At 37.2% G+C, this 57,671-nt stretch carries 49 protein-coding genes (2 of these 49 cut by a window edge); 29 read left to right on the forward strand and 20 right to left on the reverse strand.

The genetic code is table 11. The annotated features are described in order from the left end of the window. Together GQS55_RS18915 and GQS55_RS18920 are read right to left on the reverse strand one after the other, a co-directional pair. Window positions 1-291 carry the 5' portion of an HDOD domain-containing protein gene (locus GQS55_RS18915; RefSeq protein WP_159822123.1) on the reverse strand. Its footprint begins 867 nt before the window's first position, so only the first 291 of its 1,158 coding nucleotides appear in the window; it begins with the start codon at window positions 289-291; its stop codon lies beyond the left edge, outside the window. Between the two features lie 49 nt (window positions 292-340). Next, window positions 341-997, reverse strand: a complete 657-nt coding sequence (locus GQS55_RS18920; protein ID WP_159822125.1) for a TetR/AcrR family transcriptional regulator — start codon at window positions 995-997, stop codon at window positions 341-343. Between the two features lie 461 nt (window positions 998-1,458). Here GQS55_RS18920 and coaD point away from each other — a divergent pair, with 461 nt between their 5' ends. Continuing rightward, window positions 1,459-1,953, forward strand: a complete 495-nt coding sequence (gene coaD / locus GQS55_RS18925) for a pantetheine-phosphate adenylyltransferase (RefSeq protein ID WP_159822127.1) — start codon at window positions 1,459-1,461, stop codon at window positions 1,951-1,953. An 83-nt stretch (window positions 1,954-2,036) separates the two neighbouring features. Here the strand turns inward: coaD and GQS55_RS18930 are convergent, their stop codons facing one another. The 6 genes from GQS55_RS18930 to radC all read right to left on the reverse strand — a co-directional run bounded on the left by GQS55_RS18930 (window position 2,037) and on the right by radC (window position 6,194). Continuing rightward, on the reverse strand, window positions 2,037-2,834 hold the full coding sequence (locus tag GQS55_RS18930) for an alpha/beta fold hydrolase (protein ID WP_159822129.1): 798 nt from the start codon (window positions 2,832-2,834) through the stop codon (window positions 2,037-2,039). 201 nt (window positions 2,835-3,035) lie between these two features. Continuing rightward, window positions 3,036-3,851: a bifunctional DNA-formamidopyrimidine glycosylase/DNA-(apurinic or apyrimidinic site) lyase gene (mutM, locus tag GQS55_RS18935; protein ID WP_159822131.1), complete on the reverse strand. Its 816-nt coding sequence runs from the start codon at window positions 3,849-3,851 to the stop codon at window positions 3,036-3,038. Between the two features lie 25 nt (window positions 3,852-3,876). Continuing rightward, entirely contained in the window at window positions 3,877-4,365 is a 489-nt protein-coding gene (locus GQS55_RS18940) for a hypothetical protein (protein WP_236559700.1), read from the reverse strand. Window positions 4,366-4,566: 201 nt separating this feature from the next. Beyond that, window positions 4,567-4,722: a 50S ribosomal protein L33 gene (gene rpmG, locus GQS55_RS18945; RefSeq protein ID WP_044834320.1), complete on the reverse strand. Its 156-nt coding sequence runs from the start codon at window positions 4,720-4,722 to the stop codon at window positions 4,567-4,569. Between the two features lie 21 nt (window positions 4,723-4,743). After that, entirely contained in the window at window positions 4,744-4,980 is a 237-nt protein-coding gene (gene rpmB / locus GQS55_RS18950) for a 50S ribosomal protein L28 (RefSeq protein ID WP_159822134.1), read from the reverse strand. A gap of 491 nt (window positions 4,981-5,471) precedes the next feature. Beyond that, window positions 5,472-6,194, reverse strand: a complete 723-nt coding sequence (radC, locus tag GQS55_RS18955; protein WP_159822136.1) for a RadC family protein — start codon at window positions 6,192-6,194, stop codon at window positions 5,472-5,474. A 101-nt stretch (window positions 6,195-6,295) separates the two neighbouring features. On the opposite strand from radC, the gene coaBC reads away from it, so the two are divergent. From coaBC to GQS55_RS18975, 4 genes are all read left to right on the forward strand, one after another. Continuing rightward, the gene (gene coaBC, locus GQS55_RS18960) at window positions 6,296-7,501 is read left to right on the forward strand and encodes a bifunctional phosphopantothenoylcysteine decarboxylase/phosphopantothenate--cysteine ligase CoaBC (protein WP_159822138.1); all 1,206 of its coding nucleotides are present in this window, start codon (window positions 6,296-6,298) and stop codon (window positions 7,499-7,501) included. 61 nt (window positions 7,502-7,562) lie between these two features. Next, the gene (slmA, locus tag GQS55_RS18965; RefSeq protein ID WP_159822141.1) at window positions 7,563-8,159 is read left to right on the forward strand and encodes a nucleoid occlusion factor SlmA; all 597 of its coding nucleotides are present in this window, start codon (window positions 7,563-7,565) and stop codon (window positions 8,157-8,159) included. Between the two features lie 8 nt (window positions 8,160-8,167). Continuing rightward, complete coding sequence (locus GQS55_RS18970) at window positions 8,168-9,631, forward strand: aminoacyl-histidine dipeptidase (protein ID WP_159822143.1); 1,464 nt, start codon at window positions 8,168-8,170, stop codon at window positions 9,629-9,631. A gap of 210 nt (window positions 9,632-9,841) precedes the next feature. Continuing rightward, entirely contained in the window at window positions 9,842-10,501 is a 660-nt protein-coding gene (locus GQS55_RS18975) for a response regulator transcription factor (protein WP_159822145.1), read from the forward strand. Between the two features lie 24 nt (window positions 10,502-10,525). On the opposite strand, the gene GQS55_RS18980 is transcribed toward GQS55_RS18975, so the two are convergent. Beyond that, complete coding sequence (locus GQS55_RS18980; RefSeq protein WP_159822147.1) at window positions 10,526-13,990, reverse strand: hybrid sensor histidine kinase/response regulator; 3,465 nt, start codon at window positions 13,988-13,990, stop codon at window positions 10,526-10,528. A gap of 199 nt (window positions 13,991-14,189) precedes the next feature. After that, window positions 14,190-14,336, reverse strand: a complete 147-nt coding sequence (locus tag GQS55_RS20350; protein ID WP_442872166.1) for a hypothetical protein — start codon at window positions 14,334-14,336, stop codon at window positions 14,190-14,192. 73 nt (window positions 14,337-14,409) lie between these two features. On the opposite strand from GQS55_RS20350, the gene GQS55_RS18985 reads away from it, so the two are divergent. The 6 genes from GQS55_RS18985 (at window position 14,410) to GQS55_RS19010 (ending at window position 19,776) form a co-directional block, all read left to right on the forward strand. Then, entirely contained in the window at window positions 14,410-16,533 is a 2,124-nt protein-coding gene (locus tag GQS55_RS18985) for a TonB-dependent receptor (protein WP_159822149.1), read from the forward strand. 73 nt (window positions 16,534-16,606) lie between these two features. Beyond that, a complete protein-coding gene (locus GQS55_RS18990) occupies window positions 16,607-16,873 on the forward strand; it encodes a hypothetical protein (RefSeq protein WP_159822151.1) in 267 nt (88 codons plus the stop codon). Next, window positions 16,873-17,520 (forward strand): nicotinamide riboside transporter PnuC, encoded by a 648-nt coding sequence (gene pnuC / locus GQS55_RS18995; protein ID WP_159822153.1) that lies wholly within the window; start codon window positions 16,873-16,875, stop codon window positions 17,518-17,520. The genes GQS55_RS18990 and pnuC overlap by 1 nt, the downstream gene beginning before the upstream one ends. A 6-nt stretch (window positions 17,521-17,526) precedes the next feature. After that, window positions 17,527-18,384: a phosphotransferase gene (locus tag GQS55_RS19000; protein ID WP_159822155.1), complete on the forward strand. Its 858-nt coding sequence runs from the start codon at window positions 17,527-17,529 to the stop codon at window positions 18,382-18,384. Between the two features lie 103 nt (window positions 18,385-18,487). Next, a complete protein-coding gene (locus tag GQS55_RS19005) occupies window positions 18,488-19,432 on the forward strand; it encodes a response regulator (protein ID WP_159822157.1) in 945 nt (314 codons plus the stop codon). A gap of 182 nt (window positions 19,433-19,614) precedes the next feature. Beyond that, on the forward strand, window positions 19,615-19,776 hold the full coding sequence (locus tag GQS55_RS19010) for a hypothetical protein (protein WP_159822159.1): 162 nt from the start codon (window positions 19,615-19,617) through the stop codon (window positions 19,774-19,776). A gap of 56 nt (window positions 19,777-19,832) precedes the next feature. Here GQS55_RS19010 and GQS55_RS19015 read toward each other — a convergent pair whose 3' ends face one another. The 3 genes from GQS55_RS19015 to GQS55_RS19025 form a co-directional block, all read right to left on the reverse strand. Then, window positions 19,833-20,273 (reverse strand): hypothetical protein, encoded by a 441-nt coding sequence (locus GQS55_RS19015; RefSeq protein WP_159822161.1) that lies wholly within the window; start codon window positions 20,271-20,273, stop codon window positions 19,833-19,835. Between the two features lie 149 nt (window positions 20,274-20,422). Next, window positions 20,423-22,159: a sodium:solute symporter family protein gene (locus GQS55_RS19020; protein ID WP_159822163.1), complete on the reverse strand. Its 1,737-nt coding sequence runs from the start codon at window positions 22,157-22,159 to the stop codon at window positions 20,423-20,425. A 2-nt stretch (window positions 22,160-22,161) separates the two neighbouring features. Further along, the gene (locus GQS55_RS19025; protein WP_159822165.1) at window positions 22,162-22,410 is read right to left on the reverse strand and encodes a DUF4212 domain-containing protein; all 249 of its coding nucleotides are present in this window, start codon (window positions 22,408-22,410) and stop codon (window positions 22,162-22,164) included. Window positions 22,411-22,861: 451 nt separating this feature from the next. Between GQS55_RS19025 and GQS55_RS19030 the strand changes: the two genes are divergently transcribed. From GQS55_RS19030 to GQS55_RS19055, 6 genes are all read left to right on the forward strand, one after another. Then, window positions 22,862-24,760 carry a putative nucleotidyltransferase substrate binding domain-containing protein gene (locus GQS55_RS19030; RefSeq protein ID WP_159822167.1) on the forward strand — a complete coding sequence of 633 codons (1,899 nt, stop codon included), beginning with the start codon at window positions 22,862-22,864 and terminating at the stop codon, window positions 24,758-24,760. Next, window positions 24,760-25,461, forward strand: coding sequence for an exonuclease domain-containing protein (locus GQS55_RS19035; RefSeq protein WP_159822169.1), 702 nt, complete (start codon window positions 24,760-24,762; stop codon window positions 25,459-25,461). The genes GQS55_RS19030 and GQS55_RS19035 overlap by 1 nt, the downstream gene beginning before the upstream one ends. A gap of 258 nt (window positions 25,462-25,719) precedes the next feature. Beyond that, entirely contained in the window at window positions 25,720-27,096 is a 1,377-nt protein-coding gene (locus GQS55_RS19040) for a leucyl aminopeptidase family protein (RefSeq protein WP_159822171.1), read from the forward strand. A 193-nt stretch (window positions 27,097-27,289) separates the two neighbouring features. Then, window positions 27,290-28,867, forward strand: a complete 1,578-nt coding sequence (locus GQS55_RS19045) for a methyl-accepting chemotaxis protein (protein ID WP_159822173.1) — start codon at window positions 27,290-27,292, stop codon at window positions 28,865-28,867. Between the two features lie 391 nt (window positions 28,868-29,258). Beyond that, window positions 29,259-30,314 carry a DcaP family trimeric outer membrane transporter gene (locus GQS55_RS19050; RefSeq protein ID WP_159822175.1) on the forward strand — a complete coding sequence of 352 codons (1,056 nt, stop codon included), beginning with the start codon at window positions 29,259-29,261 and terminating at the stop codon, window positions 30,312-30,314. Window positions 30,315-30,551: 237 nt separating this feature from the next. After that, complete coding sequence (locus GQS55_RS19055) at window positions 30,552-32,186, forward strand: methyl-accepting chemotaxis protein (RefSeq protein ID WP_159822177.1); 1,635 nt, start codon at window positions 30,552-30,554, stop codon at window positions 32,184-32,186. A gap of 458 nt (window positions 32,187-32,644) precedes the next feature. On the opposite strand, the gene GQS55_RS19060 is transcribed toward GQS55_RS19055, so the two are convergent. Then, a complete protein-coding gene (locus tag GQS55_RS19060) occupies window positions 32,645-35,053 on the reverse strand; it encodes a Tex family protein (protein ID WP_159822179.1) in 2,409 nt (802 codons plus the stop codon). A gap of 393 nt (window positions 35,054-35,446) precedes the next feature. On the opposite strand from GQS55_RS19060, the gene GQS55_RS19065 reads away from it, so the two are divergent. Together GQS55_RS19065 and GQS55_RS19070 are read left to right on the forward strand one after the other, a co-directional pair. Next, on the forward strand, window positions 35,447-35,809 hold the full coding sequence (locus GQS55_RS19065; protein WP_159822181.1) for a carboxymuconolactone decarboxylase family protein: 363 nt from the start codon (window positions 35,447-35,449) through the stop codon (window positions 35,807-35,809). Between the two features lie 27 nt (window positions 35,810-35,836). Next, window positions 35,837-36,352: a methylated-DNA--[protein]-cysteine S-methyltransferase gene (locus GQS55_RS19070; RefSeq protein ID WP_159822183.1), complete on the forward strand. Its 516-nt coding sequence runs from the start codon at window positions 35,837-35,839 to the stop codon at window positions 36,350-36,352. A 129-nt stretch (window positions 36,353-36,481) separates the two neighbouring features. Here the strand turns inward: GQS55_RS19070 and greB are convergent, their stop codons facing one another. Continuing rightward, window positions 36,482-36,949 carry a transcription elongation factor GreB gene (gene greB / locus GQS55_RS19075; protein ID WP_159822185.1) on the reverse strand — a complete coding sequence of 156 codons (468 nt, stop codon included), beginning with the start codon at window positions 36,947-36,949 and terminating at the stop codon, window positions 36,482-36,484. Between the two features lie 229 nt (window positions 36,950-37,178). Here greB and GQS55_RS19080 point away from each other — a divergent pair, with 229 nt between their 5' ends. The 8 genes from GQS55_RS19080 to recG all read left to right on the forward strand — a co-directional run bounded on the left by GQS55_RS19080 (window position 37,179) and on the right by recG (window position 45,975). Continuing rightward, a complete protein-coding gene (locus tag GQS55_RS19080) occupies window positions 37,179-37,889 on the forward strand; it encodes a DUF445 family protein (protein ID WP_159822187.1) in 711 nt (236 codons plus the stop codon). Window positions 37,890-38,045: 156 nt separating this feature from the next. Continuing rightward, on the forward strand, window positions 38,046-39,236 hold the full coding sequence (locus GQS55_RS19085) for an amino acid aminotransferase (RefSeq protein WP_159822189.1): 1,191 nt from the start codon (window positions 38,046-38,048) through the stop codon (window positions 39,234-39,236). Between the two features lie 153 nt (window positions 39,237-39,389). After that, on the forward strand, window positions 39,390-40,022 hold the full coding sequence (gene gmk, locus GQS55_RS19090) for a guanylate kinase (RefSeq protein WP_159822191.1): 633 nt from the start codon (window positions 39,390-39,392) through the stop codon (window positions 40,020-40,022). A 102-nt stretch (window positions 40,023-40,124) separates the two neighbouring features. Next, a complete protein-coding gene (rpoZ, locus tag GQS55_RS19095; RefSeq protein WP_159822193.1) occupies window positions 40,125-40,412 on the forward strand; it encodes a DNA-directed RNA polymerase subunit omega in 288 nt (95 codons plus the stop codon). A gap of 147 nt (window positions 40,413-40,559) precedes the next feature. Continuing rightward, on the forward strand, window positions 40,560-42,668 hold the full coding sequence (spoT, locus tag GQS55_RS19100) for a bifunctional GTP diphosphokinase/guanosine-3',5'-bis pyrophosphate 3'-pyrophosphohydrolase (protein ID WP_159822195.1): 2,109 nt from the start codon (window positions 40,560-40,562) through the stop codon (window positions 42,666-42,668). Window positions 42,669-42,685: 17 nt separating this feature from the next. Further along, window positions 42,686-43,078 carry a RidA family protein gene (locus GQS55_RS19105; protein WP_201294712.1) on the forward strand — a complete coding sequence of 131 codons (393 nt, stop codon included), beginning with the start codon at window positions 42,686-42,688 and terminating at the stop codon, window positions 43,076-43,078. An 80-nt stretch (window positions 43,079-43,158) separates the two neighbouring features. After that, complete coding sequence (gene trmH, locus GQS55_RS19110) at window positions 43,159-43,866, forward strand: tRNA (guanosine(18)-2'-O)-methyltransferase TrmH (RefSeq protein WP_159822199.1); 708 nt, start codon at window positions 43,159-43,161, stop codon at window positions 43,864-43,866. Between the two features lie 21 nt (window positions 43,867-43,887). Next, window positions 43,888-45,975, forward strand: a complete 2,088-nt coding sequence (recG, locus tag GQS55_RS19115; RefSeq protein WP_159822201.1) for an ATP-dependent DNA helicase RecG — start codon at window positions 43,888-43,890, stop codon at window positions 45,973-45,975. 479 nt (window positions 45,976-46,454) lie between these two features. On the opposite strand, the gene GQS55_RS19120 is transcribed toward recG, so the two are convergent. From GQS55_RS19120 to gorA, 5 genes are all read right to left on the reverse strand, one after another. Further along, window positions 46,455-47,966, reverse strand: coding sequence for a DUF3360 family protein (locus tag GQS55_RS19120; protein WP_159822203.1), 1,512 nt, complete (start codon window positions 47,964-47,966; stop codon window positions 46,455-46,457). 328 nt (window positions 47,967-48,294) lie between these two features. Continuing rightward, complete coding sequence (gene polA / locus GQS55_RS19125; RefSeq protein WP_159822205.1) at window positions 48,295-51,108, reverse strand: DNA polymerase I; 2,814 nt, start codon at window positions 51,106-51,108, stop codon at window positions 48,295-48,297. Between the two features lie 649 nt (window positions 51,109-51,757). After that, entirely contained in the window at window positions 51,758-52,162 is a 405-nt protein-coding gene (locus tag GQS55_RS19130; protein WP_159822207.1) for a hypothetical protein, read from the reverse strand. A gap of 73 nt (window positions 52,163-52,235) precedes the next feature. After that, window positions 52,236-53,522, reverse strand: a complete 1,287-nt coding sequence (locus GQS55_RS19135) for a glycerophosphodiester phosphodiesterase family protein (protein ID WP_159822209.1) — start codon at window positions 53,520-53,522, stop codon at window positions 52,236-52,238. A gap of 258 nt (window positions 53,523-53,780) precedes the next feature. Further along, entirely contained in the window at window positions 53,781-55,148 is a 1,368-nt protein-coding gene (gene gorA, locus GQS55_RS19140) for a glutathione-disulfide reductase (RefSeq protein WP_159822211.1), read from the reverse strand. A 216-nt stretch (window positions 55,149-55,364) separates the two neighbouring features. Between gorA and prlC the strand changes: the two genes are divergently transcribed. Both prlC and GQS55_RS19150 read left to right on the forward strand, forming a co-directional pair. Further along, window positions 55,365-57,428, forward strand: a complete 2,064-nt coding sequence (gene prlC / locus GQS55_RS19145; protein ID WP_159822213.1) for an oligopeptidase A — start codon at window positions 55,365-55,367, stop codon at window positions 57,426-57,428. 4 nt (window positions 57,429-57,432) lie between these two features. Further along, window positions 57,433-57,671, forward strand: the start of a protein-coding gene (locus GQS55_RS19150; RefSeq protein ID WP_236559701.1) for a DNA-3-methyladenine glycosylase I. Its footprint extends 535 nt past the window's final position; 239 of the gene's 774 nt are visible here — the first part of the coding sequence; it begins with the start codon at window positions 57,433-57,435; its stop codon lies beyond the right edge, outside the window.

The following is a 57,671-nucleotide window of genomic DNA, read 5'->3' on the forward strand; positions in this document are numbered from 1 at the left end:
ACTTTGAACAGTTTTCTGCTGCTTGGCATCAAGGTTGTCTGAAAGAAGTAGCGTAAACTCTAAAAAATCGCCAGGTAGTTCAAACTCACACCTTGCTGCAATATCACTATTGATAGCCTCTGTAATATGATCTTGATTATCTTGCTCAGAAATAAGCGAACGTTTACGGTTAGAATTTTTTTTAGCTGCACCCCCTCTACTTTTGGGAGTGCTTCGAGTATTGTTTAAACGCCAAATAAAATAAGATAATATCCCTAAGATACTAATTGAAATCACAGTTTCCAGAGACATTGGAATATCCTATTCTAATAGTCAGCATAATAAATCTAACGAGCTATATTTATAATGCAACCAAGGCATCTTTGCAACGCTGTTGATACATATCTCTTGCTTTTATTAGTTCGGGCATTGCTGCCTCAGTGGTATATGGCTTTAAGATAACTAATATTTTCAACACACCTTGATAAAATACCGAGTCATTAATTTCATTAACCATATTTTGTGTTTGATAAAAGCTTAACCAAAATGTATTAATGATACGTAAAATACTCACAATGTCAGTTAAGTCTTCATCATTAAAGTCAACAATGCCTGCATCTTTTAAAGAAACCAATAATTGACTTACACGCTCAGCTATTGAATGTTGAACCTCAACATATTTCTCTCGTAAACTTGGGTTTTTATCTAGCAATACAGGTAAGTTACTATAGAAGAACCTAAATTTCATCATCATTTGAAATACCGCATCCATATAAAGAATAATGGCATCAAGAGGCCTAACCTCATTACTCACTTTTGGAATAGTATCAAGCAGTAAGTTACTCGCATATTCTTCATAAATAGACAAAATAATGTCTTCTTTATTCCGAAAATGATAATACAAATTACCAGGGCTAATACTTAAATGTGCTGCAATATGATTTGTGGTGACATTTCGCTCTCCGTGCTTATTAAATAATATAATGCTTGCCTGAATTATCTTATCGCGGGTTTTCATAGAGGCTACTTCTTCCTTCTAATGATAGGTAATTTAAATAGTTTTATATTATCTATCATACTATCAAAATACATTGAACTTGAAACCTTTTTGAGTAAATACTTTAACTTCTAAACGATCTATATCAAGGTACAGATATCTTATGAATAACAACTAGCTCTGCGTAAGCAACACAATAAATAAACAAAATCTATGAGTAACTTGGCCTAATACTAACTCTATCAGGCTACTTTCCCATCAGCAAAAATTAAAAACTTAGAGATAAAACTTTGATTGAAAAAATGATTATTCAGAAGGATATGCTCTATTTCCCCCTCTAGTAAGCGACACCTATGTAGCCTCCTTATCAAAACCCATAACGACTATTGATTCGTTTTATAATATTTAAGCTGTTAATACTTGTAAGAAACTTAACTAAACCATTACAATGCCTAGTATTCACTAATAAATGAACTTAAAACATGAGCATAAAAGCAATTTACCCTGGTACATTCGATCCTGTTACAAATGGGCATTCAGACTTAATTTTGCGTGCTAGCCTATTATTTGGCGAAGTTATTATTGGTGTTGCGTCAAGCCCAAGTAAAAAACCACGTTTTACACTTGAGCAGCGCGTTGAAATGATAAAACAAATTACCAAAGATTTAGATAATGTTACCGTTGTTGGTTTTAGTGGTTTATTGGTCGATTTTGCTAAAGAGCACCAAGCAAAAGTATTAATACGAGGGTTACGCGCGGTATCTGATTTTGAATATGAATTTCAGTTAGCTAATATGAATCGACGTTTATCGCCAGATTTAGAAAGTGTATTTTTAACGCCTTCAGAAGGAAATTCATTCATATCTTCCACGTTAGTTAAAGAATTAGCTTTACATAAAGGCGATGTAAGTCAATTTGTTCATCCTATTGTGCAAGATGCACTAAAAGATCTGTCATCAAAAATCAATCTGGTTTAATGACATAGCGTACTTAGATAAAAGATATAACCTTCACAAATCGAGGTTTTTATCGATATTATTTATCATAGAAAATTGGTTTACTAACAACCTTGTTTGGCAATAAAAGCTAATGAGTGTTGATTAAAGCTATCGGGCTGCTCCACATTACAAACATGGCCACATTGCTGGATAGTATGTAGCAAACTGTTTTTATGACGCTTTACCATCTCTTTGACAGGTCCTAAAAACATATGGTCTTCCTTCCCCATAATATAAAGAATAGGAATATCGATCTCTTTTTCTTTAAAGTAACGCATCAAAGGATTTACATCCATAGCTAGCTTAAACCATCGAATAAACTCTTTTTGACACAATCGCTTAGCTTCGCGCACAAATAAGAGGCGAGATTCTTTATGACGTTTTTTTGGCATCATAATAAACGCAAACAAACGATACAACCACATATACGGCAAACAATGCTTAAAGATGTTTCCTAAGTAAACTAATGTATTACTACGGGTATTAAAGCGAGTAATAGCCCCCCCTAACACCATACTTGAGACATATTCAGGTGCGATTTCTGCAATATTACGAATAATAATTGTACCTAATGAAATACCAACAAAATGTGCACAAGGGATATTGTTATGATCTAATACATCAATAATATCTTCAGATACTTTATTAAAAGAGTAATTACTATCGACAAAAGCTTGTACTAAATGACTAGATTTTCCATGACCACGAAGATCAAGTAGAAGAACGTTATAATCTTTCTGATAAGCTCTGAGCTGACGAAACCAAATTGCCGAACTTCCGCCGGCACCATGGACAAAAACAACCCATGTTTTACTGGTTTTATGTGGAATAATACGATGAAAAAGAATTGATTTACTCATTATTACAATCACATACCTTATTGATGACGCGCTTAATTGTCGTCAGTGTATAACCAAGTTTAAAAGAATCTCTTAATAAGTCCTATTTTTAAAAATATTAAGATAAACAAACTATTGTAAACTTGGCTATGCCAAAAATGATAGACCATTGGCTGCTCAAAACTAAGTCATCAAGCAGCAAAGCGTACTAACTGCTTAAGTCTAATCGTGCTGACAATTAGGGCAATATACCGAACTTCTATTTGACTGCCTAACTTCTAACAACGTTTCTTCACAAGTTAAGCAATCTTGCCCTGCTCGACCGTAAACAAATAATGATTGAGCAAAATATCCAGGACGGCCATCGGCTTGAGTAAAGTCTTTAAGCGTGGTTCCACCTTGCTCAATAGCCGCAGCAAGCACTTGCTTTATAATATCAGTTAACCGATTAAAACGTTTATTACTAATACTTCCTGCTAGCGCTGTAGGTAAAATACCGGATAAAAACAACGCTTCATTAGCATAAATATTACCTACCCCGACGACAATATGATTATTCATTAAAAAGGTTTTAATTGGTACCTTTCTGTTTTTAGCTTTATTAAACAAATAATCGTGACCAAAATCATCAGTCAGTGGCTCTGGACCTAGCTTGCTTAATAACCCCTGAGAATCATGATGATCATCAAACCATAGAACTGCGCCAAATCGTCTAGGGTCATTTAAACGTAATACAACACCATTCACAAATACCAGTTCAAAGTGATCGTGCTTAGCGACAGGTACATCTTTATCAATAACACGAAGCGTGCCAGACATTCCTAAATGTAAAAGTAGACTTCCCGTATCAAAACGCAGTAATAAATACTTAGCGCGTCGGTCAACACTTTTAACACTTTGCCCCATGAGTTTGTGCAAATCATCAGGAATAGGCCAACGTAGTTTCGCATTACGTACAATTACCTTAGACACTTCATTATTTATAACGTGAGGGCTTATTCCTAAGCGACACACTTCTACTTCGGGTAATTCAGGCATATATTCTCATGGTACTTAGGTTATCTCACAATAGAGGTATAAGTTGATGCTTCATGGTGGCAGGTAACGCTAACCATATTTTATTCTGTTGATTATACACTAACAGCTGATCTGCTAAAGTGTATAACGTGAATAACTGTTCCTTTTCAATCCCTGCTATACCAATGCTGACCTCAACACTTTCCTGCCCCTCAATAATAATCTCTGCAGCTTGAACTAAACCGCTACCCTGCTGCCACGCAAGCATCATTTGATCAATTTGTTGATTAGTTAAATCAACTAAAACACCTTGGTTAGTCGTCTTCCAAGCCCTAGCAATACGATCAAATACGATAGATGTGTTATTGGGAAAAGCCATAGAAAGTGTTAATACCACACTATGCTCAGGTAATATTAATTCATCATTAGTATCTGGCTCAGGAAATAGTCGATTATTAGAGATATTAATGATTAAAATAATAATCATTACTGAAAATATAATGACATTATTCCATGCTGTTTTAGAAAGTTTCATTATTCATGCATTGGTAAAATGAAGATGGTTTACATCATACTGAAATAATCGACATAAAAGAACATCAAGATAATTTTTTATAGCCGAAGGGGAATTAAGCGGATGAAAGTTTCGACCAAGCAAAGGTCATTATTCCTTAAATAACGCGCATAAAAAAACCCAGTAAAACTGGGTTTTTTATTTAAACAAAGTAAAAATTAATTACTTAATTTTAGCTTCTTTATACATTACGTGCTTACGAGCTTTTGGATCAAATTTTTTGATTTCCATTTTCTCTGGCATAGTCTTTTTATTCTTATCAGTAGTATAAAAATGACCTGTACCGGCACTAGAAACTAAACGAATTTTATCACGCATAATATTCTCCTAGAAAAGTTTTTAAACTTTTTCGCCACGGGCACGGATATCAGTTAATACTGCATCAATACCTTTCTTATCGATAATACGCATTCCTTTCGGAGTTAAACGTAATTTAACGAAACGATTTTCACTCTCTACCCAAAAACGGTGAGATTGAAGGTTTGGTAAAAAACGACGACGAGTCGCGTTTCTTGCGTGAGAACGGTTGTTCCCTACGACTGGTTTCTTGCCTGTTACTTGGCAAACTTTAGACATTTGAGTCACTCCAAAATTAATTTCAGCTCGAGCTATATTTTCCCCAAGACCGTCGCCTCGGGATCCTGAAAAAGGTGGCATATTATAGAGAAACTGAATAATTAATACTAGTACTAAAAATAAAAAGCTCTAAAAAAGACCGATTTACATTTTTAATTCTTATTAATCAATAGACTATAATACAAACAATAATTAAAAAACACTCGATTTTTGTGTATATGTATCATTAAAACTATTTTTAATGATAATTTTAGTAAAATAAATCATGTTAATTAGCATCTCATTCAAATTTTTTGAATGTAAGTATTCTATTTTTGCTTAATAATCCATCAGCAATAAATGACACTTTAATTTACTCTACTATTATTTTTAAAGTCAGTTAACTGCTATAAACGTTATCCAACTTCACCGGTATCGTAAATATTACGCTGAAAAATTACGTTGTGGAACTGTTTATCAAAATAAATAATGTTACCGACAGCTTAATAAGGCTACATTATTTCACCGTGCTCTGCGAATGAATAGCATTGATTCCCAGCAATAATCATATGATCTAACACTTTCACATCAATCAGTTGCAGTGCTTGCTCGAGCTTTTGTGTTATTTGCTTATCTGCGACACTTGCTTCAGCAATACCGGAAGGATGATTGTGACATAAAATAACAGCTGCTGCCTGATGGGCTAATGCTTGTTCCACGACAACTCTAGGATAGACCGCCGCTGCATTAATGGTACCGAGAAAGAGTCGTTCAAATTTCAATACTTGATGTTGATTATCCAGAAAGAGTACCGCAAATACTTCTCTTGTTTCATTCCTCAGTTCACTTGCTAGGTAATCTTTCGTTACTTGTGAAGAACTTAGAGCACTACCTTGTTGTACCAATTTTTCTGCTAAATATCGTTTCGACATTTCTAAACACGCTTGAAGTTGTACATATTTAGCATTGCCTAAACCATGGTGGTGGCAAAATTCTTTTTTATTTGCACGAAAAACATTCGCTAAACTACCAAAATTAGCTAAAAGGTTTCTCGATAAATCAACAACATTGCACCCTTTAACGCCTGTTCTTAAAAAGATAGCGAGCAATTCTGCATCACTTAAACTCGCCGCACCAAGTGCCAATAGTTTTTCTCTTGGTCGTTCGGCACTTGGCCAATTTTTTAAGGTTCGATCGTTTGGTTCATAGGATGTTACTTTGTCTGATTTACACATAGTCGGCTTCCTTGCTGTTTTGTTAATGATTATTTTTCAAATAGTACGAATAAATGCTATCGTATTAATAATATTATTTATCAGTTTAAGATTAGCAGATTATGCAAATTCTACAGGACAAAAAAATTGTTCTCGGTATCAGTGGAGGGATTGCCGCTTATAAAATCCCAGAATTAGTCCGTCGCTTAAAAGAGCAAGGTGCTGATATTCGTGTTGTAATGACCGAAGGCGCAAAAGCATTTATAACGCCACTGACTTTACAAGCTGTTTCAGGCAATGCCGTTGCAGACAGTTTACTAGACACGGCAGCCGAATTAGCCATGGGGCACATAGAGTTAGCGAAATGGGCTGATTTAATCATCATAGCCCCAGCAACTGCCGACATTATTGCGCGAATGACTGCTGGCATGGCAAATGATTTACTTACCACCATTTGTTTAGCAACCAGTGCCCCTATCGCGATTGCCCCAGCGATGAATCAACAAATGTGGCACGCATTACCGACGCAAGCCAATATAAAAACCCTTAGCGAGCGTAACGTACAAATTTGGGGACCTGGTAGTGGCGAACAAGCCTGTGGTGACGTTGGTTTAGGCCGTATGTTGGATGTTGATGAATTAGTCACCCTTGCTAGCGACTTTTGTACGGATAAATACTTACAAGGACAACACTGGGTGATTACTGCCGGTCCAACTCGAGAAGCGATAGATCCGGTACGCTATATATCTAACCACAGTTCAGGAAAAATGGGTTATGCAATTGCTCAAGCCGCCTTACGTGCAGGTGCTACAGTTACTTTGATTTCCGGACCCGTTAACATTAAAGCGCCTGTTGGAAGCCAATTAATTAACGTAAATAGCGCTGAAGAAATGCATGAACAAGCATTAAAGTTTGCACCTAAAAGCACAATATTTGTTGCTTGTGCCGCAGTCGCTGATTACCGAGTTGCACAGATAGCAACACAGAAAATCAAAAAAAGTAATGATGCTATGCAACTTGAACTCGTGAAAAATCACGACATTGTTGCTGATGTGGCTAGTTTAGATAACAAGCCATTTATGGTTGGTTTTGCTGCTGAAACACAAAATATAGAGCAGTATGCTCGTGGTAAACTAATACGAAAAAATTTAGACTTAATAGCCGCTAACGATGTGGCAAAATCAGGTCAAGGCTTTAATAGTAATGATAATGCTTTAACCGTATATAGTGCTATTGATAAAACAGATATTCCACTAGCCAACAAACAAATAGTGGCACAAAGATTAGTCTCTTTAATTAATCAGCATTATTTAGCAAAAAAAAACTAAACAACAATATCTAACAAAAAACACCTAACAAAAACAATAAATAATAGAGAACCTTCTTACTATGCCAGCTAGCCCTAAAATCCCAGAAAAGATTAGTCGGAAACAACAAATATTAGAGTGTTTAGCGCTGATGTTACAATCAAGCCCTGGTCAACGTATTACTACCGCGAAACTTGCGGCAGAAGTAGGTGTATCAGAAGCGGCTTTATATCGACACTTTCCATCAAAAGCACGTATGTTTGAAGGGTTAATTGATTTTATTGAAGAGTCTGTTTTTTCTAGGATCAATTTAATTTTAACTGATCACAAAGAAACATTAGTACGCTGTCATCATGTACTTCATGTTCTATTAGTTTTTGCTGAGCGAAATCCAGGCATGTGTCGCATATTATCAGGCGACGCACTTATGGGTGAAAATGAACGTTTACGCGTTCGAGTTCACCAATTTTTTGAAAAACTTGAATCACAATTTAAACAAATATTGCGTGAAAGAAAATTACGCGAAGGTAAAACATTTACCATTAATGAACAAGCACTTGCTAACATTTTAGTGGCTTTTGCTGAAGGAAAAATCAGTCAGTATGTACGATCTGGCTTTGATAAAAAACCTAGCAGCAACTTCAATGAGCAATGGCAGTTTTTAATGGCAAGCAAATAAGGAAAAACATGTCTACATTATCACACCTTAAACCAGAAAGTTTATGGCAATTATTCGAAAAAATTTGCAGTATCCCTCACCCATCAAAGCATGAACAACAGATATCGGCTTGGATTCAAAGTTGGGCAGCAGAGCTAAACTTATCCATTAAAGAAGATGCCGTGGGAAATCTTTTTATTAAAAAACCAGCCACGAAAGGCATGGAAGATCGCCAAGGCATAATTCTACAGGCCCACATGGATATGGTGCCACAGAAAAACAATGATACTGTGCATGATTTTTTAACCGATCCGATCAGACCTTATGTTATTGAAAGTGGTGATTGGGTTACTGCCCAAGGAACTACATTAGGCGCTGATAATGGCGTAGGCTTAGCATCGGCTTTAGCTATTTTAGCTAGCGATGATATTGCCCATGGCCCACTTGAAGTTTTAGTCACCATTGATGAAGAAGCAGGTATGTCTGGTGCTTTTGGCCTTGAATCTGGTTGGTTAGATGGCGATATATTAATTAATACTGACTCTGAGCAAGAGGGTGAAGTCTATATGGGCTGTGCTGGTGGTATTGATGGTACAGCAACCTTTAAATTAGAGTTTGATGACGTACCAGAAAATTATCAAGCATTTAACTTATCTATCTCTGGTTTAAAAGGCGGGCATTCCGGCGTTGATATAGATACCGGTAGAGCAAATGCAAATAAACTCTTAGTACGCTTTTTACTTGAAGCAAGTAATAAATTCGAGCTACGTTTAACAGAAATAAATGGTGGCAGTTTACGTAACGCTATTCCGCGTGAAGCGAACACAAGCTTTGTTATACCAACAACAGACGTACCCGCATTAAAAGAGCAACTAGCTCAATATTTAGCAACAATTCAAGGTAACTTAAGCGTCATTGAAACAGATATTGACATGTTGCTTATTTCACCAGAAGAATTTGAACAATGTTGGAGTAGCGCAACACAACATCAAATTTTACGTGCGTTAAATGCATGTCCTAATGGCGTTATTCGAATGAGTGATGACATTGAAGGTATTGTTGAAACTTCATTAAATTTAGGTGTTGTCCGTACACGAGGTAAAAACTTTACAGCCCTAGTACTCATTCGCAGTTTACATGATGATGGCCGTTTAGAAACACAACGTACTGTACAATCAGTGTTTGAATTAGCTAATGCGAGTATTAAATTTAGCGGCGCATATCCTGGCTGGAAGCCAAATCCTGATTCAGCCATTATGAAAACAGTAAGCAACACGTATCAAGAGTTGTTTAACAAGATACCTGCAGTAATGGTTATCCATGCTGGTTTGGAATGCGGCTTATTTAAAGATGCTTATCCACATTGGGACATGGTTTCAATTGGGCCAACGATTAAATTTCCTCATTCACCTGATGAGAAAATTGAAATTGCTACGGTTGCACAATATTGGCAGCTTTTGACTGCTGTATTAGCAAAAGCACCAAAAAAATAATGCGGCTTATACAGTTAAGTAATTACAAATAACGACTTGTACCTACTCATTTTGCCCAAAACTAACGATAACTATAGTGTTGAGATATTAACTAGCTATCGGCCTAATACAGGCCTGATTTGAATCACACCTGTATTAGGTTAAAAGTAACATTGGTCATTAGTCATTTTTCCGTTAGAATAGGAGAATAATTAAAATAGGACATTTTCTATGATTCAGCCACAAAAAATAATAATTGCTGATGATCACCCTTTATTTAGACAGGCGTTATTGGGAACCTTACGAAATAAGTTAAGCCAAACAATTTGGCTTGAAGCAGAAACCATCGCTGAGCTTGAACAACAGCTACAAAATAATAACGAAAGTGATTTATTGCTATTAGATTTAAATATCCCTGGTGCTCACGGTTTTAGTACCTTAATTCACGTTAGAAATCATTTCCCTCAAATTCCTGTTGTTGTAGTCTCCGCCCATGAAGATCAAAATACCATTGGTAAAGCAATGGGTTATGGCGCAGCAGGGTTTATTCCAAAATCAACACCGGTTAATGATATTTTTACCGCCATTATGACCGTTTTATCTGGTGATATTTGGTTGCCTGCCTCATTTCAAGCTAACTCTGGAAGTAACGAAACAACAGATATCGCTGAACGAGTTGCCAGCTTAACTCAACAGCAATATCGTATTTTAATGATGTTTGCTCAAGGCTTGCTTAATAAACAAATTGCTTATGATCTTAATGTTTCTGAAGCAACGATAAAAGCGCATGCTACAGCCATATTTCGTAAACTCGATGTACGCAATAGAACACAAGCAGTTATCGCAATTTCTCAACTAAATTTAGTTGAAAAAGGCTTCGATCAATCTTAAATAAATAGTAGTTTGAGCTGCAATTTAGTCACCGTAATCAACTTGTAACTTCTGCGCCAATTTGGCACTAATTAACGCTCTTAGCGCAGCAGGTTTTACTAGTTTCCTCATAAAGCCTACATCAGCACTTTTTGCTTTACTTTCAATACCAACCTCTGTTGTCGCAGTAATCAATATTGCTGGAATATAGTGATTACAGTCACGTCGCATATCAGCAATTAACGTTAAACCATCCGCTTGCTCACCTACAGGTAGCCCCTCATGGTAACCTAACTGATAATCAACCAACAAAATATCAATATCACTTTGATGATTCGCAAACTCTGTTAATGCAGTCTCCCTCGAGTCAGCAGCAAGGATATTACATTGCCATGCAGACAATAACTCAACCATACCACTTAAAACGTCTGGATCATTATCTATACACAATACGGTGATGCCTTTTAAACCCATATTCTTTATTGGTGTAACTAACTGCGGTTTTGCGATTAATTGACTCGAACGCTCTACTGAAATTGAAAATTTACAACCTTGCATTTCTCTTGATTGTAAACTTAATGAATGACCTAATAACTGCACCAAAGATTGTGTGATATTCAGACCTAGCCCTAATCCTCGAGCTGATTGACTTGTTGGTGTATCTAATTGCGTAAACTGTTCAAATACCAATACTTGTTTTTCTAATGGAATGCCCGGTCCATTATCAAGCACTTGAATCACCACTTCCTTCTCTAATATTCTCGCACCTAACAACACCTTTCCAGGACTAGCATACCTAAAGGCATTTCCGACAAGGTTTTGAATAATACGTCTAAGTAAGTGTTTATCCGACTTTACCCATGTTTTCGTTGCCACCAGCCTAAATTCAACCTTTTGCTCAATAGCTAAAGCAGCAAACTCTTGCTCTAAGTCATCAAACAATTCATTCAAAGAAAACACTTCAATATGAGGTTTAATATTGCCACTTTCTAATCGAGCAATTTCAGCTAAATCTGCCAATAAATCATTAGCCGCTCTTAGCGATTTATCAATATTATCAACCTGCCTTTGTTGCTCAAAGGTTAAGTCTTTTTGCTCAGTTAATGCCGAAGTAAATAAGCGCGCGGCTTCTAATGGTTGCATAAGATCATGACTACACGCTTTTAAATACTGACTCTTTTTGATATGCGCTTGTTCAGCTTTTTCATGGGCTTTTGCGAGCGCTTCATTAGTTTTTGCTAACGTTAATGTACGTTCATAAACGCGCGTTTCTAGATCTAGGTTAGCTTCTTTTAATACTTGTTCGGCTTGGCGGTACGCAGTGATATCAGAGAACAGCATAACAAAACCACCACCAGGTAATGGGTTACCCTCAATAAGAATAGTTTGACCGTTGGCTTGTTGCCTTTCAGAGCTATGTGGACTACCTTTACGTAAATATTCTAACCGTCTAAAAACTTGGTTATCAATATCTCCTGCACCACATAAGCCACGTTTAACATTGTGACGAATCAGCGCTTCAATAGGGCTTCCTATTTTGACAAGCTCAGTAGGATAGTCGAACAAATCTAAATATTTTTTGTTCCACGCAACTAGCTTTAATTCTTCATCAACAATAGAAATACCTTCACTGGCATTTTCTATCGCACTTTGCAGTAAATTTTGAGAAAACTCTTGTTTTTGACTAGAAGCATCCTCTACCAGTACCGCTATTTCATCCAAAGCAATATCGCGACCATCAAGAGCTGAAGATAATACTAATCGTGCTGAAGATGCTCCCATTACTAAAGCTAATGTATTTTCAGTTTGTTGCAGTAATAGCTGATTATATTTAGCGTTACCTAGTTGCTTTTTATTATGTGAAGATTGAAACAAGCTAAAGCTTGATTTAGCTTTGCTTTCACCAACAAAGCGCGAAGCAAGCAGTTCTAGCTCACTCACATCTAATTGTCGTTTCTTTTCTACTCTTAATAACGTAGGTGATTGCCACTCTAAAAATAAAGAAGCCTGAACACGTTCTTGCACACTTTGACGGCTGATTTGTGACAATGCCCACATTACAATAATATTTGCCGCTAAACTAAAGAGTGTAGCGGTTGTTTTAGATGATAAAAGCCCTTCAGCAAAAGGTGTTGGATATAAACCAAATTGAGGTAAAAAGTTTAAGGTTAACCACAATATAAAGCCAACTAAAATACCTGCATAAACCCCAACCAAGCTCGCTCGTCGCCAATAAAAAGCAACAACTAACGCTGGTGTAAGCTGTGCAAAAGCCCCAAAAGCTACTTCACCTGATGAAGATAATGTATCAGTTGACGCCAGACTAAACACACCATACCCAGACATGATGACAAATAAGATCAGTAATTTACGGATGTTAAGTAAACGTTTCCTGAAATTATCGTAATTAGTTTGAGCAACTTTTTGTCTGCGGTAAAGCAAAGGGAAAACGATTTCATTACTAAGCATAGTGCTTAATGCGATCGCAGAAATAATTACCATAGAGCTAGCCGCTGAAACTGCACCTAGAAAGGTAAAGAGTGTTAACCAGGTTTGATCGCCGATACTAGGTAAGAACAATACATACATATCAGAAGAAACTGTATCGCCTAATAATAACTGACCTGCAAGTCCTAAAGGAGCTGCAAAAAAAGCAAAAATCAAAAGGTATAGCGGAAATACGCGTCGGCCTAACCAAGTATCTTTGTTAGATCTTAGTTCTACTACCATCACTTGAAACTGCCTTGGCAACGAAAGAAATGCAGCCATAACAATCACCAACATTGCCAGCATTGAGCTAATATTACCTGCGTTTAACTGCTGCTCCATTTTCACTGTTGCATTAGACTGTTGCCAAATATCAAGTGGTGAATCAAATAATGAAAAACATACAAATAAACTTACGGCTAAAAAGGCAATAATTTTGACTAATGATTCAAAAGCAATCGCCAGCATCACTCCAGGGTGACGCTCAGTTACATCAATATTTCGAATACCAAATAAAATCGTAAAAATAGACAAGACAATACTGATAACCAAACCAATATGCCAACTACTTAGGCTTTGATCTACTTGTAGTTGCTGAAAGGTATACACCATAGCTTTTAACTGAAGCGCAATATATGGCATGGTTCCAACAAAGGAAACGATAGTAACAATAATAGCTAGGTTATGTGATTTACCGAAGCGAGAAGCCAGTAAATCAGCAATGGATGTTAAATTTAATTTTAAACTAATACGAATAATACGTTGTATAAATGGCCAAGCAAAAACAAAAAGTATAGTGGGACCAAGATAAATAGGTATGTGTGATAAAAAGTTAGTTGACGCTTGCCCTGCAGTACCTAAGAAGCTCCATGACGTACAATAAACACCAAGTGTAAGTGCATAAATTATACTTTGTCCTTTTTTCGCCAATTGATTACGGTATTTATCACCTAAAAAAGCAATGATAAAGAGTAAGCCAATGTAAATTAAACTAATACTAACTAATTGCCAATTGGGGAACATTGCGCTTCTCTGATATTGATGATAGAAATAATTCTAAGCGATTTGAATACGACACTTTATCAATATACCGACAAAGTAACATCTGAATAAATACGACCTTTAGCTAAATGATTCAAATGTTATGTCATTCTTTTATTAAATAGCTAAGCATTGTTATAAAAATCTTGCTAGACTTCGCCCCGAACCAAGGAGTGCGGTTTTATTTATTTACTTTTGAAAGTAATAAAATAAATAACTGCTGAGATGTTGATGATTTCAACAAACCCTTTGAACCTGGACGGGAATTAGTCACTAAAATAACTTTAGCGATTAATATAACCGGCGTAGGAATGGTTAGTGATCGCATCACAGTCTACCTTAGACAACCTCCCAGTGCCGGATCCCATAGTATAACTTGATTTAATACTTATGAGATCTTTATGAATTTTACCAAATCTCCGCTTACTTTAGCAATTGCTTCTTTCTTACTTTCAGCGCCATTAGTGAGTTTGCAAGTTAACGCCCAAGAAGAAAAAACAGCCTTAGAAACTATTACCGTTACTAGTGATTTTAGGCAACAAAACTTATTAAAAACTCCTAGCGCATTATCAGTATTAACTGATCTAGAAATACAACAGCGTAATGCTCAAAATCTTGAAGAATTAGTCGCTGTTATCCCCAACGTTAACTTCGCTAGTGGCTCTCAACGTGCGCGTTATTATCAAATTCGAGGCATTGGTGAACGTAGCCAGTACAATGAGCCTATTAATCCATCTGTGGGTATGATTATTGACGGCATAGATTTTACTGGCATTGGCAGTATTGCCACCCTTTTTGATGTTCAACAAGTAGAAGTATTTCGTGGCCCTCAAGGTACTCGCTTCGGTGCAAATGCGCTCGCTGGCATGTTGAATATTACAACTAATGCGCCTACAGACGAATTTGAAGGTAGTATAAAACTAGATGTAGGAAATTATCATAGCTATGGCCTAGGTGTTGCACTTTCAGGCCCTGCCTCAGACGCGGTTAATTATCGTTTAGCGGTAAATAAATATCAAAGTGACGGTTTTATTGAAAATACTTACCTAGGTAAAGATGACACCAACAATAGAGATGAGTTAAGCCTTAGAGGTAAGTTATCTATTCAAGTGAACAATGAATTAACCGTTGATTTATCGGCGTTTTACTTTGATTTTGACAATGGTTTTGATGCTTTTTCATTAGATAATAATCGTCAAACATTATCTGACCAACCCGGCTTTGATCAGCAAGAAACTAGCGCTTTAGCTGCGAAGTTTACCTATGAAGGTTTTGACAATTTTACCTTGGTTACCTTATTAAGCCATGCTGACTCTGATTTAGCCTATGGCTTTGATGAAGACTGGGCTTATGTTGGTATTTCAGCACCTGAAAATATTGATAATCAAGATTATGCTTATTATGAATATTCTTCTACCGATTATTACTTTCGTGATAAGTCGACCCAAACAATTGAATTAAGAGCATTATCAAACAAAGAAAGTGAATTATTCAATGGCACAACCTCTTGGGTTGCTGGTCTCTATTTCAAACAAGACGATGAAGATTTAAAACGTCAATATACTTACCTATCAAATGACTACACGTCAACATTTGACAGCCAATCTATTGCTATTTATGGTCAACTTGATACTCAATTAAGCGAACAATGGCAACTAACATCAGGTATTAGAATCGAACAGCGTACTGCTGATTACTTTAACTCAGATGGTTTTAATGACAGTCCTGACGATACTATGATTGGGGGTAAGTTAGTACTTAGCTACCAACAAAATGATGATGCTTTTTGGTATGGTTCAATCAATAGGGGTTATAAAGCAGGTGGTGCAAATACCGATGGTAGCTTGCCTGATGACTTACGAACCTTTGATCCGGAATATTTAATCAATTATGAATTAGGTTACAAGCTTTCCTTACTCGATAATTCAGCTTTTATTCGTACTGCTGTTTTTTATATGGACAGAACCGATGTTCAAGTTAAAAGTTCACAAACCATAGTTCGTGAAGATGCCAGCTCTGAATTTATTTCATATCTTGGCAATGCAGCTACGGGGTCAAATATAGGTGTTGAGGTCGAAGCAAATTGGAAAATTAACGAACTGTTTGAACTTTATGGTGCGCTAGGCTTACTTGATACCGAATTTAATGATTTCATTAATGCCGACGGCGTGTCTTTAGATGGTCGTCAACAAGCTCATGCACCAAATTACCAATTTAACCTTGGCATCAACCTTAACCCAAGTGAATATTGGTTAGTTAATATTTCTCTTGATGGTAAAGATGGGTTTTATTACTCTGATAGCCATAATGAAAGATCTAAATCAGTTGAGTTAGTTAATGCTTCTATCACTTATTTACAAGATGACTACCAAGTTAAAGTTTGGGCACGTAATTTAGCTGATGAAAACTATACTAATCGTGGTTTCTATTTTGGTAATGATCCAAGAGATGGGTATAAAGGCAAACAATATACACAACTATCTGAGCCTTTAGTCTTTGGTATAACATTAGATTACCAATTCTAATAACTAGCGATGCCGCTTAAGTAAACCAAGCTCAGGTTAAATATGAACAACCATTTATAATTATAGGATTTTTATGAATATTTCTATCGAATTAAGTTTATATCCATTGGCAGAAGACCAATATAAAAGCGAGATTTGGGCTTTTATCAGACGCCTTCGTGATACAGAAGATTTAGATGTTGTTACCAATGGCATGAGTACTCAAGTCTTTGGTGAGTATGATTTAGCAATGAATAAAGTAATGGCTGAAATCAAACGAGTTCATAGCACTACTGGTGCAGCCGTTTTTGTGTGTAAATTTATCAGTGGTCATCATGCGCAGCCAGAAGCAGAAAGTTAATGTCTGAAATGCTTACCAGCTTTATTACTTATGCTGAAAGTTTACCTTGGCTTGAGCTAGTAGCAATGCTACTAGCGCTTGCTTATGTTCTCTTAGCTGCTTCAGGCTCAATATGGTGTTGGCCTGCCGCTTTAATCAGCACTGCGATCTATACTTACGTTTTCTATGATGTATTACTACTAATGGACAGCGCTTTAAGTATCTATTATTTGATTATGGCTGTTTATGGTTATTGGGCTTGGCAACAACGTACACCAACAAAGAACGAAGATAGCTCAACACCTTTAGGTATTGTTTCCTGGCAGCTTAGCTTTCATGTGAAAGCTTGCTTAGTATTAACGCTTATTGCCTTAGCTTTAGGGTATATTATGGCAAACTATACCCCTGCCGACTTCCCTTATCTTGATACTTTTACGACAGTATTTGCCGTATTTGCTACCTACTTGGTCGCTCAAAAAGTACTCGAAAATTGGCTTTACTGGATAGTTATTGATGCAGCGTCAATTTATTTATATGTTGAAAAAGATTTAACACCAACCGCTGTTTTATTTATCCTTTATACATTTATTGCTACTTGGGGATATTTCAAATGGCGAAGTCTATATTCTGGCAATCGCATAGCAATAAAGCACAGAGTAAATAGTTAAATTCTTATGTTACCACCACTAAGTACATTAGTCTGTTTTAATACTGTCGATACTATCGTGCCAATTACAGCAGGATTAAGTAGCCAGTGCTATCAAGTATTTGCTGATAAAAAGTGCTTTTTTGCTAAACAAGTCACTACTACTGACGAGCCCATTGTCAGTATATACGCTGCTTCGAATAACATAAGCCCAAGCGTAATTTACCACGACGAACATTGGCTCATTACAGAGTTTATTACTGGAGATAACTTATCTTTAGAACAACAAAGTATTGACGAAAAAATAAGGCTGGCAATTAAGTTAATGGTGCAATGCCATCAATTTAAAGTCGAGATAAACAAGTTAGTACCAGAAAACGTTGTTAATTATCTCTTAGGTAAACAAGTATTTGCACCACAGCGGCTTTCAACACAACAAAAGAAAGACTTACAACATTACAGTGAATCCGTCATCACCTCACTTAACGTTACTAAGAATACAGTTAATAGCACAAGCAGCAATCTCGTTTGTTGCCATGGCGATATTAATTTCAGCAATATTGTCATGTCGTTAGAAAATAAAGCATATTTAGTAGATTATGAATGTGTATGCCTCGCGCCTGCTGAATATGATCTAGCCATGTTAGTCGCAGTGAATAATATTAATGAAGATAAATTACCCCTACTTATTGAACTTTACCAAAAGCACACTGAATATGAAATTAATCAAACGCTATTAAAAAACTACCTGCAATTTTGTTACTTTATTAATGGTCTTTGGTATGCGCGAGCATATGATAATTCTGATCTTGTACAGTTTGCCCACCTAGCCAAACAGCAATGGCAACACCTTCCCCTACAACAAAATTTACTCTTTAACATTTAATCATTAGTTAACGTCATGTACTGAACATATTGCAAAGGTACATTAGTTCTAGTAGTTTAACTGTAACCGTATGTTCATATAACAAAACAATTGGATTTCATTTATGCCCGTAGAAACTATTTACAAGGTAGCTTTACACCCTTTTATCAATGAATCTATTGCGAGCTTGAAGGCAATGGCGCACCTGTCAGGATCTTCTGCCGATGCTTTCATGGATAAAGTAGAAGACTTTAAATTTAAAGGATATGCCGTTTGTTCTGAAGTGAGTGGCTGTATTAATGGCGTAATTATGATGCATCATTACCCTGAAACCGCTGTTGCTATAGGCAATTCAGTCTGTGAAACCATGTTTAATGAAAAATATGATTTTACTGAAATAAATGAAGAACTTAGTAACGCATTAGCTGAATGGGGTAATACTATTGTTGGCCGCTCGACTGATTTATTGAGTCGTCATAATTTAGAATTTAATTTTTCAAGCCCTTACTTTCTTCATAACTTTGATGATATGGAGAAATATTTAGAAGGCGTTAAAGAGATTGTCACTGTACCTATTACCGTTGAAGGTGTTGGTCGTTATTATTTTAACCTATTAATACGTGAAGTTAGCTTTCAAACAGGCAGCACTACGCGCGAAGAAAGTACAGGTATTGCTAATCCGCACACTACCCCGCTACCAACAGATAATAAGATATTATTAGTTGATGATAGTGCGATGATTCGCAAAGCATTAAGACGTTTCCTAAATAGCTTGGGTTACGAAAATATTATTGAAGCTGACGATGGTACTAGTGCATTAGCTATGGTAGAAAATGAAGTGCCCGACTTTATGTTTATGGATGTTGTTATGGGCGAAATGAATGGTGATGAAGCATTAAAAATCATTCGTGAAAAGGGCTATAGCGTACCTGTGGTAATGCTATCGTCTGTCACTGACCAAGCGTTAGTTAAGCAGTGTGAACAACAGGGTGTTTCTGGTTTTATTTTTAAACCAATTCAAGCAGACAATGGTGCTGAAATCATAAAGTCATATCTAAAAGTGATTTAAAATAAAAGGTAAACAAGTCAATTTATAATATTCACATAAACTGGCTTGTTTATTAATACCTAACAGTGATAAAAGTTGTTGGTCAAGATAATTCACCTGTGCCTAATCCGGTAATCAATAGTCGCTTTTAGATCCTATCGTAAACACACAAATATGGCCCCAGCCAATACAACGGCGATACTATGGTTGCTATCTACACAGATATGAACATTACCGAAAGAGACTTTAATCACGTTGTAGAGCTGCTTATACAAGCGATGGAAGATGAAGGAATCTCTTATCAAACTCAAAATAAGTTATTATTCAAATTAGCTGGATTAAGAGACCAAGTAATCAAAATATAAATGAGAACCTGGTTACACTCAATAATAGTTCTATAAAGCAGCAATAAAATATAGGCTTATTTTACTGTTTGAGTATAAAACTCTGCGATGTACTGCCCACCTTTAATTTTAGCAATTAAACGTAGTTTATAGCTATCACCTTTATTACTTGTAAGGCTTCTCAACGCTGTTTTATTTTTCCAATAATAAGGGCTTTCTTTCATACCCAGAAGATAAGTTGTGATTTTATCGGAGCTATCCACTAAAAAGAGTGTAGCACTATCTAAGGGAAAGGTAGAGTTAACTTCAGTTACTCCGTTTTCATCCGAAATATTGACCTTGAATTCGCCTGACTGTAAGACGCAATTATGATTAATTACATCACAATGACCTTCTGGTACTAGCTGAATTATTTTATTTGAAGCCGCCTTACTCTCATTGTAATAATCAGCACCAATATAACCTAAGATACAAAGAAAAGGGGCAACCATAAAAGCAACTTTAAGGTGTCTATTCATATTTAATTCTTCTTAATTAATTCTTCTAATTTAACAAGGTGGTTAATTTAACAGAAAAGGCTAGACGACTCTGTAAAAAATTGTCGTCTAGCCTTTTATTTATTCAAACATAACTCGACATTCAATTATCAAATGTCGAGTTATGAATTTTAGTGAACGTGTGCTGCACTAACATCGCCTGGTATACGCATATTCTCTACCATTGCTTGAATATGAGCTGGAGCTGGACCTGTAACTTTAAGTAAAACAAAAGCCACTGCAAAGTTAACTAAAGCACCAACCGCACCAAAAGCGTTAGGCGAGATACCAAAGAACCAATTAGGACCCATATCACCTAAGAAATCAGTACCTGGAATAAACATAATACCTTTATGTTGGAATACATATAGCATAGTTACACCGATACCTGCAATCATACCTGAAACAGCTGCTGTACCACTCATTCTCTTAGAGAATATACCCATCATTAATGCAGGGAAGATACTTGATGCTGCTAAACCAAAGGCTAAGGCAACAGTACCCGCGGCAAATCCCGGCGGATGTAAACCAAGGTAACCTGAAACCAGTATCGCAATAGTCATTACAACACGCCCCGCTAGTAACTCATTTTTCTCCGATAAGTCAGGGGTTAGTACACCTTTCATTAAATCATGAGAGATTGAGGATGATATAGCAAGTAACAAGCCGGCTGCGGTTGAAAGTGCAGCTGCCAGACCACCAGCGGCTACTAAAGCAATTACCCAATTTGGTAAATTAGCGATTGCAGGGTTAGCAAGTACCATGATGTCATTATCAACAGTAACCATTTCATTTGTTACTTTATCAGCAGAGTATTGAATTTTGCCATCGCCATTTTTATCTTCAAATTTCAATAAACCAGTTTGTTCCCAATCTTTAAACCATTGAGGGCGCTCATCATAAACAAGATTTTCACCTGCTGTAGGTTCAATAGTATTCATTAAGTTTAAGCGAGCCATTGCACCAACAGCTGGCGCTACAGTATAAAGTAAACCGATGAAAACTAATGCGTAACCTGCAGAAGAACGAGCTGCTTGTACTGAAGGAACAGTAAAGAAGCGCATAATTACATGAGGAAGACCTGCTGTACCGATCATAAGAGACATAGTATAAGCGAACATATTTAAGGTGCTGCCTAGGCTACTTGTTGTATATTCTTTAAAGCCTAAATCAGTTACTACCATGTCTAGCTTATCTAGTAAATAAACACCGCTACCATCAGCTAATGTACTACCTAAGCCTAATTGTGGAATAGGATTGCCTGTCAGTTGTAGTGAAATAAATACGGCAGGAATCGTGTAAGCAAAAATCATTACTACATATTGTGCGATTTGCGTATAAGTAATACCTTTCATACCACCAAGTACTGCATACACCCAAACAACAGCCATGCCGATGCCTAAACCTAAGCCATAATCTACCTCTAAGAAGCGAGAGAAAGCTACACCCACACCTTTCATTTGACCAATGATGTAAGTCAATGAAGCAATAATCAAACAAATTACCGCAACAATACGTGCAGTTTTAGAATAATATCGATCGAAGATGAATTCAGGTACAGTGAATTTTCCATGCTTACGCATATAAGGGGCTAGTAACATGGCTAGTAATACATAACCACCTGTCCAACCCATTAAGAAAACTGAACCACCATAGCCCATAAAAGCAATCATACCTGCCATTGAAATAAATGACGCAGCACTCATCCAATCGGCACCAATCGCCATACCATTTTGCATAGGGGTAATACCGCCGCCCGCTACGTAGAAATCACTAGTTGAACCTGCACGCGCCCACCAAGCGATAGCAAAATATAAGGCAAATGTGCCAAATACAGCAATATATGTATATAGTTTTAACTCTTCCATGCTTAACCCTCCGCCTGATATTTTTTATCAAGCTTATTCATTTTCACGCCATACCAAAAAATTAAGGCAAGAAATGAGTAAATAGAACCTTGCTGTGCAAACCAAAAACCAAGTTTGTACCCACCTAGACGAATTTCATTAAGCGGCTCTACCAGTAGTAAGCCTAAACCAAATGAAACTGCAAACCAGATTGCAAGACATATAAAGATTAGGCGAAGATTTTCCGACCAATAAGTTTCTTTATTTTCCACAATAGTCTCCTAGCGACGTTGTAGCCCGTATTTCACGTTAATGTGTATTTTTATTAGGCTTTTATTGTAATAATTTTAGTAAAAGTGTGAATATAGATTTCAGTCAGTAATCATTATTATTTATAAAGACAGAAATCCATATTCAACTTCAACTGTCATTAAATCTAGCAAGCTTTCATTTTTTCGGGTATTAAACTTTAGTCTAAATCAATAATTTAGCTGATAAATCGCTATATCAACCACATACATTAGCCAGTATTTTCGCGGCTTCAAGAGCAAATAATAATACAAGTGCAACTTTAGTCTACATTGTCACTTCAATGGTTGACTAGCTACCACCACCACTCTAAATTATCATTGTTACCTTGCGAATTAGATATACGCTTTTACAATTTGCTTGGCTATATCAATACTTACTCCTATCAAACAAGAGCGTATACAGGTAATCAATATGGACACTGAACTTTCTGAGATTTATAGCTTCATCCAAAGTATTCCGCCTTTTGACAGCTTGCCACAGCCTGCTTTAGCGCGCTTAATTAGAGAGCTAGCGATTAATTATGTTCGAAAAGATGAGTTCCTTCCGCCAAAAGGCGTGAAAGAAGCACGTCTGTATATTGTTCGCAAAGGAGCCTTAAGTTGTCTATCAAGTAATGGTGAGTTAATTTCTCGATTAGGTGAAGGTGATTTATGCAGTGAATTTTGCAAACAAATATTGCAACCGATAAACAACACAGATCAAAGTAATGTTGATCCAAATAACGCACCACTATCAACAGAACAGCGCGTAAAAACTGATGAAGACTGTTTAGTTTATAGTTTAGATGCTCAAGTATTGAAGGACATCGGCGAGAAGTATCCAAGCATTAGTGACTATTTCAATCATAACTCTGCTGAACGACTTAAGAAAAAAATGTCTAAAATCAATGAAGAAGCCATTATTTCTTCTACATTAATGAATATGCCTGTTAGTAATTTCTATCACTCTCCTATTGCCGGTATCGATGTTAGCCAAAGCATCCAACAAGCGGCAATACAAATGACAGAACAAGGTTATACCTGCTTAGTGGTATTAGATAACAAAAACTGTGTAGGAATAGTGACTGATAAAGATATACGTCGGCGCTGTGTTGCTGAAGGTTTACCCATTTCAACAAGTATCGCTGAAATAATGACTCGTGACATGAGTACTATTGATATAAAAAACAATGCTTACGATGCCTTAATGACCATGACAGCCAAACATATACAACACTTACCGGTTACTAATCAGGGTCAAGTCGTTGGTATGGTAACCGTCACCGATTTAATGAACAATGAAGGTCATAATACGGTTAATTTCTCTAGTATTATTCATAAAGCTAAAAGTTTAGAGCAATTAATAGAAGTGAGTGTGTTATTGCCTAAATTGCAAATTCGTTTAGCAAAACTAGGCGCAAGTGCTGATCATGTAGGTAAAAGTATTAGTGCTATCACTATGTCCTTTACCAAACGCCTTATTGAAATGGCAGAAGAAAAATTTGGACCACCACCGGTTCCTTATGCATGGTTAGCTGCGGGCTCACAAGCAAGACAAGAACAACTTGCTCATTCAGATCAAGACAATGCCATTATTATCTGCGACTCTATGAAGCCCGACGATGATGCTTGGTTTGAAAGTTTAGCTCACTTTGTGTGTGATGGTTTAGCCGACTGTGGCTTTATTTATTGTCCTGGTTACATTATGGCAACCAATGATAAATGGCGACAACCGGTAAAAAATTGGCAAAAATATTTCGACGGCTGGATTGATACACCAAGCCCTGAAGCATTATTAAATTCCAGCGTCTTTTTTGATTTAGAAACTATTTGTGGTGATGCTAACTTACTTAACAATGTACGAGCTAATTTACTGAAAAAAACACAAAACAATAGTTTATTTATCGCTCATTTATCCAAAAACGCTTTGGCTTTACGCCCTCCTTTGGGATTTTTTAGAGACTTTGTATTAAAACAAAATGGTAAGCACAAGGCCACGTTAGATCTTAAACATAATGGCATTGCTCCTATAGTCGATCTTGCTCGTATCTATGCACTATCCCAGGGTATTAGTGCTGTTAATACTATTGAACGCATTAAGCAAGCCGCAGGCTCTGCCGCTATTACGCAGTCATCCGCAGAAAACTTAGTAGACGCATACGAGTTTTTAGGAATATTGCGTGTAAAACATCAAGCAAATCAGCTAACCAAAGATATTGAACCTGATAATTACCTTTCTCCTAAGGAGCTATCTAAGTTAGAACGTGAACATTTAAAAGATGCTTTTAAAGTAATTAAAACACTGCAAGACTCAAGACAGGCCAACTTCTAATGCCACTCAATGTTTTTATGAACTATATTTCCGGCTATGAAGCGAAACGTAAACGATTATTAAAAAAAGCGCCCGAAGGACCACTTAAAGATTTTTTGTCAGTCCCTTTTCCCACATTAGACACCCCTATTCATGACTTGCCAATTTTAGCAGTAGACTTTGAAACTACGGGACTTGATGCTAAAAAAGATAAGCTGCTTAGTATTGGTTTTGTTGTGATGGAACAGGAACAAATAAAACTGAAATCCTGTTATCACCAGATAATAAACACAACAACAAGATTAAAAGAAAGTAATGTTATTATCCACCAAATTACCGATGACCAGAAAGAGCAAGGTCAGCCTTTGGAGCTTGTCGTTAAAAAGTTATTAACTGCATTAACCGGTAAAGTAATGCTAGTGCATTTCGCGCGAATAGAACGACAATTTTTGCAACAAGCATGCCTTGAACTTTATGGTATGGCACCCGACTTCCCCATTATAGATACCCTAGTAATAGCTAAGCGTAAATTAGATAAACGTGATGTCTCTTATGACCCATCAGAATTACGCTTATCTAGCTTACGCCACAAATATCAACTACCAGATCATCATGGACACAATGCACTTAATGATGCCATTGCAACCGCTGAGTTATTACTTGCACAAGTTAATGACAAAAACAAAACTGAAATAGTACAACTCAAAGATATTCTCTTATAGTTTTGGCATAAATTAATACCAAGTACCCGACAATTAACAGACAGATAGCTAATTATTAGATCAAAATCAATGATCTTACGGGATAATTAAGCCATTTGTAAAAATCACTTAGTGCGTTTGGACGGGATAAGTTACAATTAATTTATGATGATAACTTAGGTTTTAACCTGAGTCTTTCCATATAAACCCAATTTATCTAAGTGGCAAAATTCAACTGGAATTTAAACACCATAAGATAAAGATCAATAAAGGACCCACATGCACTCATTACTTAACGTTGGAAATACCGGTACTCCACTTACCATTCTAGAAAAATCCACTTATACGCAATGGCTAAAGACACAAAGTCAAAGTGATCAGAATTGGTTACAACAAACTAGTTATCAAGGTGAAGGACTTGCGTTATTACCAAGTTTCTCTGTCGGTTCAGAAGGCTCTTTGAGCCAAGCTATTTTTGTCGTTGACGATGCTAACCATTACTTTGCTTGTGGCAACTTAATCACTCAACTTCCATCAAGTCAATATAAGCTAGAAGCTGCACCAGAACATCAACAAGCCATATGTTTTGCTTGGTTGGTTGGTGCTTACGAATTTTCATCATATAAAACAGATCGTAAAGAAAAAAATCTGCCTAGCCTCGCGGTCACTGAACAAGCATTAGTGAATAATGCAATTAAATATGCTGAAGCAACAGCACTCGTAAGAGATTTAGTGAATACACCTGCCGCTGATATGATGCCTGAGAACCTTGGTGAGACTGCGCAGTCACTAATAGATACTTTCGGTGGAAAACTATCGCAAATTATTGGCGATGATTTGCTAGCACAAAATTATCCTACGATACATGCAGTAGGTCGAGCAAGTGTAAATAAACCACGTTTAATTGACTTTTCATGGGGTGATGATCAGCACCCACAAATTACACTGGTAGGTAAAGGCGTTTGTTTTGATAGTGGCGGATTAGACTTAAAGCCATCTGCCGGCATGCGTAATATGAAAAAAGACATGGGCGGTGCCGCACATGTTTTAGGTTTAGCACGTTTAATTATGTCACATAACTTACCTATTTATTTACGTGTCCTTATCCCTGCTGTCGAAAACGCAGTTTCTAGTAATGCCATGCGCCCTGGTGATGTTATTACCACTCGTAAGGGATTAACAGTTGAAATAGACAATACTGACGCTGAGGGACGATTAGTACTTTGTGATGCTTTAGCTGAAGCAGAAAATGATAAACCTGATTTAATTATTGATTTTGCGACCTTAACTGGTGCGATGCGTGTTGCTCTAGGTACTGAATTACCGGGATTTTTCTCAACAAACGATGAAATAGCAGAAGGTATAACCACCGCTGGTAGCAAAATCAGTGACCCTGTGTGGCGTATGCCATTGTACCAACCTTACAATGATTTATTTAAAAGTAGCATTGCTGACATGACAAACTGCTCTGCCGGCCCTTTTGGTGGTGCTATTACCGCTGCTTTATATTTACAAAAATTTGTTGGTAAAGAGACTAACTGGGTACATTTTGATGTTATGGCCTTTAATGTTCGTCCTTTATCAGGTCGTCCTTTAGGAGGAGAAGCCTTTGGTATCCGCGCTATGTTTGACTATTTACAGATAAAATATAACTAACAACCATACTAAAATATTATTTTAACCTGAATTTGTTAATTATATTTTTTGGTAAACAACCAAGCAATAGGGCTTTAGATCAATTTGATTAAATTTATTCCAACTAAAGTCCTATTGCTGAGGGTTATTCTTCTATTATATTCTGCTATGCTCAAATAAATAGAGTTTTCTTAGTTACTTAAAGGTAATAATAATGAATAAATTGATATCCGGCATGCTATTAGCATTTTTGCTATCTGTACCTATTGTAACTATTCATTATTTTAGCGCCTATATATTTTCCTCCTTATTGTTGTCGACAATAACCATCGCAATTATAAGCTTTTTATCAATATTTATTATCACTAAGAAAAACCAACCTTCTCTCGAAAGTACCTCAACAAAAGCATCACAACAAGCGTCAAATCACTTTGCTAATATTGGCGAGCAAATGGGTAATCAGGTCAGTGAGCTTGCGATAAACTCCGCCGAGATTAGTTTCTTTCTTACTAAATTAAGCGAAGCTATAGAAAAATCCAGTGACGATGTTGACCGTCTAGCCACAGCAGCTGAAGAAATGTCAATGAATAGCAAACAAATACATGACAATGCTGAGCTAGCCTCACAACAATCTAACCAAGCGATGAATGCAAGTTCATCAAGCTCGCAACAATTACACGATAATATTTCTGTTGTTAATCTGCTTAGTGAATCAGTCAATAATGCTTCAAGTAAAATTCAATCACTTGAACAAAAAGCATTGGAAATACAGAGTATTACTGATGTCATTGATGGCATTTCTTCCCAAACAAATTTATTATCATTGAATGCGGCAATTGAGGCCGCTAGAGCGGGAGAACAAGGACGAGGGTTTGCTGTTGTTGCCGATGAAGTACGAGCATTAGCCGGTAAAACAGCTAACGCTACCCAGCAAATAGGTGAAATGCTAAAACAAATTAGCCAAGAAACTAACGAAACCACTACCGTTATGACCACAATAGTGAGTCAAACTGACAGTGTTGTGACAACCTTACAAGACTTGTCACAATCATTTACTGATATAGATAACTTAATGGCGGATTCATCTGCTGCTAGTAACCAAATTAGTCATGCGCTACAAGAACAAGATTTGGCCGCTGCTGAAATATCAACCTCTGTTGTTAGTTTGCATGACTTTCTTGTTGATAAAAGCCGTGAAACTCAGCATATTTCAACGCAAGCGCAAACACTATCTAACAGTACAGAATCGATTTTTGTACACCTATCAGAATTTGATAACAATACGCCAATCAATAACATGTGCAAACAAGCTGAACTAGCAGCTCAAAAGGTCGGCGAGCTTTTTGAGCAAAGCATTACGTCTAACAAAATATCACAACAACAACTTTTTGATTTTAATTATAAGCCTTTAGGAAATAGTATTCCGGAAAAATTCACAACAAGTTTTGATAGCTTTACTGATCAGAATCTACCTCAAATTCAAGAACCTTTGTTGCAAGAATTCAATGATATGATTTATGCCGGTGCTGTTGATATTAATGGCTATTTTCCAACGCACAATAAATGTTTTTCTAAGCCACTAACCGGCAACCCTGAAACTGATATGGTTAATAATAGAACCAAGCGATTATTTACTGATCCTACAGGTATACGTTGTGGCCAACACACCGACAAATTTTTATTACAAACTTACAAACGTGATACAGGTGAAATAATGCATGATGTGTCTGCTCCTATTTTCATAAACGGCAAACATTGGGGCGGCTTTAGAATCGGTTTTAAAGCAAAATAATAACTTGTATTTATTACCATTCTATACACTTCATTTACTACCTAGGTTGTAAATATAATTAATTAATGGCTCATAACATTAACCGTAATAATGATTGAGCTATCAACTCAAATTAAATCAAAAAATCTTACTTTTGTGGTAAAACTTCTCTTTACCACAACAATAATTTAATTAATACTTATGCGCTAGACTAAAGTATAAGGCTAAAAATCACCTCTTTAGACTTATGTCTAATTTCTTTAAGTACATATTAACCTTACCTTACCTTAAGACTCGAATGAACACTTAATCCATGCCGTATTGAAAAGTAGAGAAAAAATTCTGCTTTTATAATAAAAATAATTAATACAACAAATAATATTGCCTTAGGCAGATAAAATGGGGAAACATAATGTTTAAAATTCAAAAAAGTAAAACCTTGTTAGCGGCCGGCCTTTTAACTATGGCTAGCGCTGCGAATGCAGGCTACACCTTCGATCTTTCTGACGATGATAAATTAACCTTTGGTGGATATATTAAAGTTGATGCTCGCTACACCGATGGTGACGTTTCTCCTACAGATTATTGGTACGGTAGTGGCTCACCTACTGCAGAAGGTGGTACTTCAAACTTTGGTATTGCAGTAAATGAAACCCGCTTTAATACTAAATATGTACATGGCGATGTTACTGGTTTTATTGAAATGGACTTTTATGGTGATGCAGTTTCAGGCGGTGGTAATGAAATAGTATCTAATTCATCTAACCCGCGTTTACGCCATGCTTTTATTCAATATAAAAGTATCTTAGTGGGTCAAACATGGACAACATTTCAAAACACTAGCTCACTAGCTGAAGCCGCTGATTTCGGTGGGCCATTAAATGCTTCTGCTTTCATCAGACAAGGTCAAATCCGTTATACCAACGGTGGTTTACAACTATCTTTAGAAAATCCACATTCTGATAAAGGTGATAGTAGCCAAGATTCTATTCCAGATTTCATCGCTAAATATACCTTTAAAGGTGACTGGGGTAACGTGTCAGTGTCTGGTTTAGCACGTCAATTAAATACCGTGGGCGGTAGTACAGAATCTGCTTTAGGTTTTGGTATCGCTGGTCGAATTAAAACTATTGGAAAAGATGATTTCCGCTTCCAAGTGCATGGTGGTAACACTGGACGCTACGTTGGTGTAGTTGCTGCTAGAGATTTAGTTGGCGAGAAAGCAGAAAAAACCACTTCATTCATGATGGCTTATCGTCATTTCTGGACTGATGATATGCGTTCAACGGTATTTTATGGAAGTACAGATGCCGATTTAGCCGATACAAAACGTAATCACGTTGCTGTTAACTTATTTAAAGATATAACCAAACAGCTTTCATTTGGTGCTGAACTTGGTAACTTCGAAATGGATGAACTTGACAGAGATTCAACATACTTTCAATTATCAGCTAAATACGTTTTATAGTATTTAAAACGAACAAATCATATTAACTTGCGTTAGTTAACCTCCCATTGAGGTTATTTTGAGGAAGCTTTTGCTTCCTCTTTTTTGTGCAACGAATAATATTCAAAGCGATATCTCCAACTCTATCTATTAGTCATAAAAACGACTATAAACAGCTAATATCCTGATGATTTCTATGTAGGTAATATCTATAAGAGGCTATACTAACTTAATAGCTTTTCTTTCAAAGAGGTTTCTATGCGACTTTTACGTAAATTCACTATCCAGCAACGCCTGATATTACTTTTGGCATTAGTTTTATCTGGCTTTATTATTCTCAGCTCAATTAGCTTGTCTCAAGCATATCAATCATTATTAAAGCAAAAGTACAATGCGAATCAGCAAGTTGTTGAAACTGCATACGGTGTAGTAGAACATTTTCATCAGCAACAAAGCGATGGGCTTTTAAGTGAAGAGCAAGCCAAAACGCAAGCGATGCAAGTGCTTAACAGCCTTAGATATGAAGACAATAATTATTTTTGGATAAATGATTTTACACCTCGCATAATTATTCACCCGATCACACCAGCATTAAATGGTAAAGACGTTAGTACCACAAAAGATCCAGATGGAACCCTCCTATTTATTAATATGGTCAATGTCGTGCTAGACAAAGGTCAAGGCTTTGTCCCTTATAAATGGCCTAAACCTGGCATTGACAAGCCGGTAAATAAAATATCATTTGTTAAAGGATTTACGCCTTGGCAATGGATTATTGGATCGGGTACCTATATTGATGATGTAGATACTATATTTGAAACTCAGCGAAATTCATTACTGACTTATGTCTTTATCTTAATATTACTTATCACCCTTCTCGGTTATATTATCGGTAAAAGTATTATTGCGCCAACCAACGAAGCTTCAGACCTAATGAAAGATATTGCTGAAGGAGATGGCGATTTAACTCGTACTTTAGATGAAAAAGCACAAGATGAAATTTCACGTTTAGCGCACTATTTTAATGAGTTTACGACTAAAATGCGTGACTCCCTTGCCGATGTAGCAAACAACGCTAATATTGTACTTAGCCGTGCACAATCAGTTGCAAATGCCAGTGAAAGTGCACAGTTATTAACACAAAATCAGAGTGATATAACGACGCAAGTCGCTACTGCAATGGAGCAAATGACTTCTCAAATACGTGATGTAAGCAATAATGCTTCCGCTGCTGAAAATGCCGCCAATGATGCGCAAAAGAACACCAACCAAGGAAAAGAGATCATTTCAAATACCATCACGCAGATGCAGTCCTTATCAACCAATATTGATGGCGTTTCGCAAGTCGTAACTAGCCTTGCCGCTGAGAGTGTTAATATTGGTTCAGTACTTGATGTAATTCGTGGGATTGCTGAACAAACCAACCTGTTAGCACTCAATGCCGCTATTGAAGCCGCCAGAGCTGGAGAGCAAGGTCGTGGTTTTGCTGTCGTAGCTGATGAAGTACGAACGCTTGCGAATAGAACAGAGCAAAGTACCAATGAAATACAGCAAATGATTCAAAAATTACAAGCCGGTGCGCAAGAAGCAGTCGCGGCAGTACAAGTTAGCCAAGATATTTCTAACCAAACTGTAGAACAAACGAGTAAAGCCAATGATGCTTTATCTGAAATAGATAAACTAATGGAACTAATTTCTGAAATGAATACTCAGATAGCACGAGCGACAGAGCAACAGACTCAAGCAGCTGATGAAGTCAATTTACGTATTAATGATTTGGCCGGGATGACAGATGAATCTTTAGCAACATCAGAGTCTCTTTTAGACGCTAGTTCAGAATTAAGAGCCAGTAGCCATAGTATGTCAGAAGTAGTTGGACGTTTTAAGTTTTAAGTTTTAAGTAAAGCAGCATAAATATCAAACTACTAAAATAAAAAAACCAGTACTCACAAACTGTAAGTACTGGTAAAACCATCAAAAATTTTCAATCGACTGACCCAAAGGAATAAGTTGAATCAATGTGTAAAGAAGAAACTTGATGATTATGTGTCCTGAGGCATAATCACCAAGCTACCACCTTACTCCATTAGTTAAAGCGCCTGAGAGAGCATTCACTTGCCTCAACCAACATACAAATGATAATGATTTTCATTTACGTAGTCAACTGTTATTTTCATTAATTTAAAATATTTTTTAGCGACTAATATAAATAATCATAATGGCTAATCTCACCAAAACTATCATTATTCAATGCAGTGGGTAGTACAACGCCAATAGCGTCTGAAGGGAGGTGTTAAGCCACTTATTAAAGATACTAAGTGGCTTATTAAGATAAGCAGCCTAAAGTAAGCTTATTTTTTTAACTTGGCAAAAGCATCAGCAAAAGCATTGCCCATAACGGCATTTTCCACTTTTTGGCTTTTAGGTTTATGCGGCTTTCTTTGCGTAGCTTCTTGAGATTTATTATTGTGATGTTGAGGCTTGTTATTTTGCGGTTTATGTTGAGTACTTGCCCTTTCAGGTTTTGCCTGACCACTCCCATCGTTTTTACTCACACTATCATCTAAACGCATAGTTAAACTAATACGTTTACGAGCTGCATCAACTTCCACGACTTTAACTTTAACTATTTCGCCTGCCTTTATTATTTCTCGTGGATCACTGATAAATTTATCAGTAATTGCCGAAATATGTACTAAACCATCTTGATGTACCCCAACGTCAATAAATGCACCAAAATTAGCAACGTTCGAAACAACACCCTCAAGCACCATACCAACTTCTAAGTCAGCTATATTATTAACACCATCAGCAAAAGTCGCTGTTTTAAATTCAGGTCTAGGATCACGATTTGGCTTGATCAGCTCTTTAATAATCTCGTTAATTGTCACTTCACCAAATTGCTCAGTTGCCAACTCGCTAATATTAACCTGCTGTAATTGCTCTGCGCTATTAAGTAAGTCGGCACTATCAATATTAAGTTGCTTAATAATATTTTCGACAATAAGGTAAGTTTCTGGATGAACAGCACACTGGTCAAGCGGGTTATCACCACCACTAATACGTAAAAACCCTGCCGCTTGTTCAAAAGCTTTCGGTCCTAAACGAGCCACTTTCTTTAGCTGTTTTCTATTACTAAAAGCACCCTGCTCATCACGAAATTGAACAATATTATTTGCCATCGTTTTATTTAAACCAGCAACGCGTGTTAATAATGCTACTGAAGCTGAATTTAAATCGACACCGACTGCATTCACACAATCTTCGACAACATCATCAAGGCTTTGACTGAGCTGACTTTGGCTAACATCATGCTGATATTGACCAACACCAATAGCTTTGGGATCAATCTTAACTAACTCGGCTAATGGGTCTTGTAAACGTCTTGCGATAGACACGGCGCCACGTATTGAAACATCAAGGTCAGGAAACTCTTTAGCTGCGAATTCAGAGGCAGAATAAACCGATGCCCCGGCCTCGCTTACTATCATTTTTTTCGGTTTTGCTAACCCCGTAGTAGAGTCAAATTGCGCAATAACCTCACTGACTAACTTATCGCTTTCACGTGATCCAGTACCATTACCGATCGCAATCAATTCAACTTTATACTGACGGCATACATTTACTAAGGTACGTACTGATTTATCCCAATGGTTTTGGGGTGCGTGAGGGAAAATAGTGATGGTATGAAGTAATTTACCCGTGGCATCTACAATTGCAATTTTACAACCTGTACGTAAACCGGGATCTAAACCTAGTGTTACTTTCGCCCCAGCAGGTGCTGCCATTAATAAGTCTGATAAATTTTCAGCAAACACTTTAATTGCTTGTCGCTCGGCCTGTTCACGTAACTGCGTTAAAATTTCATTACTTAAACTAACACTCAATTTACTTTTCCAGGCTAAACGGACCGTACTCGTTAAAAAGCTAGCCGCTTTTTGCTGTGTTAATCGTAATGTTAAATGGTCATTAATAATTTGTTCAGCACTAGAAACGGTACCTTTTTCTTGACTAGGATCAACATCAATTTTTAACTGTAAAAAGCCCTCATTACGGCCACGCAACATAGCCAGCATACGATGTGAAGGGACTGTTTTTAATTTTTCACTGTGTTCAAAGTAGTCTCTGAATTTAATACCTTCTTTATCTTTACCCTTCACAACCTTACTGGTTAAATGTGCTTGCTTAAGGATATGGCTACGCAGTTTTTGTAATAGGTTAGCGTCTTCAGTAAAACGTTCAGCCAAAATAGCACTAGCGCCAGCTAATATAGCTTCTATATCATCAAAGCCTGCATCCTTTGTAACGACAGTAGATAAATAGGTTTGCGCTTCTTGCTCAGGATCAAGCTGCCAATTGTTAAAGAGGCTATTCGCTAATGGCTCAATACCCGCTTCAATAGCAATTTGCCCTTTAGTACGACGCTTAGGCTTGTAAGGCAAATATAAATCTTCTAGTCGAGTTTTATTATCAGCACTGTTAATTTGTTTAGCTAACTCTGCAGTCAATTTATCCTGCTGTTTTATGCTGGTTAAGATAACTTGGCGTCGAGCTTCTAAATCACGAAGGTAAACCAATCGAGTTGCTAGCTCACGCAAGTGATTATCATCTAAACCTTCTGTTGCCTCTTTTCTATAACGAGCAATAAAAGGTACGGTTGACCCATCATCTAATAAGTTAATAGCGGCATTAATTTGAGAGGTTTTAACTTTAAGTTCTTGAGCGATTTGCTCACTGATTTGCTCGGCAATAGCTGACATTGATTTACAGTTCCAACGTTAAATAAATAAGTGTTTTTCAATAGTAGCAAATCATACCAGAAAGTCGCTTTGTCGAATAACTACTAATATGCATTTAACTACTTTTGTACAAAATATAAGTGTATCAAAAAAGTATTTAGCACTTTGGTGCTAAATACTAAATAGCTTATACAAGTTAATATACGAAGTAATAAACACTTTAGAATGACAAGAATTAAATTAATAAAATAGCACAAACAAAAAACGTTACCTGAGATAATGGTTACTCGCCACATAGGTGAATTTATCTTATTCTTATGTTGCGATAATGCGCGCAGTATCACTGGCGCGCATTTATCAATGGATAGCGCTTAAACAGCACAATAATTTAAAGAAAGTTAAAGAGGATTGAAGATGACAATAACTAAAGGTGAAAAGACACGTCGACAAGTAATGGGTGAAGATTTCGTTGATCGAGCTTTAAAGAATTCCGATGAATTTGCACAACCTATGCAAGACTTCATCAATGATCATGGCTGGAGCTCAACCTGGCAACGAGGCGGAATAGACCTTAAAACGCGCAGTTTAGTTACAATAGCCATGCTTGCTGCATTAAGAACACCACAAGAGTTAAAAGGTCACATTCGCGGCGCACTTAATAATGGTGCTACAATTGAAGAGATACGTGAAGTCCTACTTCATAGTGCAGTATATTGCGGAGCCCCTGCAGCACAAGAGGCTTTTCGTGCAGCCAAAGAAGTACTAAACAACGACTAAATCAACTTAATCAAGGCATACATTGTTATGATCACTAACTCCTTCCTTAGCATTTTACCGACCCCATTAGGTGACCTTGCTATTTTTTCAGATAATGAAGCTATTTATCGTGTTAAATTTACCGATCGAGTTAAAGAGCTTGAGTTAATGAATGCCGATATTTATAAAGAAAACGAAATAACACTATTAGCAAAAAAACAGCTTTCTCAATATTTTAACGGTGAAATAACCACCTTTACTTTACCTTTAACACCTCAAGGAACGCCATTTAGACAACAAACATGGCAAGCGCTACAAAAGATCCCTTACGGCGAAACTCGTTGTTACAGTGAACAAGCGGAATTAATGAATAATATAAAAGCAGTACGTGCTGTTGGTGCTGCCAATGGTGCGAACCCAATTTCTATCATTATTCCTTGTCATAGAGTGATAGGTAAAAATGGTAGCTTAACCGGTTATGCAGGAGGGTTAGAAAGAAAAGCTTGGCTGTTGAACTTTGAACAAAACGCAGTACACAGCGAACAAGATATTGTATTAAGATAGACATCATCGCATGACCATACTATCAAATAGTAGGAATCATGGCTGATAACTATTTAAAGGTGTATGGTACTTTAGTGGAGTAGGAAACGATGTAACTTTAGCCGACTTTTAAATGTTAATAATTAATCGTTAATACTTAATACTTAACACGGTCCAATATTTTTCACCTGAAGGTGTACTCACAACCGCTTCATCATCTATTTCTTTTTTTAATAAAGCCCGTGCCATAGGTGAATCAATAGAAATGTAATCGTTACGACCAAAAATTTCATCTGGTCCAACTATTTTAAATTTTAAGTGCTCGCCCTCTTCATTTTCTAGTTCAACCCAAGCACCAAAAAACACTTTTCCTGCTTGCTGTGCATTGTAATCAATGACCTTAATATCTTCGAGTCGCTTGGTTAAATATCGAACTCGACGGTCAATCTCTCTTAGGCGCTTTTTATTATATTGATAGTCCGCATTTTCTGATCGGTCACCTAAACTCGCCGCCCAAGAAACTTTTCTGGTCGTTTCAGGACGTTCAACTTTCCAAAGGTGTGTTAATTCTTTTTGTAGTAGTTCAAAACCTTCACGGGTAATTAAATTTGTTTTCACGTTGGACTAACCTTGTAATTTACTCATCAGCTTCTAATTGGTACTTGGCAAATACTTAATACTGACAACGATTTATCAATCATTAAATAAGCCATCATTTTATCTCAGTTATTACTATTGGTATTATTCTAGCTAAGTGAATTCAATGCTATCATAGCATCGAATTCACTTAGCTAGAATAATAGCGACAATAACCCGCTAAACCAAATACCTAATCACGGAGCCTTCAATGAATAAAAGTATTATCACCAATTTTATTGCCTTAATAAGCACTTTATTAGGCTTATATCTAGGTAATCATATTTTATATACCGTCGGGTTGTTTGCTCTATCTGGCGCAATAACTAACTGGCTTGCAATACATATGCTTTTTGAAAAAGTACCTTTATTGTATGGTTCTGGTGTAATTCCCGCTCGTTTTGAAGATTTTAAACTCGCCATTCGCCAATTAATGATGGAGCAATTTTTCACTAAGGAAAATATCGACCGCTTTTTATCAACAGGCTCTGGGGCGGCGACTAGCATTGACTTAACCAACGTTATTGAAAAAATTGACTTAACTCCTGCTTTTAATAACTTAGTTGCCGTAATAGAAAACTCATCATTCGCGCCGATGTTAGCCATGGTTGGTGGTAGCGAGGCACTTCAACCAATGAAAACGCCTTTTATAGAAAAAATGAAGGTATCAATTCAAGAGATTAGCCAAAGTGAACAGTTTACTACGCTACTGCGTGAAGAATTAGAACAGCCTGACATGATTGAAAATCTACAAGCTAAAGTCAGCGATATTATTGAAAAACGCCTTAATGAATTAACCCCTCAGTTAGTGAAAGAAATCATTCAAGCGATGATAAAAAAACACCTAGGTTGGTTAGTCGTTTGGGGTGGCGTTTTCGGTGGTGTTATTGGTTTAATTGCAGCGCTTACCGCTAATTTTTAAGCCTTATAAAAAATCTATCATGTAAAGTTAAAAAATAGTCTTAAACATTAAACAAAAATCCTTAATTTTGCTGTGATTTTGAGCTATGCTGCTTTTTCTATTTCTGGGGTTTGCATAATCAAATTCAGCCCCGTACTTATAAGGTAAATTTCAGTCATGTTTGCTAGCTTAAAAACTTCACCTGCCGATCCTATTTTAGGTCTATTAGCTAAATATCGCGAAGATACCAACCCCAAGAAAATTGATTTGGGCGTTGGCGTTTATAAAAATGAAGCCGGTGAAACCACTGTGCTTAATTGCGTGAAAAAAGCAGAGCAACATCGTACTGATACCGAAACCAGTAAAGTTTACTTAGGCCCAACAGGCTCAACTCTTTTTAATGATGAGATGAGTAAACTTATTTTTGGTCAAGATCATAAAGTATTAAATGAGAACCGTGCTCGTACTGTTTCTACTCCAGGTGGTACCGGTGCATTGCGTGTCGCTGCTGAGTTTATTAAGTCATGTAAAGCAGGTGCGACTATTTGGGTAAGCAACCCTACATGGGCAAATCATACCGGGTTATTTGAAGCAGCTGGTTTAACGGTAAAAACCTATCCTTATTACGATTATGACAATAAAACACTAGATTTTGATGGTATGTTAGCTGCGCTTAAACAAGTTTCAGCGGACGATGCGGTGTTACTACATGCATGTTGTCATAACCCAAGCGGTATGGATTTAAACAACGAACAATGGCAACAAGTAGCAGAGGTAGCAAAATCTATTGGTTTTACGCCAGTTATCGACATGGCATATCAAGGATTTGGTCAAGGTTTAGACGAAGATGCCTACGGTTTACGTTTAATGGCCGCATCAGTAAAAGAAATGGTAGTTTGTAGTTCTTGCTCAAAGAACTTTGGTTTATATCGTGAACGCATTGGTGCTTGTACTATTATTGGTGAATCAAGTCTACAAGCAGATATTGCCTACTCTGTCGTGTTAAGTGTGGTACGAGTTATTTATTCTATGCCTCCAGCTCACGGTGCGGCATTGGTTGAAACCATTTTAACTTCTGATGAACTACGTAATGAATGGTATGTTGAATTAGCAGAAATGCGTAATCGCATAAATGGTAACCGCCAACTTATTGTTGATAAACTAGTTGAAAATGGTGTGACTCGTGACTTTAGCTTTATTACTAAACAAGCAGGTATGTTCTCTTTCTTAGGTATAACACCCGCGCAGGTTCAACAATTACAAGATGAATACAGCATTTACATGGTTGGCTCTAGCCGCATGAGTATTGCAGGTATTGCTAATAGCAATATTGACTACTTAGCACAATCAATTGCTAAGGTATTATAAGTAAAACGATAAATTATTTTTTATCGTCAAGGCTAGGTTTTTTTTATTCTAATAGAGTAAAATAAAGCTTAGCCTTTTTTATTCAAGGCATATTGAATCTTGTATGTATTTTTTCATTTAACTTCTATCCCATAAAAAACAAAGGAAAACATTGTGACGGCTTCTGGTAACTTATTTATTCTTTCAGCTCCAAGTGGTGCAGGTAAATCTAGCTTAATTAAAGCACTACTTGAACAAGGCAAAGAAAAACCATCAAGACCCATGCAAGTTTCTGTTTCGCATACAACTCGGGCACCTCGTCCTGGTGAAAATAATGGCGAGCATTATCATTTTGTTTCTGTAGAAAACTTTAAAACTCAACTTAAACAAAATGCTTTTTACGAATATGCCGAAGTGTTCGGTAATTATTATGGCACTTCAGAAGCCGCTATTGATGCTCAACTTGCTCAAGGTATTGATGTATTTCTTGATATCGACTGGCAAGGCGCACAGCAAGTACGAATGAAAAAGCCATCAGTCACCACGATATTTATTAGCCCGCCATCTCGACAAGAATTGGAAAGCCGCTTACGTGGTCGTGGTCAAGATAGCGAAGAAATTATCACTAGTCGTATGGCTCAAGCACAACAAGAATGCTCTCATTTTCAAGAGTTTGATTACATAGTGATTAATGATGATTTCCAACAAGCATTAGCGGATCTCACTACAATCGTAAATAACCAACGCTTAAAGTGCAGCCAACAAATGGTTCAGCATAAAACATTACTTGATGAGCTAGTGGATTAATAACGGGAAAATTTCTATCTCAGCAAGGCTTTTGCTTGCTAAATGACCTCGCACTGCGTAAAATGCAGCGCTATTTTATGAATTTTAAGTTGGAGTGACCACATGGCTCGCGTAACTGTTGAAGATGCCGTAGAAAAAGTCGGTAATCGTTTTGATTTGGTGTTAGTCGCATCACGTCGTGCTCGTCAAATTGCAACTGGCGGTAAAACACCTTTAGTTGATATTGAAAATGACAAACCAACGGTATTAGCTTTGCGTGAAATCGAAGCGGGTTTAATCACCACTGATGTAATGGATTCCTCAGATCGCCAACAACAGATTCAGCAAGATACTGCTGAGTTAGATGCTGTTGCTGCAATTGTGGGTAGTCAAACACAAGAATTAGGTTAAAATAAAACTTATTTAGTTTGTTTTTAACCCACTTGAAAGCGCGTAACCTATTCTTTAATAGTTACGCGTTTTTTATTGCTTTGCATTTGCCGTAAAGCCACGTATTCTAATAAATCAAGCTGTTTTAACATGAATTTGGAGTGATAGGTGTATCTATTTGAACCATTAAAAGAATTAAGCTCAACCTATCTATCAAAAGTACAAGTTGATTTGCTTAAACATGCCTATATCGTGGCACGAGAAGCCCATGACGGACAAATGCGCTCTAGCGGTGACCCATATATTACCCATCCTGTAGCTGTTGCGCTTAATTTAGCTCACATGCATTTAGATCATGAAACCTTAATGGCGGCATTACTTCATGATGTAATAGAAGATACGCCAGTCACTAAAGATGAATTAGCTGAGTTATTTGGCCATACGGTGGCAGAACTAGTTGAAGGTGTTAGTAAACTAGACAAATTAAAGTTTGATAACAAAGAAGAAATGCAAGCGGAAAACTTTCGCAAAATGGTACTCGCCATGGTGCAAGATATTCGTGTTATCTTAATAAAATTAGCTGATAGAACACATAATATGCGCACATTGGGCTCACTAAGACCCGATAAGCGCCGTCGTATTGCCCGAGAAACACTTGAAATATATGCCCCAATCGCCAATCGCCTTGGTATTCATGACATAAAAAATGAATTAGAGCTATTAGGATTCCAGGCGCTTTACCCGATGCGCTCAAGAGCACTTAAATCAGCAGTAAAAAGTGCCCGCGGTAATCGAAAAGCAATTATTGATAATATTCAAGAAGAAGCGGGTGCTCGATTAAAAGAAAGTAATATTTCAGCACAAATTTTAGGGCGCGAAAAACACTTATATTCTATTTATCGTAAAATGCTGAATAAAGAGTTAATGTTTAATGAAGTTATGGATATATACGCTTTTCGCGTTATTGTTGACGACAGCATTGACGATTGCTATCGCGCTTTAGGTGCCATGCATAACTTATTTAAGCCAATAGAAGGCCGATTTAAAGATTATATAGCTATCCCTAAAACAAATGGCTATCGCTCACTGCACACTTCACTTATTGGGCCACATGGTATTCCAGTAGAAGTGCAAATTCGTACCAAAGATATGGATCAAATGGCAGACAAAGGCGTAGCAGCACATTGGCTATACAAAGAAGGTAGTGATCAATCCGACACTACGGCACAAATGAAAGCTCGACGTTGGATGCAAAGTTTATTAGAACTGCAACAAAGTGCTGGTAGCTCATTTGAATTTATTGAAAACGTTAAGTCAGATCTTTTCCCTGAAGAAATTTATGTATTTACCCCAGAAGGTCGTATTATCGAACTTCCTATGGGCGCGACAGCCGTTGATTTTGCCTACGCAGTTCATACTGACATAGGTAACTCTTGTGTTGGTGTTAAAGTTGATCGCAAGCCTTACCCTATGAGCCAGCCGCTAGATTCAGGCCAAACAATTGAGGTAATTACTTCAGCTGCAGCAAGACCGAATGCAACTTGGCTAAACTTTGTTGTTACTGCAAAAGCAAGATTACAAATCAGAACTTATCTTCGTAGCCGCGAACAAACCGAATCTAAAACATTGGGTAGTCGCTTATTAAGCCATGCCTTAGGCAAAGTGAAGCTTGAGAATATCAGTAAAGATAAAATCGCAGAAGTTGTTAAGCAAAGTGGTAATAAGTCCTTTGATGAATTACTCACTAATATAGGTTTAGGTAATGCATTAAGTATTGGTATTGCCAGACGCTTAACCGATGAATTCACAGAAGACAGTGAACTTCCGCCGGTTACACACAAAGCAAAAATGCCAATAAAAGGCACCGAAGGCATGTTAGTTAGTTATGGTAAATGTTGTCGTCCAATTCCAGGCGATGTCATTCTAGCTTACCTTAGCCCAGGTAAAGGTTTAATGGTACATCAGCAAGGTTGTCGTAATATTAAAGGGCACGAGCCAGGTGCTTTATTCCCAGTGAAATGGGATAAAGATATAGACAAAGAGTTTATTGCTAAGCTAAGAATTGAAATTATTAACCACCAAGGTTCACTTGCAATGCTAACCACTGTTATTGCTAAATGTGGATCAAATATCAATAGCTTAAATTCAGGTGAAAAAGAAGCTGGGTTATATGTAATGGATCTAGAAATCACCTGTCGTGATAGAATTCATTTAGCCGATATTATTCGTAAAATAAAAGTGATGGTGCATGTACAACGCGTCATTCGAAATAAATAGATATAAGTAAAGGAAATATAATGAAAAGCATCATCTCAACAGATCAAGCACCTAGTGCGATTGGTACATACAGCCAAGCGGTTAAAGTCAACAATACTGTTTATTTGTCAGGACAAATCCCGCTTATCCCTGAAACAATGGAAGTTATTGAAGGCGGCTTTAGCGAGCAAACTGAGCAAGTATTCAAAAACTTATCTGCAGTATGTGAAGCGGCTGGTGGTTGTATCAACGATATGGTGAAAGTAAATATTTTCATGACCGATTTAAGTAACTTTGCAACGGTTAACGAGATTATGGCAACATATTTTCAAAAACCTTACCCTGCTCGCGCAGCAATTCAAATTTCAAAATTACCTAAAAATGTTGACATTGAAATCGATGGGATTATGGAATTACCTAGCTTAAGCTAAAGTATTCGCTATAAATCAAATTTAGCCTAACTGACTGTATCTCGTCTGTTTAGAATTACAACTTTATTATTTGAAAAATTATGACTCCAGAAAGACTTCAACGTATTAATACCATGCTAGATAAACGCCAACCAGACCTTACTGTTTGTATGGAAGGTGTGCATAAAACCCATAATCTAGCAGCCGTTGTGCGTACTTGTGACGCCGTTGGCGTAAGCGATGTACATGCTGTTTGGAAAAGTGAAGAAGCAGAAGTTCGTGGTGGTAGCGCCGCTGGTAGTCAAAACTGGATTGATGTTCATAATTATCATCAAACTGCTGAAGCTATTGCTGCTTTAAAAGCACAAGGTATGCAAGTACTGGTTACTAATTTATCTGATACTGCCGTTGATTACCGTGAAGTTGATTATACTAAACCGACTGCTATTATTTTAGGGCAAGAAAAATTTGGCGCATCGAAAGCTGCACTTGAATTGGCTGACCAAGATATTATGATTCCAATGGTTGGCATGGTGCAATCTCTTAACGTTTCTGTTGCTTGTTCAGTTGTCTTATATGAAGCTCAACGTCAGAGACAAATGGCAGGAATGTATAATACTCCTCGTTTGAGTAATGAAAGACGTCAACGCACATTGTTTGAAGGTGGACACCCAATTTTTGCTGAAGCTTGTCAACGTAAAGGCTTACCTTATCCTGAAATTGATATTGAAGGACAAATTATTGCTAATGACGATTGGTGGCAAAAAATGCAAATGAACAAAAAAGCTTGGCAACATATTGATGACTAAACACTAGAAACTGCCACTATAATGGAAGCACTCACTCAATTATCACAAGTCGCCCTATCTACTCTTAAAGGTGTAGGGCCAAGTATGACAGGCAAACTTGAAAGAATAGGTTTGCTGTCAGTGCAAGATCTATTATTTCATTTACCACTGCGTTATGAAGATAGAACAAGAATAAGCACTATTCGAGACTGCTTACCTGGTACACATACCAATATTATCGGTGACATCACGGATAGCCAAATAACGCACGGTAAACGCCGTATGTTGGTGGTAACCTTAAACGATGGCACCAGTGATCTTCAACTTTGTTTTTTCAGTTTTTCTGCTAGTCTAAAAAACAGCCTTAGTATAGGTCGAACTATTCGTTGTTATGGCGAAATAAAACGAGGGCCACGCGGTTATCAAATAGTACACCCTGAATACAAATCACTTGATGACGATAGAGCGTTAACACCGGCAGAAGAAACCTTAACCCCGGTTTATCCAACAACTGACGGTTTAAAGCAAATTTCACTTCGTAATTTAACCGACCAAGCACTTATTCGCTTACAACGTGGGCAAGTAGAAGAGTTATTACCAACAACATTGTTTGACGAAAAGTATTCCCTCGCGCAAGCACTCGCTATTATTCATCGTCCACCGCCAGAAACTTCTACTAGCGAACTTGAAAACGGTAAACATCCTGCACAAGTTAGGTTAATTAAAGAAGAATTACTCGCTCACAATTTGAGTATGTTAAAACTTAGAAAAAACAGTGATGTTCACCAAGCAATAGCACTTAAAAACAACAAAAAAGTAGCAGACGCATTCTTAAAAACACTGCCTTTTTCACCCACTAATGCCCAGGCACGCGTGGTAAAGGAAATAAAAGAAGATTTAGCCAAAGCGCAGCCTATGATGCGTTTAGTACAAGGGGATGTTGGTTCAGGTAAAACGCTTGTTGCAGCATTGGCAGCGCTAGATGCAATCAAACAGGGCTATCAAGTCGCGTTAATGGCACCTACAGAGATTTTAGCTGAACAACACGCCATTAACTTTGCTAATTGGTTTAACCCGCTAGAAATCACTGTAGGTTGGTTAGCAGGTACAACAAAAGCTAAAGCGAGACGGTTAGCATTAGAAAAAATAGCCAGTGGCGAAATGCAAATGGTTATAGGCACCCATGCCCTTTTTCAAGCTGAGGTGATTTTTAGTAAATTAGTGCTGATTATTATTGATGAACAACACAAATTTGGCGTACATCAACGGTTATCCTTACGAGAAAAAGGCGTATTTGATAATAACTATCCTCATCAATTGATTATGACGGCTACGCCTATTCCAAGAACCTTAGCCATGACCGCTTATGCAGATTTAGATACCTCAGTTATTGATGAATTACCACCTGGGCGTACTCCTATCAATACCGTTGCCTTGCCCGACACACGTCGAGATAATGTAATTGAACGTATACGTGAAGGCTGTGTTAATGATAATCGCCAAGCTTATTGGGTGTGTACACTAATTGAAGAATCGGAAGTTTTACAATGCCAAGCGGCTGAAGATACTGCTATTCATTTGACAGAGCAATTACCAGAGTTAAAAGTAGGCTTAGTCCATGGACGAATGAAAGCCGATGAAAAACAGTCAGTGATGGATGACTTTAAAGCCGGTAAAACCCACTTACTTATCGCGACAACCGTCATTGAAGTTGGCGTAGATGTACCAAATGCCAGCTTAATGGTGATAGAAAATCCTGAACGTTTAGGTTTAGCACAATTACATCAACTAAGAGGACGTGTAGGACGTGGGTCGGTCGCTTCTCACTGCGTATTACTCTATAAAGCCCCTCTTTCAAAAACAGCAACTAAACGCTTAGCCGTATTAAGAGAAAGTAATGATGGTTTTGTTATTGCTGAAAAAGATTTAGAAATTAGAGGGCCAGGCGAATTACTTGGCACACGTCAAACTGGCTTAGCTGAATTGAGAATTGCCGATTTAATACGTGATGGCTATCTGATCCCTGAAATTAAGCAAAAAGCTTACTTATTATCACGTCAAAATCCTGAGTGTGCCCAAGCACTTATCCAGCGATGGCTTGGTAATAAAGAGCGTTATTCAAACGCATAAAACATTCCCGTTTATAGCTCTTATAATAAATTTACCTCTCACTCCGAGTCATGCTAACCGAGCTCGCCAAGCGCAATAAAAAAATTTAGTCTTCATTCTAAGACCAATCTCACTAGCTATGTGATCATTTATACTTGCTGAAATCACCAACGACATCGTTATTTATTTAATAATTAGAACGACTAGTTATTGAAATAAATGCCTTGTATTTGACAATTTTTTCTACGTATATAATTATTCACTTAATTAATGAAACTGGTTTAACGTTAGCTTTGGTGCTTGGTAAGCCTGTTTTAAAAAACAAAAATAATGCCAATCTATAAATAGATTGGCAATAAACATGAAACACTCAAGAATCATAATGGTGTAATTAATAAGAACTTATTACACCCTAAAAACTTTCAAATTAATTTCAAAATTAACTTCAAAATCTCCAGCACAGCCAAAAATTTCAGCTGTACTTTCAACACCCAAATAAATTAGTGGCGGAAACTAGGAATTAATGCAGGAATACCTGGTAGTAAGCCTACCAAGGCCATTACTGTGGTTAATAAGATAAACATCACCCCAGGAATAATCCAACGATTCATTTTACTTAATTCTGAACTACGTTCTTTACAGCCAATTAAGCCAAGGTTATCAAGTAATATAGTAAGTGCCCAACCAAAAGCAGGGTTAACAAGTGCAGAAGAGAACACAACAATTGCCGCTGATTGAGTAGTTTTACCCTCACGCGTCATTTCCATGCCAGCTTCAAGTAGCGGAATAAATACACCCACGATTAATGCTACACATAGTACAGGTTGCCATATTGCTAAATCCATAGGGTAACCCCATACACCAGCAATTACACAGAATAAAGCTGTTAGTAAAGCGCCAGCAGGAATTGGACGTTTAGCAATAGCGGCAGGTACCATATAAGTACCCCATGATGAAGCAAAGTTAGCGCCACCTAAAATAGAACCAAATGTTTGGCGAATAGAAGCACTTACCATAGTATCGTCAATATTCATTTGTACTTTTTCAGTGCGTTCTGGGTAACTAATTTTTTGGAATACTTGATGACCCAAGAAATCAGGAGACCACATAGCTACCGCTAAAATAGCAAATGGTAGTACAACAACAAAGCTTTCTATTGTTGGTAAACCAAGCATCCAACCAGTATCCTCACCCCACCAATACATTGGATTCATGTTCGGTAAACCAGGACTAGTTACAAATTCAAACGGTGCGCCTAAAGCAAAAGCAAGTGTGCCGCCTAATATGCAACTCAACGGTACTGCTAACCAACGTTTTCCTTTATGCTCAAGTAATGCATACAGTAAAATAGTACTAAAAATGACTACAAAAGGAATGTGTGTCATACCAATGTCTTCACCCCAAGCGAACATCTTTTTAACTTGTGAAATGGTACCCACAAACCCAAGATACAGTAATAGTCCACCACAAACCCCTTTACTCGTCAGGTTTGCCAGCATACTACCACCTTTACTAATGGCTAAGATCAAACCAAAGACACCAATGAGTAAACCAAACGCCATCGGGTGACCACCCGCAGCAACCACAATAGGGATAAGAGGAATTAATGGACCATGTGTACCAGCTAAGTTAGCTGTAGGTAGTAAAAAACCAGAGAAAAGAACAATAAAAATAGCTGCAATTAACAATTCATAACGTACATTTTCTAATACGAATCCGTCACCTAGTCCAAGAGGTGCAGCAAAAGTTGCAGCAATTGCACCCACCATAACCACTTTACCAATAGTAGCGGCCATTGCCGGTATACTATCTTCGAGTTCAAATCGGTAATCTCTAAAAGGTAAATTAGGTCTCCAGCGTTTAGGCGACATAATTTGTAATTCGTGTTCTAAGTATTCATCTCGTGTATTAAATGATGAACTAGGCTTATGCTGTTGCTCATAATTCAGTTCATCACTATTTATTGGGGGCTGTGTTTTCTTATCAGGTATGGATTTAGACGTTTGGTCCATTGTTTTTCCTTTGTTCACGAACTAGAGAGGGTGCTAATGCATTTAAGCGGGATATCCTATATCAACGTGGTTGTTATTGCTAACAACAATAGCCAAAAAAACTCAATCATTAGTCGTAGTACCTAAGATATTTACGCTTAAAACGCCTTAAAATTTACATATGAACATTTTTAGACCAACCTTTAGCCTTAAATTATTTTTTTATAGGTATTAGTCGTTAGTATAGATAGGATTTTTACGGGTGTTATCACAGAATTTATCGGCCGCAAGCGACCGATTTTTTATACAATACAAATATAGCGCTTAAAACAATACGGAATAGCTAACACTAATGTGCTTCATCCCAATTATCACCTATGCCTGCTTCAGCAATTAGCGGCACACTTAATTGCACCGCATTATTCATCAGATCGACTAGTTTAGCCGTCACCTCTTCCACGATATCTTGATGGATTTCAAAAATTAATTCATCATGTACCTGCATCGTCATTTTGACCCGGTCATCATTTTGTTCATTTAACCACACAGAAACATCAAGCATGGCTTTTTTGATGATATCTGCTGCTGTGCCTTGCATCGGTGCGTTAATAGCAGCACGTTCAGCTCCTTTTCTTCGCATACCATTTTTTGATTTTATTTCAGGTAAATATAAACGGCGACCATATAAAGTTTCAACATAGCCTTGCTCACTGGCTTGTTCGCGAGTTTCTTCCATATATGTCAAAACACCCGGGTAACGTTGGAAATATCTATCTTGATATTCTTGCGCCTGCTGACGACCTATACTTAACTGCTTTGCCAAGCCAAAAGCCGACATACCATAAATTAATCCAAAGTTAATCGCTTTAGCGCTACGACGCTGGTCCGTTGTAACCTCATCTAATTCAACTGAAAAAATTTCAGCTGCTGTTGCTTTATGAATGTCTTTACCTTCGCTAAAAGCAGTCACTAAGCCTTTATCGTTAGATAAATGCGCCATAATACGTAATTCAATTTGAGAGTAATCAATAGCAACAATTTTATAGTCTGTTGGGGCGATAAACGCTTGGCGAATTTTACGGCCTTGTTCGCTACGAATTGGAATGTTCTGTAGATTAGGATCGGTTGACGATAAACGCCCAGTTGCAGTGACAGCTTGATGATACGAAGTATGCACTCGACCTGTTTTAGCACTCACCATTAAAGGTAATTTGTCTGTATAAGTAGATTTTAATTTACTTAATCCGCGGTTTTCTAAAATAACTTTTGGTAAAGGATAATCCAGCGCTAACTCTTGTAGTACCTCTTCTGCAGTAGAAGGTGCACCTTTAGGCGTTTTCTTAATAACCGGTATTTTTAGTTCTTCAAATAATATTTGTTGTAATTGCTTAGGTGATCCTAAATTAAAACTTTTACCTGCTAGGTTATGCGCTTCAATTTCTAATTCATCTAAGCGTTGACCAATACTATGGCTTTGTTGATCAAGCACGTCGCAATCAATTAATACCCCTGTTTGCTCCATTTTTGCTAGCACAGGCATTAACGGCATTTCAATCTCATTATAAACGCTTAATTGCTCAGGTAGTTGCTCAAGGGCAGGAAAAATAGCGTGATGTAAACGTAAAGTAATATCAGCATCTTCTGCAGCATAGTAACCCGATTTTTCAATATCTATTTGATTGAAAGTTAACTGCTTAGCACCTTTACCGGCCACATCTTCAAACGATACTGTTTTATAATCTAGATACTTAAGTGATAACGCATCCATATTATGTCGCGTTGCAACGCTGTTATAACAATAGGACTCAAGCATAGTATCGAATGCTGCACCTTGTAATTTAATGTCGTAATGACTTAATACATTGGCATCGTATTTTAAATTTTGACCAATTTTTTTAATCTCAGTACTTTCTAATAGAGGTTTTAATTGTGCTAACACCCAATCTAAATCTAGTTGGTATGGCGCATCAATATAATCATGGGCCAATGGTACATAAGCTGCTATTCCTGACTCTATCGCAAACGATAAACCCACTAACTCCGCTTTCATATAATCAACACTGGTAGTTTCAGTATCAAAAGCAAAAGCAGTACAATCTTTAAGTTTTTCTAACCAAGCATTAAAGCTTATTTTATCTAAAATAATATCGTATTTAGCATCCGCCACTTCTGCTGAGATAATATCAACATTTTCCGTTTTACTCTTTGCTGTATCTTTTGCGGTATCTGTAGGCACTTTATTAACGGTATTACTTACCACTTGCTCACTTTTGCTATTACTACTACCTTTACCTAAATCAGCTAACAAGCGCTTTAATTCAAACTCTTGATAAAGTGAAGCGAGTGCCTCAACATCGGGTTCTGTAGGCTGTAATTGCTCAACACTTTGCTCTAACTCAACATCACATTTTATTGTAGCGAGCAAATATGAAAGTGGTAGTTGCTCGAGCGCTTCACGTAAGTTTTCACCTATTTTTCCTTTTACCTTGTCAGCATTAGCAATGACTTCATCTAATGTGCCGTGTTCAGCTAACCATTTTACCGCAGTTTTAGGACCACACTTAACTACACCAGGTATGTTGTCAACTTTGTCGCCCATTAACGCAAGATAATCGATAATTTGATCAGGTCGTACGCCAAATTTTTCACTCACACCTGCTTCATTTAATTCAACAGCTGTCATCGTGTTGATCAAACGTACATGCGGCGTAACTAATTGCGCCATATCTTTATCGCCAGTTGAGATCACAGTTTCTATACCCTGCTCACTCGCTTGCTTCGCTAAAGTACCAATAACATCATCAGCCTCAACCCCAGGAATAACCAATAATGGCAAACCCATAGCACTAATAATATTATGTAAAGGTGCTATTTGTGTACGTAATTCATCCGGCATCGGTGGACGATTTGCTTTATATTCAGGGTATAAATCGTTACGGAAAGTCTTACCTTTCGCATCAAAAATGACAACTACATTGCCATTTGGGTAGTCTTTTTTCAAACTACGGATCATATTCAAAACACCAGTGATCGCTCCCGTAGGTTGACCACTCGCCGTTGATAAAGCTTGTAAATATGGAACATGATATGCGCGAAATAAATACGAAGAACCATCCACTAGAATTAAAGGTGATAATGGTGAATTTTCTGTCGAAGTTGTCATAGGAAATTTGTCTAAACAATAATATAGCGTAAGGATGCCATAAAGCGCGCTGTAGCTCTACTACACTATGACAATTGGTGCAAAATGAATGTGGATAACTTTGTTAATAAGCGCAAAAAAACGCCAGAAAAGTGAATGTCACTATTCTGGTAATTATATTCATACGTATGATTTTATTGAAAAAAGATAGGAACGAAATCTTTTTAGTGCACAATATTTTTTATTTTTATTTTTGTGGATAAATAAATTTATCTGCGTTACGTTTTTGATTATATAAACAGCAACCAAGCAAATAACGTCAACAGAGATTATCAGAATTCCACAGCTTTACCAGCACATTATTAAACTTTTTTTAAGGATTTATTACCGATTAAAATAACAAAAAAATATAAGCCTTTAGTAGCAAGACTTTCAAACTAGCTATTAAATTTTAATGATGAAAAATTAGTTTTTATTTTAAAAAATAAGTAGTGATATGATTGAAAATATAACGACGGCTCACCTAAAATTTATATCTCTTTAAAGAGATATTGACCAATAACAAAATTACCTAACCTAACTTTACATTATTCTTGTTTACAGTAACTTCTACGCACTCAATTTCGCGGAGCATATCATCAAAACCTCTTCAACTCTATGCTAGTGACATTTATTGTGTATATACTTCGTCTGTTGCATCATTTATAAATCCATGACAAATATAGCCGATAAGTAATTTAGGCTTTTTGTTCATATATAAAAAATGTTCATAACCAATCGAAAAAGCGAAAGGACTTGCATTGTAATCAGCATAATATTGATCTCGCCCTAAACGCGCTTCATTTACACCTGATGCAAAACCACTTAAAAAATCTTCTCTATTATTAAGTATCAAACAAATCATGCCATCATCATTATGTACAAGTTCTATAGCACCTTCACCGATAAACTTGTTAACAACAGATTCATTGAAGTAGCCAGTGTACTGTTCAGTTTCCATATCATAAGAAACAGATGAACCATCGCCAGCTTCCATTAGCGAGGAAAATAGCTCTCTTACTTTTTTTGAAATCATTTATTTAGTTATTCTATCGAAAAATTAAAAGGTAAACACGAATGATACCTTAATTTCTACGAATCTATAATTGCTACTGATCTATCGCCATACAATTTGCATAATAAGTTACCGTTGCAGGCCAATCAGAAAATACACCAACTACGCCTACTTGTTTTGCTAAAACATCTAACAGCACAAGTACATCAGCTTCGCTACTTATTGCCTCTGTTATGCTTTGGTAATACCAACCTCCACCATTAGCAAGCAAGCCTGAGCGTTCAAGTGACCAAGTAATAATCTTAAGCTCAGCGGCTTTGTCGGCCTTAGCATATTGTGATGGAATGATTGCCCCTTCGGGGTCTAAAGTAACTAACATCCATAAAGGTGGCGCTATATATTCAACACCTTCGCTTTTTAATTGCTGCATACTAGGCACCCAAGTCTTAGGGTTTTCAGGATCAAAATCAGCCCCTACATTTCTTTCATCAAGAAATATAGCTTGTTTACCGAATAACGGTGCATGCGTTATCCAATATTTTACATCTGCCAGATTAAATGATTGTGGGTACACTTGAGCAGCCGGCACGCCCGCAGATATATATTCGTCTAACATTTTTTGAGCATAGTCTGTTTGACTAAAGTCGTTGAAAGGCATTTTTACACTGGCAGATTTTAATTCAGGCGACATTTTAACCCCGGATTTTTTAAACATTTCAATGCTTTCAGCATGCGTCATTAATGTGCCTTTGCCTGAGTACAGATCCGTTCGCCAATTCGGTGTACCCGCCAAATATTCCTCTACCGTGGTAGCTTGGGTATTGGCACCGTCCATTTTTCCTGTCAGTGTTTTAAATTGGGCAAGTGTAATATCGCTGGTACAACACATGGCGGTAGCAGCAATGTCATTAATTGGATCTGCTGGGATGAAGGGCTGTGAACATTGTTTTGCAAGCTCAGGAATAGCCAATATATTCGTTGTAGTGGCTAAATCGCATTGTGAGTGACGACAGACTAAGGCCTTATCTGAAGTAAAAGTAACATCACACTCTACAATGCCTGCACCTGAATCTATCGCCGCTTGATATGACTCGCGTGTATGTTCAGGAAATAGCATGGGAGCACCACGATGTCCTAATGAAAAGTCAGAACGATAAAAAGTATTATCTTTACACTGCTCTAATTTGGTTTTTAGCTCACTGTCTTGCATTTCGTTAATTAAAAATAGAGGCCTTAACCCAACTTTAGCAACAACTTTACCTGCCATCTTGTTGCTTACTTCATTGATTGGGTTGGTAACATGACGACTACAGCCCGCTAAAACAAAAGAAGTGAATAAAAAAAGAACAAATTCGTGTTTTTTAAGAAAACAGATAAACATAGCTGAACCTTGTATTTACGCTTAATAAAATATTACTTAATATTCTGTCAGGATAGATAATAATTATGGCAGTTTAATGAATACTCGAGATCCAGAATCAAGTTCAGGATGACGGTGTGGAGCTTCAGGATGATGTAGTGCGGCTCAGAATAACAAAGGGGTATAGAGTAAAGGAGGTTCAAGATGATGGAAAAGCTGAGGATAGCTCAATTAGAGAACCGAACTATCCTTTTTAGACACTTATTTTCAGCATAAACCCTATAGGGTAACAAACTCTTCAGCTGACGTAGGATGAATTGCAATGGTGTTATCAAAATCAGCTTTAGTTGCGCCCATTTTCATTGCCACAGCAAAACCTTGTAGTAACTCATCACTACCAAAACCAATACTATGCAAACCAACCACTTTTTCTTCAGCGCCAGCACAAATAAGTTTCATACGGGTAGGATCACGATAATCTTCCGTCATCGCTTGGTAAAGTGCCGTGAATTGAGAGTTATACACACTGATATTATCTTCACCATACTCAGTTACGGCTTCAGCTTCCGTTAAGCCTACAGTACCAATAACAGGATGACTGAATACTACGGTAGCGATGCCTGTGTAGTCTAAATGTAGGTCAGTTTTGTTGTTAAATAAGCGTTCACATAAACGTCGGCCTGCTGCCACTGCAACAGGAGTTAATTGTGCACGCCCGGTGTTATCACCTACGGCATAAATACCTGGTACGTTAGTGTTTTGATATTTATCAGTTACGATGAAGCCTCGTTTATCAAGCTCTACGCCTGCAAGATCTAAATTGATGTTATCAGTTGCTGGTTCTCTACCAATAGCCCAAACTACTTGCTCTACAGGGCCAATAGACTTGCCATTAGTAAGGTGTACTACCAATTGTCCGTCAGCTAATTTTTCTATACGTTCAGGTGTACTGTGATTATGTAAAGTTGGACCATGTTTTGCCATTTGCTCAACTAGGGTGTTACTTAGCATGTCATCAAACGTACGTAATGGTTTTTCATTTCGAACTAATAAATGCGTTTCTGTACCCAAACCATGGAAAACACCCGCTAATTCAACTGCAATATAACCTGCGCCAATAACAGCTACTGACTTAGGTTGCTCTGTTAACGCAAAAAAACCATCAGAATTAAGACCAAATTCAGCACCTTCAATGCTTGGAATTGACGGACGACCACCGGTAGCAATAGTAATATGATCAGCGGTATATAAAGTACCATCAACATCTACGGTATTCTTGTCTACGAATTTAGCGAAGCCTTGAATAACAGTGACATCGTTAGCATCAAAACCACGCTGATAAGCAGCATGAATTCGTTCAATGTAAGCTTCTCGGTTTTTAACCAAACGACTCCAATCAAAGCCATTATTCTCTATTTTAAAATCACCTAAATTAAAACCGTAATCGTGAGCATATTTTAATGCATCACTAATTTGTCCTGCATACCACATGGCTTTTTTAGGAACACAGCCAACATTTACACAAGTGCCACCTATATATTTCGCTTCAATCACAGCAGCTTTTTTACCTAATCGTGCTGCTCTATTGGCTGATGCTATTCCGCCACTACCTGCGCCTATTGCTAAGTAATCAAAATGTTGTGTCATTGTATATTCCAAAAAAGTTAATTTATATTGCTTATGTTGTTATATCTGGGGATAAAACACAATTATTCAATTGTATTTAATGCTCAACAATAAAAATTAAGTAAGAATTAGTGAAGAATTGGCTACACAATTGTCATCGCTAAGTAAATTTCACTTGAATATTGAATATTTGTCATCACATACTTTAGTATCGTCCATCTATTTATACTGACTATTATGACTAATCCTTTATTACCACAAGCTGTAAAAAGCCTTGATTTACCTGCCTTTTCAAAAATAAAACCAGCGCATATTAAGCCTGCGGTAGAGCAAGCTATAGCTGACTGTAAAAAAGTTATTAGTGACACATTAAGCAATAACACCTTGTTTACATGGGAAAACCTAGTCTTACCAATAGATGAAGTTGATGACGTTCTTTCTAAATTATGGTCGCCAGTTTCTCATCTAAATTCAGTAATGAGCAGTGACGAGCTACGAGAAGCTTATGAATCTTGCCTACCTTTATTATCAGAATACGGTACCTTTGTTGGTCAAAACCAAGGTTTATTTCAAGCATATCAAAGCTTAAAAGATAGTGATTCATTTAAAAACTTAGATACAGCGCAACAAAAAGTAATTACCAATGCGTTACGTGATTTTAAATTATCGGGTATTGCCTTAAGTGACAACGACAAAAAACGTTACGGTGAAATTGTTTCACGTTTATCAGACCTCAGCTCAAGCTTTAGTAATAACGTCCTTGATGCAACGCATGCGTTTAGCGTAACAATTACCGACAAAGATGAGCTAACAGGCTTACCTGAAAGCACATTGGCTGCAGCAAAAGAGTTAGCTGAGTCAAAAGAAAAACAAGGTTATACCTTCACGCTTGATATTCCAAGTTACTTACCTGTGATGATGTATTGCGATAACGCTGAGTTACGTGAAAAAATGCATCGTGCATTTGTCACCCGCGCATCCGATCAAGGCCCTAATGCTGATGAGTTTAATAACAGCGATATTATGAATGAGCTATTAAGTTTGCGTCATGAACTGGCTAACTTACTTGATTTTGATAACTTCGCTCAACATTCTCTCGCCACTAAAATGGCCAACGATACTAGCGAAGTCATGGCGTTTTTAGAAAACTTAGCGCTAAAATCACAAGCCCAAGGTAAAGAAGACTTTAAAGAACTAAATGACTTTGCCGCCACTGAATTTGGTAAAAATGACTTACAAGCATGGGATTTAGCCTATTACAGCGAAAAATTAAAGCAAAGTCGCTATTCAATATCCGATGAAGAGTTACGCCCTTATTTCCCGAAAGACAAAGTTGTTTCAGGCTTATTTACAGTAGTAAACAAGCTGTTTGGTTTAAACATTAAACAACGTGAAGGTGTTGATGTTTGGAACAAAGACGTAAAGTTTTATGATATTTTTGATAAAGCGGGCGAAAAGCGTGGTAGCTTTTATTTTGATTTATATGCACGTGAGAAAAAACGCGGCGGCGCTTGGATGGACGTTTGCGTTGGTCGTACTCAAAAAGCCGATGGTTCAATTCAATACCCTGTTGCTTATTTAACCTGTAATTTCAACGGTCCTGTCGGCAATAACCCAGCCTTATTCACCCATGATGAAGTGGTTACCTTATTCCATGAATTTGGCCATGGTATTCATCATATGTTGAGCCAAATTAATGCCGGCAGTGTTGCTTGTATCAATGGTGTGCCATGGGATGCGGTAGAACTACCAAGCCAATTTTTAGAAAACTGGTGTTGGCAACCAGAGGCGCTTGCCTTTATTTCAGGTCATTTTGAAACAGGCGAGCCATTACCGCAAGCCATGTTAGATAAAATGCTAGCGGCGAAAAACTTTCAATCAGCAATGCAAATGTTACGTCAGTTGGAGTTTAGTATTTTCGATTTCACTATGCATGCAAACTACGACCCTAAAGCTGAAAACAATGATAACCATATTCAACAAACGCTCGACAATGTAAGAGCGCAATATGCCGTAATAAAAGCCCCTGAGTTTAATCGTTTTCAACACGGGTTTAGCCATATATTTGGTGGTGGTTATTCAGCAGGTTATTACAGCTATAAATGGGCAGAAGTATTATCTGCCGATGCGTTTGGCTTATTTGAAGAGCAAGGTATTTTCAATGAAGAAACAGGCCAATCATTCTTAACCAATATTTTAGAAAAAGGTGGCAGTGAAGAGCCAAGCGTTCTATTTGAACGTTTTAGAGGCAGAGCACCAGAAATTGACGCAGTACTACGCCATAGCGGTATTGAAGCATAGAGCGATGAGCACAATGACAAAGACGGCAACCAACACAACCGAAAAGTTTAGCCATTTATACCAACGTGCCGCAAATAGAAAAGGCGGCACAAAGGCTTTGGAGCTACTGCTTGGTCAAAAAATTGTTGGTAAAAAATTATTGACCGATAGCGCCGCCCAGCAAAGTGTGGCGAATTTAACGGATGACCGTATTTTGTCAGCCTTTACCAAGCAAATTTTCAAATCAGGCTTTGTCTGGCGCGT

It is taken from the genome of Colwellia sp. 20A7 (assembly GCF_009832865.1).
Lineage (GTDB): Bacteria > Pseudomonadota > Gammaproteobacteria > Enterobacterales > Alteromonadaceae > Colwellia.

What these genes read in the sequence shown, in the direction of transcription:
- GQS55_RS18990 (WP_159822151.1), top strand. Translation starts at nt 16,607, where the DNA reads ATGAATATTTCTATCGAATTAAGTTTATATCCATTGGCAGAAGACCAA.
- rpmB (WP_159822134.1), bottom strand. Translation starts at nt 4,980, where the DNA reads ATGTCTAAAGTTTGCCAAGTAACAGGCAAGAAACCAGTCGTAGGGAAC.
- GQS55_RS19080 (WP_159822187.1), top strand. Translation starts at nt 37,179, where the DNA reads ATGAATAAAAGTATTATCACCAATTTTATTGCCTTAATAAGCACTTTA.
- GQS55_RS18930 (WP_159822129.1), bottom strand. Translation starts at nt 2,834, where the DNA reads ATGAGTAAATCAATTCTTTTTCATCGTATTATTCCACATAAAACCAGT.
- GQS55_RS19060 (WP_159822179.1), bottom strand. Translation starts at nt 35,053, where the DNA reads ATGTCAGCTATTGCCGAGCAAATCAGTGAGCAAATCGCTCAAGAACTT.
- GQS55_RS19020 (WP_159822163.1), bottom strand. Translation starts at nt 22,159, where the DNA reads ATGGAAGAGTTAAAACTATATACATATATTGCTGTATTTGGCACATTT.
- GQS55_RS18920 (WP_159822125.1), bottom strand. Translation starts at nt 997, where the DNA reads ATGAAAACCCGCGATAAGATAATTCAGGCAAGCATTATATTATTTAAT.
- trmH (WP_159822199.1), top strand. Translation starts at nt 43,159, where the DNA reads ATGACTCCAGAAAGACTTCAACGTATTAATACCATGCTAGATAAACGC.
- coaBC (WP_159822138.1), top strand. Translation starts at nt 6,296, where the DNA reads ATGCAAATTCTACAGGACAAAAAAATTGTTCTCGGTATCAGTGGAGGG.
- GQS55_RS18970 (WP_159822143.1), top strand. Translation starts at nt 8,168, where the DNA reads ATGTCTACATTATCACACCTTAAACCAGAAAGTTTATGGCAATTATTC.
- gorA (WP_159822211.1), bottom strand. Translation starts at nt 55,148, where the DNA reads ATGACACAACATTTTGATTACTTAGCAATAGGCGCAGGTAGTGGCGGA.
- GQS55_RS19120 (WP_159822203.1), bottom strand. Translation starts at nt 47,966, where the DNA reads ATGGACCAAACGTCTAAATCCATACCTGATAAGAAAACACAGCCCCCA.
- GQS55_RS18940 (WP_236559700.1), bottom strand. Translation starts at nt 4,365, where the DNA reads ATGAAACTTTCTAAAACAGCATGGAATAATGTCATTATATTTTCAGTA.
- rpmG (WP_044834320.1), bottom strand. Translation starts at nt 4,722, where the DNA reads ATGCGTGATAAAATTCGTTTAGTTTCTAGTGCCGGTACAGGTCATTTT.
- recG (WP_159822201.1), top strand. Translation starts at nt 43,888, where the DNA reads ATGGAAGCACTCACTCAATTATCACAAGTCGCCCTATCTACTCTTAAA.
- GQS55_RS18975 (WP_159822145.1), top strand. Translation starts at nt 9,842, where the DNA reads ATGATTCAGCCACAAAAAATAATAATTGCTGATGATCACCCTTTATTT.
- GQS55_RS18980 (WP_159822147.1), bottom strand. Translation starts at nt 13,990, where the DNA reads ATGTTCCCCAATTGGCAATTAGTTAGTATTAGTTTAATTTACATTGGC.
- GQS55_RS19005 (WP_159822157.1), top strand. Translation starts at nt 18,488, where the DNA reads ATGCCCGTAGAAACTATTTACAAGGTAGCTTTACACCCTTTTATCAAT.
- GQS55_RS19135 (WP_159822209.1), bottom strand. Translation starts at nt 53,522, where the DNA reads ATGTTTATCTGTTTTCTTAAAAAACACGAATTTGTTCTTTTTTTATTC.
- pnuC (WP_159822153.1), top strand. Translation starts at nt 16,873, where the DNA reads ATGTCTGAAATGCTTACCAGCTTTATTACTTATGCTGAAAGTTTACCT.
- GQS55_RS19130 (WP_159822207.1), bottom strand. Translation starts at nt 52,162, where the DNA reads ATGATTTCAAAAAAAGTAAGAGAGCTATTTTCCTCGCTAATGGAAGCT.
- GQS55_RS19065 (WP_159822181.1), top strand. Translation starts at nt 35,447, where the DNA reads ATGACAATAACTAAAGGTGAAAAGACACGTCGACAAGTAATGGGTGAA.
- GQS55_RS19040 (WP_159822171.1), top strand. Translation starts at nt 25,720, where the DNA reads ATGCACTCATTACTTAACGTTGGAAATACCGGTACTCCACTTACCATT.
- radC (WP_159822136.1), bottom strand. Translation starts at nt 6,194, where the DNA reads ATGTGTAAATCAGACAAAGTAACATCCTATGAACCAAACGATCGAACC.
- GQS55_RS19050 (WP_159822175.1), top strand. Translation starts at nt 29,259, where the DNA reads ATGTTTAAAATTCAAAAAAGTAAAACCTTGTTAGCGGCCGGCCTTTTA.
- polA (WP_159822205.1), bottom strand. Translation starts at nt 51,108, where the DNA reads ATGACAACTTCGACAGAAAATTCACCATTATCACCTTTAATTCTAGTG.
- slmA (WP_159822141.1), top strand. Translation starts at nt 7,563, where the DNA reads ATGCCAGCTAGCCCTAAAATCCCAGAAAAGATTAGTCGGAAACAACAA.
- coaD (WP_159822127.1), top strand. Translation starts at nt 1,459, where the DNA reads ATGAGCATAAAAGCAATTTACCCTGGTACATTCGATCCTGTTACAAAT.
- GQS55_RS19000 (WP_159822155.1), top strand. Translation starts at nt 17,527, where the DNA reads ATGTTACCACCACTAAGTACATTAGTCTGTTTTAATACTGTCGATACT.
- GQS55_RS19015 (WP_159822161.1), bottom strand. Translation starts at nt 20,273, where the DNA reads ATGAATAGACACCTTAAAGTTGCTTTTATGGTTGCCCCTTTTCTTTGT.
- GQS55_RS19030 (WP_159822167.1), top strand. Translation starts at nt 22,862, where the DNA reads ATGGACACTGAACTTTCTGAGATTTATAGCTTCATCCAAAGTATTCCG.
- GQS55_RS19085 (WP_159822189.1), top strand. Translation starts at nt 38,046, where the DNA reads ATGTTTGCTAGCTTAAAAACTTCACCTGCCGATCCTATTTTAGGTCTA.
- rpoZ (WP_159822193.1), top strand. Translation starts at nt 40,125, where the DNA reads ATGGCTCGCGTAACTGTTGAAGATGCCGTAGAAAAAGTCGGTAATCGT.
- prlC (WP_159822213.1), top strand. Translation starts at nt 55,365, where the DNA reads ATGACTAATCCTTTATTACCACAAGCTGTAAAAAGCCTTGATTTACCT.
- GQS55_RS19010 (WP_159822159.1), top strand. Translation starts at nt 19,615, where the DNA reads ATGGTTGCTATCTACACAGATATGAACATTACCGAAAGAGACTTTAAT.
- GQS55_RS18985 (WP_159822149.1), top strand. Translation starts at nt 14,410, where the DNA reads ATGAATTTTACCAAATCTCCGCTTACTTTAGCAATTGCTTCTTTCTTA.
- GQS55_RS19070 (WP_159822183.1), top strand. Translation starts at nt 35,837, where the DNA reads ATGATCACTAACTCCTTCCTTAGCATTTTACCGACCCCATTAGGTGAC.
- mutM (WP_159822131.1), bottom strand. Translation starts at nt 3,851, where the DNA reads ATGCCTGAATTACCCGAAGTAGAAGTGTGTCGCTTAGGAATAAGCCCT.
- GQS55_RS19035 (WP_159822169.1), top strand. Translation starts at nt 24,760, where the DNA reads ATGCCACTCAATGTTTTTATGAACTATATTTCCGGCTATGAAGCGAAA.
- GQS55_RS19055 (WP_159822177.1), top strand. Translation starts at nt 30,552, where the DNA reads ATGCGACTTTTACGTAAATTCACTATCCAGCAACGCCTGATATTACTT.
- GQS55_RS19045 (WP_159822173.1), top strand. Translation starts at nt 27,290, where the DNA reads ATGAATAAATTGATATCCGGCATGCTATTAGCATTTTTGCTATCTGTA.
- GQS55_RS20350 (WP_442872166.1), bottom strand. Translation starts at nt 14,336, where the DNA reads ATGCGATCACTAACCATTCCTACGCCGGTTATATTAATCGCTAAAGTT.